This window comes from Cedecea sp. P7760, from assembly GCF_013386425.1.
Classification (GTDB): Bacteria; Pseudomonadota; Gammaproteobacteria; order Enterobacterales; family Enterobacteriaceae; genus Cedecea; species Cedecea selenatireducens.
Genome location: NZ_JACARU010000005.1, coordinates 1 through 49852 on the forward strand (window position 1 = coordinate 1; position 49852 = coordinate 49852).

Consider the following 49852-nt stretch of genomic DNA (forward strand, 5'->3'; position numbering starts at 1 on the left):
GTTATGCTGCGCGTCCTGCAACGTCGCTACCACCTGCATGTCCGACCCGGCCACGTAGCTGGTCTTGTCCAGCCCGAGGGTGGAGTTCGCCTTCACCGGCGCCGAGGCCGTGATGTCGTAGGCGGCAGAGGTCACATCCCCGTCAGACACCGTCAGCGTGGCCTTCAGGCCCGGGCCGGCGATCTGCGCCGTCCAGGTCGATGTGTAAGTGCCGTCCTGATTGTCGGTCCAGTTACCTTTGATGACTGCCCCGGCTACCGTGGTGGTCTGCACCACGGCATCCTGCCCGGCCACCGGGTTATGCTGCGCGTCCTGCAGCGTCGCCGTCACCTGCATGTCGTCGCCGGCCACGTAGCCGGCCTTGTCCAGCGCGAGGATCGAATTCGCCACCACCGGCGCGGCGGCCGTGATGGCGTAGGCGGTGGAGGTCACCTCTCCATCTGCCAGCGTCAGCGTGGCCTTCAGGCCTGTGCCGGCGGTGGTGGCGGTGAACACGGCGCTGTAGTTGCCGTCCTGATTGTCAGTCCAGCTACCCTTGATGACTGCCCCGGCGACCGCGGTGGTCTGCACCACGGCGGCCTGCCCGGCCACCGGATTATGCTGCGCGTCCTTCAACTGGACCTTCACCTGCATGTCGTCGCCGGCCACGTAGCTGGTCTTGTCCAGCACGAGGGTCGAGTTCGCCTTCACCGGCGCGGCGGAACTGATTTTCACCACCGCCGGTGTCAGTCCCACCCCCCTTACCTCGGGAGTCAGTGTCACAACGGCTTCCCTCGTGCCGGAGGTGACAATCACTTCATACACGCCGGCCTCTTTTCTGACGACCTCCGATACCACGCTAATCTTTCCTGCCTTACCCGTCCTGCCTTTGTCCGGGACGACATCGCGCGTGACCCCGATGGTGATGTCCCTGGCGTCCACATCCACGATCCCCTGCTGCACGTCATTTATCTGCAACGTCAGCGCCTGCCGGTCTTTTCCGTTGGCCGATAACGTGCTGAAAGCGGGCTCAAAGGGGCTGTTGGCATCGATACCCGGAGGCTGAACCGTTATCGTCGTCTCACTCCTGTTCGAGCGGTTACCCTTCGTGTCTACCGCCACGCCGCTGATAACGTAGGTATTCGTGCCCTGTGCCTGCCATGCCGGCAGGACCACGCTGTATGCCCCGACGCCGTCCTGTTCGACCCGTCCCCCGGCGGCCAGAAGGGATGAAGCCGACCAGTTAACCTGTGCCAGCCCGTATTTCCCCGTCACTGACACCGCCAGTGACTTTCGTTCCCCCGGATAGCCGTCAACCCGCGCCGCGGTGTGCAGGCTAATCACCTGCTTCTTACGGTATTCCAGAATGATATTGTTATTACGCTCCACGAGATCGTAGCGGCTGCCCGCCAGGCTCCGCAGGGATTTTACCGTCGACGGGTCGATCTGCTGCCGCCATGGCACCCCCAGCTGGTAGTTGAATTCAATACCAAACCGGGTGTCATTTTTCCCCGATCCCCCGTTCCGCTGTTCGGCACTGAATGTCAGCAACGGAATGGGGGTATAGCTCAGCCCCGCGGTGATCGCATGAGGATTGCGCTGCCGTGTATCCTTCCCGAACAGCGCCACTTCCCTGCCGTAGTACTGCTCATACGCCAGCTTACCGCCCAGCTGCGGCAGCGACGGTAGCCAGGCCTGCGCGCGGACGTCCCAGCCACTGGCGGGCCGCTCTTCGTAATCGGTCAGATCCGGGGAATCCTTCCAGTTTGTCAGGCGCAAATAGCCGTTGACCCCCAGCTTCAGAAAATCACGCCAGTACTCTGCGCCGCCCCCCAGACGGGCATGATCGCGCGACAGGTCGTAGTCCAGAAACGTGTTTCCGCCGAGCATCCATCCGGCATTAAACCACCGCGCCCCCAGCCCCAGGTTAGACTGAGTACGACCGTCCGTCCGGTGCACGCTGCCCTGGGTGAATACCAGTCGATTCCCCTGCTCAGATAAGGGCACAAGTAAATCAAACTGAGAATTTTTCAGGGAGAATTTATTATCCATATCCAGCTGGATCCGGGCCGTACCGAACTGACTCATCCATCGCTGGATCTGGCTGTTGACCTCCCCTGTAGCCACCCCTCTGGCCATCGATGCAGCGGCGTTACCGTCTGGCCTTCCCGCCAGAAAGCTGCCCATCTGAGAAGAGAAGCCGGCCACCTTGTTCTCCCTCCCTGCGCTGTCATCCTGTTGCGGGACCGGCGTGCTCCGGCCCTCATCCCACAGCACCGGGGGTAAAGGGGAAACGGGTACATCCAGCTCATCCCCCGGCTGCAGGTGGTCAAACCCCCGGGCAAAGGTCCGGAACTGGTTAAGCCTGCGGAGGTCGTTCGGGCTCATGTTGTATTTTTTTGCCAGCATGGCGACGGACTCCCCTTCCCGGAGGGTGTACACCTGTGTTTGCAGGGAGCTTAGCGCGGCAGGTTCAGTCAGAAGGCGGGAATTATTAGCGGCAGCTATCGAGGGTGTGAACGTAATTAACAAAGGCAACATACTCTGGATAAATATATTCACCCAGGTGATTACCACCATAATCTTTTTTTTACACATCACGTTACGTTCAATTCCAAATTTCATCCGATAAACCGTCCCTGACTGAATGATAAGCAGGCATACTAAAGCGAACTCGATATTTCGTAATATCCGAACCATCATAATGAAAAGTGCGCTGACACCCCCATCGGGCCCGGAACATCCGGGCACGCATTTATTGAGGCTTAATATATATTTCACATCATACAAGATTTGACCACGGCATTAATTCGCCTGCATGCGCCTGTAAACGGCCAATTGATCGTCAGAAGCTATCGTCAACAAAAAACCCATCGTTAAGAACGATCGAAAAACAGATAACCAATTGATACATAAGACAGTTGTATTTTATGGCGCCATCATCAGGCTGAATTCATTAAGCGGGAAAGCAAAGGCAATAATTAAACATTCACAGCAAGATAACCACATACCCTCAGTGCCAGGAGACATAAATTTCCAGAAAAAATATTATCCCCGTCTGTAAACATTATTTTGTCACGACAAAAAAGAATAAAACTCATCCACCCATGAATATTTATCAGCCTCCACCTTTCCCGACAATCGTATGGTTATCACCCTGAATGCTGTTACCGATATTTTCATTTCTGCCGATTATGTCCCCCGGCGCCGCGGGGAATACCAGTGCCATATATAACCGAAAGGACTGTCTATGAGTCAGAATATTACAGAGAAAGAAGCCTTCAGCCCGGACCATAACGGAGACGACAGGCCGGCCAGCAGAGTGACACCCCTGGTGGATATCACAACTTCGTCCATTGCGACAGACGAAGCAAGCTACGAGGCCGGGACGGACATGCGGGTGACGGTGAGGCTGAAAGATGCACAGGGAGATGCGCTAGCCGGCCAGCTTAGCGAAGTGACAAAAAAAGTCGTGGTGGAAAACGCGGAGCTAAAAGGTAGCTGGACCGATAATAAAGACGGCACTTATACCGGTATATTCGCCGCAAAAACGGCAGGTACCGGGCTAAAGGCCATGCTGAAGTTTGCGGGCAGCCTGTCCGAAGTGAACAAAAAACTCTCAACCTCCCGCTTCCCCAATGCTTTCCCTTTTGATTTCGGTCATGTGCAGATTCAGGCCTCTCAGGATGAAATCAATACCTCCCTGCAGGCGCTCGTGGAGACGCTGACGCCAGATATGCCCGCCGCATGGCTGTCACCCGCGTCGCCGGCAAACGGTATCTTTACCGACCTGAAGCGCCTGCAGGTGATGGCCTCGGGTCTGGGGCCGGAACAGCAGCATATTCTTCTGGAGGATTTTTCAGAATCCTGGGCCGATTTTTATCGAAAAAATTATGACATCACCGACGGTGACGCTTCGACTTATCAACGCTTCCTGGATATGTCGTACTTTACCGCCATGCATAATGTGACCGTCCCTCGTGTTGAGGCCCTGCTGTGCACCACCGCCAGCAGCGCCGGAGCTCCGGAGCAGCATACCGTCATTCAGTCCGCCAACTGGATCAACCCGGACGCCTCCGCAAAAGCGCTGCCTTTTCTCTACGGTGCCCGCTTTATCAATAAAACTGATGATAATACGCCCCCACTCAGCATCAGACGGAATGCAGACGGTGCACTCACTGTCAGCAACCTGCCAACCGGGTGGCGGCTCACGTCCATTAACACCATGGTTCGTCTGCAAAAGTGGCTGAATTTACCCTATGAGGATGTCGATGCGCTACTGATGCTGACCCGTAGCAACAGCTCTGACAAACCGCTATCTGACGACACCCTGCGCACGCTAGGCCTGTTCAGGCACTACCAGCGCCGCTACGGCACCACGGTTAAGCAGTTTGCCGCCTGGCTGCATCTGGTCACCCCGTACGCCATTACGCCGGCCACCCCGTTCTTTGACCAGATATTTAACGCCGACAGCACGTTTGATGCCCCCTTCCAGGCGGACAATACCGTGTTCAGCTACCGTGCCACCGACGGCGCGGATGGCCTGCGCGGGAAACAAATCATGGCGGCGCTGGGGCTTAACCAGCGTCAGTTCCTGCTGATGGCCGGTAAGGTTGCTGCACATCAGAGCGACGGCGATGCGGCGAAGGGCACCCTGACGTGTCATCTGGGCACCGTCACCGCCTTCTACCGCATCACCTCACTGGCGAAAACGCTGGATCTCGGCGTCGATGAGTTCTGCGCGCTGGCCGATATGCTGGATGCGGAAAGCGGCGCCGTCTGGAAACAGCTGGCCGGCAGCCCGAAAATCTCTCAACTGGCCGACGGGGACGCCCCGGCGGACGATATCCTCTGCCTGCTGCAGGCGCTGTCCTGGCTGACGGGCTGGCAGAAGCAGGCGAAACTGCCGGTGGCCACGACGGCGCTGCTGTGCGCGCCGCTGCCTCCGACCCCCGGTACCGAAGCCCAGCTGAGCTTCATTCAGCAAATCTGGCAGCGACTGCCGGCCACCTTCGTGAACGCGGGGATGCTGGCCCGCAGCGGGGCCCCGCTGAAGGAAGATATTGATGATGAACATCACGCCGGTATTGACTGGTTTGCGCTGCTCGGCGCAGCCGGGCTGATTGATATCGCCGGGCTGGTGACCGATGCCTTTACGCCGGACGCCGTCACTGACGTTGTGAATCAGCAACACCTGGCCGGGGACGGCAAAGCGGCCGCCATCACCGCCCTGTCGGCGGCCCTGAAGCAGGCGCAGGGCACCCAGCACGGTATTGCGATGACCGGGCTGGCACAGGCCCTGAACGTGTCGCAGTCCCTGCCGGCGCTGCTGCTGCGCTGGGCAGGCGTCACGCCTTATCAGTGGCTTCAGGAAACCTGGGGAATGTCGCCCGACGCCCCCGTGGGCGAATACCTGCCCCCTGAAGGGCACATCGGCGCCACCACGACCGAGAAAGACTATAACCTGCTGGCCGCCGACTGGCGTGACGCGGCGTGGAACCCTGTCACCGGAAACCTGACCCTCACCCTGCGGTTGTCGTTCAGTTTGAGGGATAAAAGAGGGTGGAAATCGATTTCCGATAACTGGCTTAAACTGCCGGCGGGTCTGTCTGTCGACGGGGCCCCGACCCTGACCTCCGGTAACTGGCCTGATGGCTCAAAGGGTAATGCGGATTATAAAGGTACGGGCGTGGTGTGGCAGCCCACCGGGAATGACGCTGCGTATAAAAACTTCGAAGTCAACACCACCTACGTGCTGGAAGTCCCCCTGAAGGGCACCTTCAGCGATGCCAGCGCGCTGGCGGAGTTAACATCGATGGACCTGAAATTCGGCATGCACCGTTTTGAGGGTTCTTTCGATAGCCTTAGCACTCCCCTGACGCTTAAAACCACCGTCACCACTGCCGGCACCCTCCCGCTCGTCTGGCTGGCCACGCTGCGCGACATTGCCCGCCGCGGTATGGCGTGCAGCCAGCTGCAGCTCAGCCCGGCCGGCCTGCAGGCCATGCTGGATAACCCTCAGTGGTTCAGCATGAACCTGCCAGAAACCGCGAAGAATATCACCCTGCAGACCCTGTACCGCCTGAGTCGCTACGTTGCCCTGCTGACCCAGCCCGGTGATGCAGGCTACGCCGAGGATGACCTGCTGGCCTATCTGCGCGACATGCACGCCACCCCGCCGCTGGCCGACGACGTCGCCGCTGCCACGCTGGCCACGCTGCTGGGCTGGGAAGCCAGTGAAACGTCCGCAGCCTTTGCGGACGGCGCGCTGGGTCATGCGGCGGCTACGCTGGACGACCTTGACGTGGTGATGAACCTGCGGCAGAGCACACAGGCATCAGGGATGACGGTTGAGGCCCTGGCCCAGGGCTTTGCCCTGAGCCGCGACGATAGCTATGCAGCCTGGTCCCGCACGGGGCAGGCCATGGTAGCCGGGGTCGGGCATCTCGCCAACCGGTAACGGCGTGCTCCCGCCACGGCGTTGACGTTTTGTGGCAGGTGCGCCTGCCACTCATACTCTCATTAAGGTGAACAGATATGACGACCACTCTTGATAATTTTCTGGCACAGGCGCAGCGCGATGCGCTCGTCACGGGATATAAAACCTTCGTGGCCCCGACGCTGAAGGGCGGGACCACCGCGCTCAGCGACGAGGACATGTATGAATACCTGCTGCTGGATGTGAACATGTCGGCGGACAGCATGACCAGCCGCCTGGCCTCGGCCATTGACAGCCTGCAGACCTATAATTCGCGCATCATTAACAACACGGAGCCGGGGCACACGCCGCCGGTGCCGTCCGTGGTGGACGACTGGCGCGACTTTTACTGCCGTTACGACGTCTGGTCGGCCGGCACCGCCGTGGTGAACTACCCGAACAACTATCTCCTGCCGGTGACCCGTCAGGACAGCAGCCGGTATTTTGATAACCTGAAAAACACCCTCAACCAGAACCGGCTGGACAGCGACCGCGTGATGGACGCCGCCCTCACCTATCTCAACGAGTTTGAGGGTGTCAGCAACCTGGAGGTCATTAACGGCTATATCACCCAGACCGGCATGGCGGGTGGTGAAAACCTTATCAATGACGCACAGTTCTACTTTATTGGCCGCACCACCACCAAGCCTTACCAGTATTACTGGCGCATGATGGACCTGAGTAAAAACCAGGGCAATCCCGGCGGAAAAGCGGTGACCCCGAACTGCTGGAACGACTGGGCGGCGATTGAGCTGCCGCTCTCCGGCGACGGCATCCTGGAGCACACCATCCGCCCGGCCTTCTACAACAACCGCCTGTATATCTGCTGGGCAACCCGTGATGCCACCCCGCGCGTGGGTGATGGTACGGAGTTTCTGGCTAGCGGCAACGGCAACCTTAAGATGGATGGCTCGGAGTACTATGCCTACGGCCTGTCCTACGCCTATCTGCGCTTTGACGGGAAGTGGACGGCTCCGAATACCGCCGATATGGTGACTAACGGCGCACTAACCGATGACAACAAAAACAAAATTGAGATAGAAGACAATGACAATATTGCCCTGAGCGGCCAGTTGCTGGTTCAGGGGAAAGATGAGGGCAAAAACCAAGAGTGCGTGGCCTCACTTTTTGCACGGGACAGCTCCGTGATAGATAGCCCCTCGCGCAATGCTGGCGTAAGAGAAGACAGCGAATACGGCCGCCTGTTTATGGCGCTGATGGTATATTCCGGCAAAGATAGTGACGGTAAAATAAAACCGGCCACTTATGCCTACCGCTACAGCGATTCGGCCTTCAATCGCCGCCCCCTAAAATCCCTGGTCCGCGACCTGCTGTTCAACAAATTCAAGCCACAAGCATGGGAAAGCGGTAGATACGACAATCCGTTGCAGTACGCCATGAACACACTCATCTATCGGATTAAGTCGGTGAGCTATCAATCGACACTGGACCACAAGGACAAGAACGACGCGGGGGATTTGTGGCTGAACGCGCTGAAACCGCTGGATGACCGCAACCTGACCGTCGCCGGTGACGGGCGTACGCTGAAAATCAGCGCATCCACTCAGAATAAGATCACGCGCGTTGCTGGTCTTGGTTCATGCAATATCACCGCTGAAAAGTATGATATTCAAAATACAGAGACCGGCAAGTCACAGCTAACCTTCAGATATGATTCCGACGCGGATAAGTGGTACTTCCATAATACAAAACTTGTCACCAAGACCTCCTTATTTGATGGGGTTTACGAATTTCTTTTACAGCCTGCTGTTCCCGGGGGTGATCTGTTTCCGTTAACTTCACCTGGTACAATTGAAGTTAACTTTTCCGAGGGGATGAAATGGCCATCTGGAGAAACCTTTGACTCAGAACTGAATTTGAGCGGTATTGAGTTCATTCCTGACATCATAAAAGCAGTGCCAAATGTTGATGACGTATATCTCTATATGTACAGCAATAATTTTTACTATCCAATCTTAACTATACATGGCCTGGGTAAAGCCGCGGCCGACGCGCAACGCACTGAACCTGACTGGCGGGGACAGATGGCGATTGAACTTTGCAAGCCTGATAAAACGGCTATACAGAGCTGGCAGGATTCACCTCAGAATATCGTTGAGGCGAACCACACCTTCAGCGCCTCCCGGGCCATTGTTTCCGATGACTTTAGCGTCGGGGCAAAAGAGCTTCAGTACCTGGTAGTCAATTACTATCTCTGGAATAAGCAGGGTGACATACCTAGTGGATGGGTCGGAAGATACTCTTTAGTCACTCTGGAAACCATTGAACACGCCGGGGACTTCACGCCACCGTCGCTGGTCAAACGCTATGATTCGAAAAAAGGCATGGTGCAGAAACTGGCGTTTAACGCCGGCGTGCTTCCGGCGGACACCCGCCTGAACACCACCTTCGTGCGCGAGCTGATTGCGCAGGCGAACAACGGGCTGGGCAGCCTGCTGAACTACACCTTGCAGGCACAGAAGCTGGAAGCGGACCTGGACCACGACGGAGAGAGCGTTCATATCGACTTCGACGGTGCCAACGGTCTCTACTTCTGGGAGTTGTTCTTCCACCTGCCGTTCATGGTGGCCTGGCGCTTCAACAGCGAACAGCAGCTGGACGAGGCCCAGGCCTGGCTGCACTATATCTTTGACCCGTCGGTAAAGGGCAAAGATAATGGCGCGCCGGATTACTGGAACTGCTACCCGCTAACGCGCCGTCCGGTCAATGGCCTGGCCCTGTCCCGTCTGAGCGCGGACCCGATTAACCCGGATACCCAGGCCTATGCGGACCCTGAGCTCTACCAGAAAGCCATGTTCACGGCGTACGTCAACAACCTGGTGGCGCAGGGCGATGCCTGGTACCGCCAGCTGACCCGGGACGCTCTGGCCCAGGCCCGCATCATGTACAACCAGGCCGCCACCCTGCTGGGTCCGCGTCCGGACACCGCCATCAGCCACAGCTGGACTCCCCGGACGCTGAGCGAGCTGGTCTCATCCCCATCGTCACTGCGTGCCTTTGAGCGCCGGATGTCATTGCGCAACACCGCCGCGCTACCGGCGCTGCGTGCCGCCAACCATGGCTCCCTGCGCGATGCGGATAACGCGGCCTTCACCGCGCCGCTGAACGACGTCCTGCTGGGATACTGGGACGCGCTGGACGCCCGTCTGTACAACCTGCGCCACAACCTGACCGTGGACGGCAAGCCGATGAGCCTGCCGCTGTACGCCCCGCCGGCCGACCCGACAACCCTGCTGACCCAGCGCGCCCCGGGCGGCACCCTGAGCGGCGGCGGGAACGGGGCACAACTGGTGGTGCCACCGTATCGCTTCAGCGCCGTACTGCCGCGCGCATTTAACGCCGTGTCCACCCTCAGCCGCTTCGGCGAGTCCCTGCTCAGCCTGCTGGAGCGCGGCGAGCGCGCCGGTCAGGAAGAGCTGGCGCAACAGCAGATGCTGGACATGTCCAGCTACGTGCTGACCCTGCAGCAGCAGTCCATTGACGGTCTTAAGGCCGACCGCACCGCGCTGCTGGCCAGCCAGGCTACGGCGACGCAGCGCCGGGACTACTACGGCGAGCGCTATGACGAAAATATCTCGGCGGGCGAACAGCGTGCCATGGACCTGAACATTGAGTCCCGCGACGCCAGCCTGGCCGCCCAGGCGTTCCATACGCTGGGCGGTGCCCTGCAGCTGGCACCGACCGTCTTTGGTATGGCATGCGGGAACCTCGACCCGGGCGCCCCGGCCAACGCCATCGGCACGCTCCTGTCCCTGAAGGCTACGGCCACCGGTCACGACGCCATGCGCCTGGAGCAGACGGAGAACTACCGTCGCCGCCGCCAGGAATGGGGCCATATACGCGACCAGGCCGGGGGCGAGATTCAGGCGCTGAACAGGCAACTGGAGGCACTTGATGTGCGCCTCCGCTCGGCGCAGACCGCCCTGGAACAGGAGAAAACCCGCCAGGCACAGACGCAGGCCATGCTGACCTGGCTCAAAAGCCGCTTCACCCAGGCCACTCTCTATCAGTGGCTCAGCGGTCAGCTGTCTGCCCTGTACTATCAGGCCTACGACGCCGTAGTGTCCCTGTGCCTGTCCGCGCAGGCCTGCTGGCAGTATGAGCTCGGGGACTTCACCACCACCTTCATCCAGACCGGCGCCTGGAACGACCACTACCGCGGCCTGCTGGTCGGGGAAACGCTGCAGCTCAACCTGCAGCAGATGGAGTCAGCCTGGCTGACGCGCAACGAACGCCGGCTGGATATTGTGCGCACCGTCTCGCTGAAAAACCGGGTGGATGAAAAGGACTGGAATAAGTTTAAGGCGTCCGGCTCCCTGGACTTCAGCCTGACGGAGAAACTGTTTGACGACGACTATGCCGGCCACTACCTGCGCACCCTGAAAACGGTCACAGTCACCCTGCCGACCCTGCTGGGGCCTTATCAGGACGTGAAGGCAACGCTGACCCAGACCGGCAGCACCACCGTGCTTCGTGCAAATGCCGGTGCCGTGGCGGCGCTGATTAACGGCAAGGTCAACGACGCGCCTGCCGGCACGCTGGTGCAGAACCTGCGCGCCAGCCAGCAGGTGGCGCTGTCGGGCGGGATGAACGACGCCGGCGTCTTTGAGCTGCAGTTCAGCGACGAGCGCTATCTGCCGTTTGAAGGCACTGGGGCGGTATCCCGATGGACGCTGAGTTTCCCACGGGCGACAGAGGAAACGCTGAACGGAGGCAAAAAGCTTGCAGCTGATGATGGGCAGACTGCCCTGCTGGCGGCGCTGGACGACGTTATCGTCCGGGTACACTACACCGCCTGCGACGGTGGAACCTCGTTTGCCAGCGAAGTAAAGCCTCTGCTTGTAAAAGCATAGGTCATCCCGCTCTCCGGTACGCCGGGGAGCGGCTCACAAAGCGTGATTCCTTTCCCATATAACTAACTGACCGGGCCACCAGTGGGTGGCCCGCTAAGGAACCCTTTATGCCACATTCAGACACCCTGGCCCTGAATGCCCCCTCCCTGCCCAAAGGCGGCGGTGCCCTGACCGGCCTCAGCGGCCAGGCCGGTGCGGCCGGTCCTGACGGGGCGTACACCCTTTCCCGCAACACCTTGCTGGATACAACACTTGCGGCCACCTACGACGTCAGTACCTGGCGCCCCCGCGTGGAGCAGGACTTCAGCCGCTGCGAATACTGGCAGCCTGCCCCGGAGGCTGAAGGGGCTAACGCGACCGACTTCTGGGTGGTGTACCCCCCCTGACGGTCAGGTGCAGCTGCTGGGCTATGAAGCGGCCGCCGGGCTGACAGACGCCCCGGCGTTACGGTGGCACGCCCCTGTCCTTCAGGCTATGCAGGAATGGCATATCGCGCAGCCAGAGGACCAGGCGATGTTCATCGCTCAGATCGGACATGAGAGCGGCAGGTTCAGGACTCTGCGGGAAAGTTTTAACTACAGCGCCCGGGGGCTTGATATTTTTGTCCAGGCCGGACGACTGACGGCGGAGGAGGCCCTGCGGCTGGGGCGGCATCCGGACGAAAAGGTTATCCCTGAGGTAAGACAGCGGGCGATTGCCGGTCGGGTCTACGGTGGCAGGATGGGTAATGAAGGCCCCGATGACGGCTGGAACTACCGCGGCCGCGGACTTATTCAGATAACCGGACGCAGCAACTACCGGGACTGTGGATTTGCGCTGGGTGAGGACCTGGTTCGCTTTCCGGAACGCCTGGAGAGTGACACCGGGGCAGCCCGCTCTGCCGCATGGTTTTTCGCCTCTCGCGGTTGCCTGAAGCATACGGGCAACCTACTTAAGGTGACCCGTATTATTAACGGCGGCAGCCACGGTCTGGCCGGGCGCCAGAGTCGCTATACGCTGGCGCTCGCCGCCTTTAAGGCAATCTGAACAGATCCCTTAACTAACAACTGGCATGTAAAATATATGATAATCAATTCACTAAAAGATTTTTATAATACCCCGACGGTCACGGTCCTCGACAACCGCGGCCTGAGCGTGCGCGACATCGCGTACCACCGCCATCCGGATACCCCGGACGTCACCCGGGAGCGCATCGCCCGCCACCGGTACGATGCCCGCGGCTTCCTGACCCAGAGCGCCGACCCGCGTCTGCACGCCGCCGGCCGGGCGAACTTCAGCTATCTCACCGGCCTGACCGGCAGCGTCCTGCACACCCGGGGCGCCGACAACGGCACCACCGTGGCGCTCAGCGATGCCGCCGGCCGGCCGTTTATTGCCGTCAGCAATATCTGTACCGCCGGAGACGGGACCCCGGACCTCCGCCAGGCCCTCACCCGCACCTGGCAGTATGAGGCCGCCGCGCTGCCGGGCCGCCCGGTCAGCATCACGGAGCAGGTCCCCGGCGACGCCGCCCGCATCACGGAGCGCTTCGTGTATGCCGGCCACTCGCCGGCGGACAAAGCCCTCAACCTCGCCGGACTGTGCGTCAGCCACTACGACCCCGCCGGCCAGGTGCAGACCGACAGCGTGGCGCTGACAGGGGTGCCGCTGGCCGTCACCCGCCGTCTGCTGAAGGATGCGGATAACCCCGATGTGGCAGCCGACTGGCAGGGGACTGACGTCTCCACCTGGAATGCCCGGCTCGATACTGAAACATACCCGACCCTGACCACCGCCGACGCCACCGGGGCCGTGCTGACCACCACCGACGCGAAGGGCCACGTGCAGCGCGTGGCGTACGACGTGGCGGGCCTGCCGGCGGGCAGCTGGCTGACCCTGCTGGGCGGCAGGGAACAGGTCATCGTGCAGTCCCTGACGTACTCTGCCGCCGGGCAGAAGCTACGCGAGGAGCACGGCAACGGGGTGGTGACCACGTATGAATACGAGCCGGAAACGCAGCGCCTGACCGGGATTAAAACGGCGCGTCCGGCCGGGCATGCCGCCGGGGCAAGGGTCCTGCAGGACCTGCGTTATGAGTACGACCCGGTGGGCAACGTGCTGAAAATCACCAACGACGCGGAAGAGACCCGCTTCTGGCGTAACCAGAAAGTGGTGCCGGAAAACACCTACGTCTACGACAGCCTGTACCAGCTGGTCAGCGCCACCGGGCGCGAGATGGCAAACGCCGGACAGCAGGGCAGCCATCTTCCGGCCGCTGTGCCCCTGCCCACCGACGGCGCCGCATACACGAACTACACCCGCACCTACACCTACGACAGCGCCGGTAACCTGACGCAGATACGCCACCGCGCCCCGGCCACGAACAACACTTACACCACGAATATCACCATAAGTAACCGCAGCAACCGGGGCGTGCTGAGCACCCTGACGGCCAGCCCGGCAGAGGTGGAGGCCCTGTTCACGGCGGGCGGGCAGCAGACGCGGCTGCAGCCGGGGCAGCGCCTGGCCTGGACGCCGCGCAACGAGCTGCGGCAGGTGACGCCGGTGGGGCGTGAGGGCGGGACGGATGACCGGGAGAGCTATCGCTATGACAGCCAGAGCCAGCGCGTGCTGAAGGTCAGCGTGCAGCAAACCGGCGGCAGCCGGCAGGCACAGCGGGTGACGTACCTGCCGGGGCTGGAACTGCGCCGCACAAGGGCGGGCGACACGGACACGGAGTGCCTGCAGGTGATTAGCGTGGGGGCAGCCGGAAGCGCGCAGGTGCGGGTGCTGCACTGGGAGAGCGGCCGGCCGGCGGGCATCGACCACGACCAGCTGCGTTACAGCCACGATAACCTGACGGGGAGCGGTGGGCTGGAGCTGGACGGCGACGCACAAATCATCAGCCGGGAGGAGTACTACCCGTACGGGGGCACGGCCATTCTGACGGCGCGCAGCCAGCGCGAAGCGGACTACAAAACCATCCGCTACTCGGGCAAGGAGCGTGACGCGACGGGGCTGTACTATTACGGCTACCGGTACTATCAGCCGTGGGCAGGCCGCTGGCTCAGCGCGGACCCGGCGGGGACGGTGGACGGGATGAACCTGTTCCGCATGTGCCGGAATAACCCCGGTTCAGGTATTGATAGTAACGGAAAAATGTTCAAAAGAATGACCAGCATCAGGCCGCAGAGATCTACCGCGTCGTTAGCTACTCTTCCTGACTATCCTCTGCCTGAAAGTGAAAGAGTAAACGCCGATGATGTCTCCCTCAGTCCGTCAGAAATCAGACAGCATAAAAAAGCGATTTCTGAGGGGCAATATCCACAAAATATTATCAGGCATAATTTTTTGCACGGAAAAAAACATTTACCCGAGCCAGTTAACATTCCGCAGGAATTTAATAAAGCAGGTATGAATAGAGAAACCATGACAGGTAATTTTCTGCAGGCAGTAGATAAACTAACATCCTATGCCGGAGGTAAGGTGATATATCGTGGTGCTTTGGTCCCTGATGAACATTTCGGGGATCTGAAAGCCGGGGCTATGCTGCAATCCCATCAGTTTTCTTTTTTCAGCGAAAGCGATCTGGTATCGAGGTCATTTATTGACTCTTCCGAGGAAAGAAGGCTCCATCCAGTTCTTTTTAAAGTTAAAGACGTCCCGGCCGATGTTTTCAAAGAAGGCCTCTTATCACCGTTGGCTTATGATGATCTCAAAAATCGCCTGCTAAAAATAGGTGTCGATGCTAAAAAACTTAAAGGCATTGGTTCCACAGTCAAAGAGGTAATTTCATTGCCAGGCACATTATTTGAGGTGGTTCAGGTGAAAAAAATAAAGAGTGATATACATAAATATGAGCTAACACAAGTAAAATTAAAATTCTCTGGAAAAAGTCATGGGGTACATAATCGAGCAATGTTTTAGTTGCTAATTATGAGCGGGATGCCGGTAGCGGTGATGGTGGCCCCTCCACTACTCAGGATTTTCACGCCAGCGGCCCTAATCAGAAGCGGTCCGGTGACATTACGGATGACGGCACAACTGACCAGCGATGCGTTGCAGCTGGTCAGTTGTGTTGGCGTAAGTGTTTTCCGGCACCACTTTCTGGTTGCGCCAGAAGCGGGTCTCTTCGGCGTCGTTGCGCACGCGGAGCACGTTGCCCACCGGGTCGTACCCGTAGCGCAGGTCCTGCAGCACCCTTGCCCCGGCGGTACAGATGTTGCTGACGGCAATAAACGCCCGGCCGGCGGCGTGCAGACGCGGGTCGGCGCTCAGGGCCAGGAAGCCGCGGGCGTTGTACCGGTGGCAGGCGATGCGCTCCCGGGTGACTTCCGGGGTATCCGGATGGCGGTGGTACGCGATATCGCGCACGCTCAGGCCGCGGTTGTCGAGGACCGTGACCGTAGGGGTGTGGCTGAAAACAGACATCATCGGGAACTCCTTTAAGAGCTACGGGAATATTATTCTCCCTGAGCCCGGGCGGTCACGCAGGGTAAAGCGTTACCCGGGATAAATATGCGTCGCCAGGGGGCATTCCGGGCATGGCAAAAAAGGGAGGGTGGAGGGTTAATGCCGGTCACTTAATATGACCGGCATTGTTTTTTAAGGGATATTTTGACCTTTTCTCCCTCACTTCTCTCACATACTCCCGCTCCTGTCTCGAGGGCAGTTTCAGCATCACTGCATTGCTGTAAAAGTGTTTCAGATGACCCGGGATCGCTCCCGGAGATGACCACGGCAGTCCGATTAATAAACGTAATAACTTCGCGATACCCCAACTCGATTTCCCAGCGATGCTTATAAAGCTCCGCCACGCTGGCGGCCGGGATAACGCATCGCATCGGTCATTGACGTCAGCACCTGCCGCTCCACGCCATTGACCCTGCGACGGATTAGCCGCCCGGTCAGTTCTTCCGGCAGACCTTCCCACTGTTTTCTGGCCTGTGGCGCGGTTTTCAGTCGTATCAGCTCGTCCTGTTTACCGAGTTTACGGCCGACTTCTTACTGCGTGTTTTTTCAGCGGCGTTAACCAGTGGCGATTTTCGCCCGCACTATGCCAGGGCTGCAACAGCCACAAAGAGTAAAACCCCTTATCGAACAGCGTAATACTGTTATCCGGAGCGCTTTCTGCCAGTTGCGCCGCCAGGCGCATTTCGTTTATGTCATAGCGGCCTGACACACTCGCGCGCAGCAGGTGACTGCTGAGCTCCATCAGACAGACCATGCGAACCTGCGGATATCCGCGATCACCATGCTGGTTGGAAGCCTTGCCGAAAGCCTCTGCATATTCAGGCGTGTCCTGCGTATGCCAGACCACGCCGTCGACGGCATTGAGTGTCAGCCCGTGCCAGAGAGGATGTATTGCTTCTTCATACCAGTGTCACTGAGTGATATCAAACAGCGCCCGGATGGCATCCTCACCCAATGTTTTTCTGCGGGTGCGGTGAAGGAACGTCCGGTACGGTCAACAATATCCATCAGATTAATGATATGACTCATGGGTTTATTGTTGAAGATGGCCATATCGATAACCAGCCAGACCATGGACTCAAGAGGGAGTTTCCGCTTGCGCAGGGTGACGGTATCAGTGAAGGTAAAAGCCTGCTGGATGAGGTCGGGGGAAGGCAGGTCAGCGAGGCTCTGAACCTCGTCGGGTGCAGTAAGATTGATAATGCCGAGAGCGTGTAAAAGTTCCATTTAAAAAGGGTCCATGATGAACATGAACCCTTTTTACACCAGCCACCGGATCGGTCAACCAATCCTTAAACGATCGGCCTTAGCCTCCGGGCCGCTTTTTAGTGCCTGACGAGATTACTCTGCGCCTGGCTCTTCAGATTTATGTTTTTCTGCGGTTTCTTTGATCAGCGCCTGCAATTCGCCGCGCTGGTACATCTCGATGATGATGTCGCAGCCGCCGACCAGCTCACCGTCCACCCACAGCTGTGGGAACGTTGGCCAGTTAGCGTATTTAGGCAGCTCGGCGCGGATGTCCGGGTTCTGCAGAATATCCACGTAGGCGAAGCGCTCGCCGCAGGCAGACAGTGCCTGAACGGCCTGAGCGGAGAAGCCGCAGCTCGGCAGCTTCGGGGAGCCTTTCATATACAGAAGAATTGGGTTCTCAGCGATCTGGCGTTGAATTTTTTCAATAGTGCTCATTGTCTTGCTTCCTCAAACCTTGATACGGCAATAGCCTGTCATTGTAGCCAGTTGCACCCCGGCCAGAAAACACCATTTTTAGCAGGGTTTTTCTGAACTGCCGGGGCATGCAAACATGCTTTAAGAATAACACTTTTACGGTGCTCGAAAATGAGCAATTTGCCTCATCCGCGATCAATAAAACAGCCGATAACGCCCGGTAATGATTAATTTTCTAGCTATAGCTTCCACTTTTGACCGTTAAATAGTATTTGCCTATTAACATTATCGGCTTTTATGCATTAGAATCGTCGGGTTTCGCAAAAATCATACGCAGGCATGATGGTTAGCATCTTGCCTTCATTTATCAGGGGATTGACGAGTGGCGCGGATAAATAAAATCTCTATCACGCTATGTGCTCTGCTATTTGCTTTGCCCTATACACCTTTGACGCAGGCGTCCGAGCACGTCCGCCACCCTGTTGCACAGAAAAGCCACACGGCGAAAACAACTTCCGGTAAAAGCAACAAGGGCAAAGAGAAAACAAAGGCCAAACAAAAAAGCAGCACAGCCTCCACAAAGAAGTCCGGTAAAAAAGACGCATCACCGGTAAAAGCCAAAGTTGCAAAACGCAGCGCCTCAGGCAAAAGCACCACCCTCGCTAAAACCAGCAGCAAAAAAACCTCTCAGAAAATAGCCGTACAGCCAGCCGCAGCCACCCTTGCCTACACTGAAAAATGCACCCATCGTAAAGGGCATAAAAAGCAGTGCGTGAAGGTGAAGTCTGAAAAGAATCTGACCATCGCTCAGGCGCATAAGGTGAGAGTGCAGAAAGCGCAAAAAACGGCCATGAACAAGCTGATGGGGCAAATTGGCAAACCATACCGCTGGGGTGGCACTTCTCCCCGCACGGGCTTCGACTGCAGCGGGCTAATTTATTACGCTTATAAAGATTTGGTGAACATCCGTATTCCACGCACCGCCAACGAAATGTATCACCTGCGTGATGCCTCTTCCGTTGACCGCGGCGAACTGGAAAGCGGCGACCTGGTCTTCTTCCGTACTCAGGGCCGCGGCACGGCTGACCACGTTGGCGTTTACGTCGGCAACGGTAAATTTATTCAGTCTCCTCGCAGCGGCCGCGATATCCAAATTACTTCTTTGAGCGAAGATTACTGGCAGCGCCATTATGTGGGTGCCCGCCGGGTCATGACGCCAAAAACCATTCGTTAATCTTATCCGCATCAAACTGATTTAAACGTTAACAGCCCGGCAACGGGCTGTTTTATTTTGTTGTTTCATTCCGCTTTTTCGCACTCCCGTAATTTGCTAACCTTATACCCACACAAAATGTAGTTATATTGTGAAGCAAAATAACAAGGAGTGAAGCAATGTCGTTCGAACTACCCGCCCTGCCCTATGCCAAAGATGCGCTGGCCCCGCATATCTCAGCCGAAACCCTCGAGTACCATTACGGCAAGCATCATCAGACCTACGTCAATAACCTGAACAACCTCGTCAAAGGTAGCCCGTTTGAAGGGAAATCGCTGGAAGAGATCGTGCAAGAGTCTGACGGCGGTATTTTCAATAATGCCGCTCAGGTCTGGAACCATACGTTCTACTGGCACTGCCTGGCACCAAACGCCGGGGGAGAACCTGGCGGAGAAGTGTTGGCCGCCATCAATAACGCGTTTGGCAGCGTGGAAGCATTTAAAAAACAGTTCACCGAAGCGGCCATCAAAAACTTCGGCTCCGGCTGGACCTGGCTTGTGAAGAACAGCGACGGCAGCCTGGCTATCGTCTCGACTTCTAACGCAGAAACTCCGCTCACAACGGGGGCGAAACCGCTGTTGACAGTGGACGTCTGGGAACACGCTTACTACATCGACTACCGCAACGCGCGCCCGGTTTATCTGGACCACTTCTGGGCGCTGGTTAACTGGAACTTTGTTGCGCAAAACCTGGCAGGCTGATTTTCAGTGATGTTTTGACCTGTATTAAGGGCCGCTTTTTGCGGCCCTTATTAAATCAGTGCAGTACGGCGGTTAACGCCCCGGCAACAATCAGACTCAGTACGATAACCGTAGTCACTACGGAAAACTTCAGATCGGTACTCATCGTAAGCTCCTTTTATTTCCCTACAAAGCGTAAGTGGGATGATTTTCCCACAATTAACGATAAAAATCCTGCTGGTTTTGCACAGATATCGGTTTTCCCTCTTCCACTTTGCCCCGGGATAAGCCAAAATCCTTCGCTAATTTACCGCGTATCGCCCGGCAACGCCCTCCTCCCGCTGTATGTCGCATCCCCGACAGGCCTGCAACCAACGTGTTGCCCCAGGAGTTAGCGAAGGCAAACGTTTAACACATGAGTTATCAGGAGTTTACGATATGGTCTGGAGTGACATCTAATGGCAACCATTAAGGACGTAGCGAAGCGCGCAAACGTTTCCACTACCACTGTGTCACATGTCATTAACAAGACCCGTTTTGTGGCGGAAGAGACGCGCAACGCCGTCTGGGCAGCTATCAAAGAGCTGCACTATTCGCCGAGCGCCGTGGCGCGCAGCCTGAAGGTCAACCACACCAAATCGATTGGCCTGCTCGCTACCTCCAGCGAAGCGCCCTATTTTGCTGAAATTATCGAGTCGGTTGAGAACAGCTGCTTCGCCAAAGGCTACACCCTGATCCTCGGCAACGCGCACAACAACTTTGAGAAGCAGCAAGCCTACCTGTCGATGATGGCGCAAAAACGCGTCGATGGCCTGCTGGTCATGTGCTCCGAATATCCACAGACCCTGCTCTCTACGCTGGAAGAGTACCGTCATATTCCTATGGTGGTGATGGACTGGGGCGAAGCCCGCGCCGATTTTACCGACTCCGTGGTCGATAACGCCTTCCACGGCGGTTATCTCGCAGGCCGTTACCTGATTGAGCGCGGACACCGCGACATCGGTGCGATCCCGGGCCAGCTGGAGCGTAACACCGGCGGTGGTCGTCACGCTGGCTTCCTGAAAGCGCTTGAAGAAGCCAATATCAAAGTGCCGGAAAATTGGGTGGTTCAGGGCGACTTCGAGCCGGAATCTGGCTATCGCGCCATGCAGCAGCTGCTTAATCAACCGCATCGTCCTACTGCGGTCTTCTGCGGCGGCGATATTATGGCAATGGGTGCGATTTGCGCAGCGGATGAGATGGGGCTGCGCGTGCCGCAGGATATCTCGATTATCGGCTACGATAACGTGCGCAACGCCCGCTATTTCTCTCCGGCGCTGACCACAATCCATCAGCCAAAAGAACGCCTCGGTGAAACGGCCTTTAACATGCTGCTCGACCGCATTATCAACAAACGGGAAGAGTCGCAGACCATAGAAGTCCATCCTCGCCTCATCGAACGCCGCTCGGTGGCCGACGGCCCGTTCCGCGATTACCGCCGCTAAGCCTCTTCAGGAGCCCGGGATTCGTTCCCCGGCTCCTGGAGCCATTCCTGATTCATCGTCTCACTGTCCCCTAAATAGTCCAGCAGCCAGCTCAACGCAGGCGAGGCGTCATCCTGCCGCCACGTCAGGCAACAGGCCGCATCCGGGAACGGGTTCTCCAGCCTCAACTCTTTCCAGTCGCCACGTTCGAGCCACGGTTTCGCAATGTGCGTGGGCACCATGCCAATGCATAATCCTGCCGTCAGGCAATCGGCGCCCGACGCCCAGTCCGGCACCACCACGCGGCGCTGGTTGTCCAGAAGCCAGGTAATGCGCTTGGGCAACGAGCGGGACGTGTCCTCCAGCACCAGCGACGGCCAGGGCCGAATTTCATCATCAAGGATGATCTCCTCGTGTTGCGCAAGCGGATGGTCTGCCGCCACCACGCAGCGCCAGCTCAGTGCGCCCATGTCCCGAAACGCGTAGCGCCCTCCGACGGGGATCGCCTGCGTTGCGCCTATCGCCGCCTCAACGCGCCCGTCCGCCAGCGCATCCCACACGCCGTTGAAAACCTCCTGAAACACCCTCAGCTCGATGTCCGGGAAATGACGATAAAAATCGAGCACTAGCTGGCGAGTACGCTCCGGCTTCACGATATTATCTACCGCGATGGAGAGATGCCCGCGCCAGCCGTTGGCTATCTGCTGGCACTGCTGGCGCGTTGCCATCATTTTTTTGATAACAGAACGCCCTTCTTTAAGAAAGAAAGCCCCAGCGGCGGTCAGCTCAACGTCCCGATGACGTCGTTCAAACAGCGGTACGGCCAGCCACTCTTCAAGTTGGCGCACGGTATAGCTGATGGCAGAAGGCACACGATGCAACTCCTGCGCTGCCCCGCTGAAACTGCCGTTGCGCGCCACGGCATCCACGACTTCGAGAGAATATTCAGACCACATGTTTTTTGCCTGCAAAAAATTTGAATGCAACGCGCAAATATTAGCGTTTCACAAGCGGTTTTGCACTCCGTAGACTCCTGCCCCGTTAACCTGCTATCAAAATCAAGAGTGAAATATGCAACCATCAAAGGGATTTCTTATCTGGCTGGCTGGCCTGAGCGTACTCGGCTTTCTCGCCACAGACATGTACCTGCCCGCCTTTGCGGCCATTCAGCAAGACCTGGGGACTAACGCCTCGGCGGTGAGCGCCAGCCTGAGCCTGTTCCTGGCGGGCTTTGCCTTTGCCCAGCTTGTCTGGGGGCCACTTTCCGATCGCTTCGGGCGTAAACCCGTGCTGCTGATTGGCCTGGCGATGTTTGCCGTCGGCTGCATCGGGATGCTTTGGGTGCGGGATGCAACGTCGCTTCTGGTCCTGCGTTTTATCCAGGCCGTGGGCGTTTGTTCCGCCGCGGTCAGCTGGCAGGCGCTGGTAACCGACTATTACCCGGCCAACCGTGCAGGCCGTATCTTTGCCACGATTATGCCGCTGGTAGGGCTTTCTCCGGCGCTGGCACCGCTGCTGGGAAGCTGGCTGCTGAACCATTTTGAATGGCAGGCCATTTTTGCCGTACTGTTTGCCATCGCTTTGCTGCTGATGATCCCTACGCTACGCCTCAAGCCTCGTACTCAGCACCACGAGCAAACCGCAGACAACAAGGTCAGCTTCTTCTCTTTATTACGCTCTCGTATTTACGGCGGTAACGTGCTGATTTACGCCGCCTGCTCCGCCAGCTTCTTCGCCTGGCTGACCGGCTCGCCGTTTATCCTGAATGAGATGGGCTACGGCCCGGCAGCGATTGGCCTGAGCTATATGCCGCAGACGGTCGCTTTCCTGGTGGGCGGCTATGGCTGCCGCAGCGCGCTGCAAAAATGGAACGGCAAGCAACTGCTGCCGTGGCTGCTAGCGCTTTATGCCCTGAGCGTTGTGGCGACGTGGGGCGTGGCGGTCAGCGGCTATGCTGACCTGACGCTGTTGCTGATCCCGTTCTGCATCATGGCTGCGGCAAACGGTGCCATCTACCCGATCGTTGTCGCCTCTGCGCTGCTGCCGTTCCCGCAGGCAACCGGGAAAGCAGCAGCGCTGCAAAACACCCTTCAGCTTGGGCTTTGCTTCCTCGCAAGCCTGATGGTTTCCTGGCTGGTGACGACCCCGCTTATCACCACCACCAGCGTGATGCTGGCGACTATCCTGCTTGCCGCGCTGGGGTATGCCCTGCAGAAAACAGCGGATCGAGAGGCTGAAAGCAAAACGCGCCGCGAGTTTTCTAACGCACAGTAACAGCAGCGATAATGTGAATGTTGTGTGATTAGCTTGCTAACAATATTCCGTTGAACCCTCAATAAAACGGGCTTATAGTAATGGCGGTTCTGCTATAAGCCTTATCAATTTTATTTTTGCGGAAGCCGGAGCGCTTCCGTTTTTCCATGGATGGCCTTTCAGTAAGGGAGAATCCTTCCTTTCTCTGTTCTACGTCGGATATCAGGCACGCGGATTTTTCCGTGAGAGTTCTCACAAGCCGTGAATAGCGTCTACGCTGTTTTAAGGTTCTGATCACAACAAGGTGATGGAGAAGCTATGAGTTCATCGTGTATAGAAGAAGTGAGCGTACGAGATAACGAATGGTATCGTATCGCAAATGAAATGCTGAGTCGGGCAGGTATTACGCTCAACGGCTCAAACCCTTTCGATATTCAGGTTAAAAACCCGGATTTTTTTAAACGCGTTCTGCAGGAAGGTTCCCTCGGCCTTGGCGAAAGCTATATGGACGGCTGGTGGGAATGCGAACGGCTGGATATCTTTTTCACCAAAGTCCTGCGCGCCGGGCTGGAAAATCAACTGCCCCATCATTTCAAAGATACCCTGCGTATCGCGGCGGCAAGGCTGGTTAACCTGCAGTCGAAGAAACGCGCCTGGATAGTCGGCAAAGAGCATTACGATCTTGGCAACGACCTGTTCAACCGGATGCTCGACAAGCACATGCAGTATTCCTGCGGCTACTGGAAAGAAGCCACCAATCTCAGCGAAGCGCAGGACGCCAAGCTCAAAATGATCTGCGAAAAACTTCAGCTTAAACCCGGCATGAAGCTGCTGGACATCGGCTGTGGTTGGGGCGGTCTTGCCGAGTATGCCGCGCGAAACTACGACGTTTCAGTCTTCGGCGTCACCATCTCTGCGGAACAACAAAAAATGGCGCAGGCGCGCTGCAAAGGCCTGGATGTGACCATCCTTCTGCAGGATTACCGCGACCTGAATGAGCAATTTGACCGCATTGTCTCCGTCGGGATGTTTGAGCACGTTGGGCCAAAAAATTATGCCACCTACTTTGAGGTTGCCGACCGCAATCTCAAACCAGACGGTATTTTCCTGCTGCACACGATAGGTTCTAAAAAGACCGACAACAACGTCGATCCGTGGATTAATAAGTACATTTTCCCTAACGGTTGCCTGCCTTCTGTGCGTCAGATTGCCGACGCCAGCGAGCCGCATTTTGTGATGGAAGACTGGCACAACTTCGGCGCCGACTATGACAAAACGCTGATGGCCTGGCACGAACGTTTTCTCGCCAGCTGGCCGGAAATCGCCGATAACTACTCTGAACGCTTTAAAAGGATGTTTAGCTACTACCTGAACGCCTGCGCCGGTGCTTTCCGGGCACGCGATATCCAACTTTGGCAGGTAGTCTTCAGCCGCGGCATCGAGCACGGTCTGCGCGTTCCTCGCTAAAACCAGCCCGGCGTTTGCCGGGTTTTTTCATTTTCAATTGTCTCTCCTTGCGCACCAATGTGATTAGCCTCACAGGTTTAGGCCTGTCTGAGCGTGGCGGCTTGATCTGCTTAACAGATATCGTTTCCTGCCATAGAAACCGGTTTCATCAATCACAGACAATCACGACATTGAGCGAATAAATGATTGCCTGTCGGAGATGACAGGCCTGACCGTGAGGATAACGATGAAATACGCATTTCCTGAGCATTTCTGGTGGGGCAGCGCCGCTTCCGGCCCACAAACCGAAGGTGAAGCGCTGAATTTTGGCAAGTCTGAAACCATCTGGGATCGATGGTTCGTCGAGCAGCCGAACCGTTTCCACCACGGCGTCGGGCCGCAAAATACCTCCACGTTCTATCAGCGCTGGAAGCAGGACATCGCCCTGCTGAAAAAGCTCAACCATAATACCTTCCGCACCTCGATATCCTGGGCTCGCCTGATCCCGGACGGCACCGGCGAAGTCAACCCGCTGGCGGTGGAGTTCTACAATAAGGTGATTGACGAGCTGTTAGCCCAGGGCATTAAGCCGTTTATTAACCTGTACCATTTTGATATGCCAATGGTGATGCAGGAAAAAGGCGGCTGGGAAAGCCGTGAAGTGGTTGACGCTTATGCCGCCTACGCCAATACCTGCTTTGAACTGTTCGGCGACCGCGTGAAGCACTGGTTTACCTTTAACGAGCCGGTTGTGCCGGTTGAATGCGGCTACCTCTATGACTACCACTACCCTAACGTGGTGGATTTCAACCGCGCGGTAACCGTGGCCTACCACACCATGATTGCCCATGCGAAAGCGGTTAAGGCTTACCACGCGCGTAATGACGACGGTCAGATTGGCATCATTCTTAACTTAACGCCTTCTTACCCGCGCTCGCAGAACCCTGCAGACGTGAAGGCGGCAAACCTGGCTGACCTGATGTTCAACCGCAGCTTCCTCGACCCGGCGCTGCGTGGCGAATACCCTGCAGAGCTTATTGCCTTCCTGAAAGAGCACGATAAGCTGCCGGCCTGCCAGCCGGAAGATAAAGCCCTGCTTGCCGCAGGCGTCGTAGACCTGCTCGGCATTAACTACTACCAGCCGCGCCGCATTAAATGCCGCGACACGCTGGTTAACCCGGAGAGTCCGTTTATGCCGGAGTGGTTCTTTGAGTCCTATGAGATGCCTGGGCGCAAAATGAACCCTTATCGCGGCTGGGAGATTTACGAGCGTGGGATCTACGATATCCTGACCAATCTGCGCGAAAACTACGGCAACCCGGCCTGCTATATTTCAGAAAATGGCATGGGCGTGGAAAACGAGCAGCGCTTTATCAAGGCCGGGCAGATAGACGATGATTACCGCATCGATTTCGTCCGCGACCATCTGAAGTGGCTGCATAAAGGCATCAGCGAGGGCAGCAACTGTCTTGGCTACCATATGTGGACCTTTATTGATAACTGGTCCTGGTGCAACGCCTACAAAAACCGCTATGGATTTGTCTCGCTGGATCTCAATACCCAGCAGCGTACCATCAAGAAAAGCGGCGAATGGTTTATGAAAACCGCCGCAGAAAACGGGTTTAACGAGCAGGACTAACAAACAAAAACGGGGCCAAATGGCCCCGTTTTGTTATGGCTTGAAACGTTTATTCGCCGGCAGGAATTGCCGCCACCAGCGCCGCCTCGCGGCTGGCCAACACGCGCTCAACGGTGTCGACAATCGCCTGGGTCTGCGGGTCGATTTCAATGTTCACGCGCTGCCCCAGCTTTTTAGCGCCGAGAGTAGTACGCTCCAGCGTTTCTGGGATCAGGTGTACACAAAAACGCGTTGCCGTTACCTCACCCACCGTCAGGCTAATACCGTCGATGCCCACGTATCCTTTATAAAGGATGTATTTCATCAGGGCTTTATCCTGAATCTTAAACCAGATTTGGCGGTTATTTTCTGAGGTCAGAATTTTAGAAATTTCTGCCGTGGTCATAATATGGCCCGACATTAAATGGCCGCCGATTTCATCGTTAAATTTGGCCGCACGCTCTACGTTAACGCTGTCGCCCACGTTTAACTCACCGAGGTTGGTAATACGCAGCGTCTCTTTCATCAGGTCAAAGCTGACGTGATTCCCGTTAATTTCGGTCACCGTCAGGCAGCAGCCGTTGTGCGCTACCGAAGCACCGGTTTCAAGGTCTGGCAGCATTTCAGTTGGCATATCAATAACGTGGGTGCGGAAATTCGGTTTCTCATCGATGGAAACCAGGGTAGCCGTGCCCTGCACAATACCTGTAAACATCTAAAAACTCCTGGTAAATCACATGCGGTAACGCTACCGCCTTTAACAGACATTTTCGCACTTTAGCAGTTGGAAAATAAGCTTGCCAGCGCTCCTCGTGCTCACGCTATATTTTTGACTGGCGTATAAATAAACTCTCGCTACAATAGACTGGCTATCTCCCCTGTTCATCTTCTTGCTGCCTGTTTTGGCGGCTTTTTTAGTCTCTAATACATATAAAAATAATCAGGTGTAAACATGCAGAAGTACCTCACCGAAGCTCGCCAGCTCCTTGCTCTGGCGATACCTGTCATCATCGCGCAGGTCGCTCAAACCGCAATGGGATTCGTCGATACCGTCATGGCCGGTGGCTACAGCGCTACCGACATGGCGGCCGTTGCCATCGGCACCTCTATCTGGCTGCCCGCAATTCTCTTTGGCCACGGGCTGCTATTGGCCTTAACGCCAACCGTGGCGCAACTTAACGGCTCGGGCCGACGCGAGCGCATTGCGCACCAGGTTCGCCAGGGATTCTGGCTGGCCGGCATGGTCTCCGTGCTGGTGATGGTGGTGCTCTGGAACGCGGGCTATATCATTCATGCCATGCACAACATCGATCCGGAACTGGCGGATAAAGCCGTACGTTACCTGCGCGCGCTGCTTTGGGGGGCACCGGGTTATCTGTTCTTCCAGGTAGGACGTAACCAGTGCGAAGGCCTGGCAAAAACCAAGCCTGGCATGGTGATGGGCTTTATTGGCCTGCTGGTGAACATTCCGGTTAACTATATCTTTATTTACGGCCATTTCGGCATGCCGGAATTGGGCGGCGTGGGCTGCGGTGTGGCAACGGCGGCGGTTTACTGGGTGATGTTCTTCAGCATGCTTTCCTATATCAAGAAAGCCCGCTCGATGCGCGACATTAAAAACCCGGACGATTTCAGTAAACCGGACTGGGCGGTGCTTAAACGTTTAAGCCAGCTTGGGCTGCCGATTGCGCTGGCGTTATTCTTCGAAGTGACGCTGTTCGCCGTCGTCGCCCTGCTTGTGTCTCCACTCGGCATTACCGACGTTGCCGGCCACCAGATTGCGCTTAACTTTAGCTCGCTGATGTTTGTGTTACCGCTTTCATTAGGCGCAGCGGTGACCATCCGGGTTGGCTTCCGCCTTGGCCAGGGCTCAACCCTGGACGCGCAGGTCGCCGCCCGCACCGGCGTTGGCGTGGCGATTTGCCTGGCGATGTGTACGGCGCTGTTTACCGTCACCTTCCGCGAGCACATCGCACTGCTTTATAACGACAACCCGGCGGTTGTGGCGCTGGCTGCGCACCTGATGCTGCTGGCGGCGATTTATCAAATCTCCGACTCGATTCAGGTTATCGGCAGCGGCGTGCTGCGCGGCTATAAAGATACGCGTTCGATCTTCTTTATCACCTTTATCGCCTATTGGGTGCTCGGTCTGCCGAGCGGCTATGTGCTGGCGCTTACCGACTGGGTGGTTGAACCGATGGGGCCGGCAGGGTTCTGGATTGGCTTTATTGTCGGCCTGACCTCCGCCGCTATTCTGATGATGCTGCGCATGCGCTGGCTGCAACGTCAGCCTTCCGTCACTATACTGCAGCGTGCTGCACGTTAATTAAACAGAAGTGGCCGCGTCAGCGGCTACTTTCTCAACACTCTGCGCAGATGCTCGGCAATTGCGTGAAATCTGGAATAAAATTGCGAGTTTCCCCTTGCAAGCCCCGAGGTGTATCGCTAATATTCGTCCCCGCTGTCGCCAAGACAACAATGCGTTCATAGCTCAGTTGGTTAGAGCACCACCTTGACATGGTGGGGGTCGTTGGTTCGAGTCCAATTGAACGCACCATTTTCAGATATTCAGTGCGTCCGTAGCTCAGTTGGTTAGAGCACCACCTTGACATGGTGGGGGTCGGTGGTTCGAGTCCACTCGGACGCACCATATTTGCTAAAGCAGTTCCCTTCTGTATTCGCTTTTCTTCAACCTGATAAACTCCAAATTTCATTTTTACACGCAAGCCGTAGCGCATGAAAACGTCAATTTTAGCGTTTTGAGCGTCCGGCGGTGTTTTGGGATGCGAAAGCCCGAAAGGTTGCATATCATAAAGCGAGTTATTCACTAAACCACGACAGGTGACCTATGGAAATCGATCTCGATAATCTGGTTTTTTCCGGATTAGATGAAGCCGAAGCGCGCAACGCCGAGCGCCAGGAAGACGCAGACAAAAAAGCTCAGTCCGTAGTGGCCGATGACGACTGCGGCGACGCCTGCAAAATCTGATAAAAAGACCGGCTTACTCAGCCGGTTTTTTTATGCTACGCCAATCTTCTCACAGCAATACATTTCACTTCTACCAGCAGCCCCGGGCGAGCCAGTTCGGACACCCCGACGCAAGTCCAGGCACAGTGCCCTCTCGGGAATAGGGCATCTTTCACCTCCCGAAAAACATCCATATGTTCCTTCATGTCTACGTGGTAAGTCGTCATCTCCACGACATCCTCAAAGCTGCAGCCCGCTGCCTGCAGGACCAGACGCAGGTTTTCCCAACAGGCCATAAATTGCGCCCTTGGGTCAGTGATTACCTGTAAATCAGGCGAGCGCCCCACCTGACCCGCGCAATAAACCGTGTTGCCTACCACCACCGCGGGCGCATAACCCGCCCGCTCAGCAAGCACTTGCATGGACGGTGGCATAATAATTTCTCTGTCTGACACGACTTTCTCTCCCCATTATTCAAAGGCGCGCAATCCGCACGCCCGCAGATGAATCATTTTTATCTCACCCGATATTGCCCGGGTTTAGCGCATCTTCCAGGAATCTTATCGCGTTTCTCAGCGCCTGGTCTGCCTCCGGCAATATCCCGGCAAACAAATGCCAGACGTGAAACATTTCCGGCCAAACTTCCAGCGTGGTGCGAACCCGGCTTTCGCTCATGTGGGACGCAAGGCGAATGGCGTCGCTCAGCATCACCTCGTTTTCACCAACCTGTATCAGCGTGGGAGAAAGTCCTTGTACATCGGCAAAAACCGGAGAGGCGTCCGGATGTGTGGGCAGCTCTCCGGCAAGAAAACTTCGGGCCAGTTGGTTCAGGAAAGCTACGCTGCATAAAGGATCCAGCCCATCCCGAACCGTTGCAGATGCGCCGCTATGCGTTAAGTTAGCCCACGGCGAAATCGCCACGGCGGCGGCGGGTAATGCAAGGCCCGCATCGCGCGCTTTACGCATCAGCGTGACAACCATCGCGCCACCGGCAGAATCCCCCGAGATAGTCAGCGAGCGCGGATTTATACCCTGCTCAAGCAAGGTTCGGTAGGCCTGAAATACGTCATCAATTGGCGTCGGGAAAGGAAACTCAGGCGCCTGACGATAATCAACCGCAAACACTTTAGCCTTCAGGCCGCAAGCATAACGTCCGGTTAATCCCCGATAGGCTTCTACCCCACCGTGAACGTAGCCACCGCCATGAATGTAAAGCATCACCCGGCCATCAATGACCTCCGCAGGCGTGACCAACATTGTCCCAACGCCGCCCAGGCTGACGTGAGCAAAGGTTGCACCCTCCACGGCAGGGAACAATTTATCAAGCTGTTTCACATACTCAGCCCGAACCTCTTTCCAGTCGGTATCAGACTGGCCATACACCTTCTTCACAACCGGCCCGGCGGCTTTTATCCAGCCCTTAAGGGCTGCCTGGGCGTTATCAGGAAGCATTTATTTCTCCATTGTCTACTGTGATTAAACAAAAAAGATTATGCTCAATGATTTGACGAAAAGGGTTCACCAATGCCGATCCGCTCAGGCGCTAAAAACCATTCAGAACTCGATCTCGGCAGCCTGCGTGTTTTCGTGGCCATCGCGGAAAGCGGGAGCTTTGTCGCCGGAGGAAAAGCGCTGGGATTAACCCGTTCCGCCGCGGGTAAAGCGATTGCACGCCTCGAAGCACAGCTGGAAACACGACTATTTAACCGCACAACGCGAAGCGTCGCTCTGACCCGCGATGGCTACGGTTTTTATGAGCGCTGTGCGCAGATTTTGCAGGATATTGAAGAAGCAGAAGCCAGCATCCGGCAGAATTTTTCCAGCCCCAGCGGAGTGCTTCGGCTCAGCGTCCCGGAAACGTGGGGCAAAGTTGTGCTACTGCCCTTTCTGAAACACACCCTGGCGACGTGGCCCCGGCTGGATATTGAAGTCAACTTCACCGACCGCGTGGTGGACCTCGTCGCAGAGGGGTTCGATCTCAGCCTACGACTGGGCAATTTGCCGAAAGATTCGCAGCTTATTGCACGAACCGTGCAGCGCATTCGCCCTCATCTTTTTGCCTCTCCGGACTATCTGGCCAGCTCTGGCGTGCCGGGCGTGCCGGAAGATCTTCGCCTGCACCAGCGCCTGATTTACGGCCTGAGCCCGCAAACGGCTGACTGGACGCTGTTCACGGCCGGCAATGAAAACGTGGTGGTTGAAGGGCACAGCAGGATCCGCTTCGACAGTGGAGAAGCTATTTGCGCCGCCGCTGTTGCAGGCTTAGGCATCGCTTTTCTGCCTGCTTTTCTGGTGGCCCGGTATGTCGCAGAGGGCACTCTGGTGCCTGTGCTGCCAGAATCAGGCGGCGCGCCTCTGAGCATGAACGTGGTGTACCCTAATCGAAAACATCTGCCGGCCAAAGTCAGGCTGTTTATCGACAGCCTGGTGGAGCATCTAGCCACACGCTGACAGACAGAAAATGCGGCGCCCATAATGGTCCTCATGAGATTGTCCCCCGCGTTTGCCTGATACACGTTTTGGCGGCCGCGGCGCGAATAAAGCCAGCCAGAACAATAACTAAAAAGCTCAAACATTCATCAGACGGCAAAAACAGGGCTTGTCAACGCCCAAATCGCCAGTCATAATAATGTCACTTCCCGCTGTGGAAGTTAAAAAAGTAACAAACTCAATGACTTACTTTTTTATCAGTCATACCCAGTGCGTTCATAGCTCAGTTGGTTAGAGCACCACCTTGACATGGTGGGGGTCGTTGGTTCGAGTCCAATTGAACGCACCATTTCTTTTTCTTTTCATTACTTCCGAAACCCCACAAACATCTTGCAACGCCCCGATAACAACTCGCTGTAAAACTGTGCACTCCGTCGCTGAATCAGCGGTTTTGGTTCCTTTTCCACTCAACTTTATCTATACTACGCGCGTTCTTAACTTGAATGGTTTCAGCTCATTGGACTCCTTTTTTATACAACAACATTGTCTGACGCTTTCCCCGGCTGAACCACAAGCACACTTTCCTCTGCACGCTTTATTTCTGTCACCTATCCTTACCAGGTGCCACGTTCAACACCACAGTATTCTTTTAAGCTCCGGCAGCCCTGTCTTCCGGAACCGAGTTTTAACAATCCTCCTCAACTTATAGATAAGACTGTCATGAAAAAGACTAAAATCGTTTGCACCATCGGTCCAAAAACCGAATCTGAAGAGATGCTGACCAAAATGCTCGACGCGGGCATGAACGTAATGCGTCTGAACTTCTCCCACGGTGACTATGAAGAACACGGTCAGCGCATCAAAAACCTGCGCAATGTAGTCGCTAAAACCGGTAAAAAAGCCGCTATCCTGCTGGACACCAAAGGCCCAGAAATCCGTACCATCAAGCTGGAAGGCGGTAACGACGTTGCGCTGAAAGCCGGTCAAACCTTTACCTTCACCACCGACAAATCCGTAGTCGGTAACAGCGAAATCGTTGCGGTAACCTACGAAGGTTTCACCAACGATCTGTCCGTTGGCAACACCGTACTGGTCGATGATGGCCTGATTGGCATGGAAGTTACCGCCATCGAAGGTAACAAAGTAATTTGTAAAGTGCTGAACAACGGCGACCTGGGCGAGAACAAAGGCGTTAACCTGCCGGGCGTGTCCATCGCGCTGCCAGCGCTGGCTGAAAAAGACAAACAAGACCTGATCTTCGGCTGCGAGCAGGGCGTTGACTTCGTGGCTGCTTCCTTCATCCGTAAGCGTTCTGACGTGGTTGAAATTCGTGAGCACCTGAAGGCTCACGGCGGCGAGAAGATCCAGATCATCTCCAAAATTGAAAACCAGGAAGGCCTGAACAACTTCGACGAAATCCTCGAAGCGTCTGACGGCATCATGGTTGCTCGTGGCGACCTGGGCGTTGAAATCCCGGTTGAAGAAGTTATCTTCGCGCAGAAGATGATGATCGAGAAATGTGTTCGTGCACGTAAAGTGGTTATCACCGCGACCCAGATGCTCGACTCTATGATCAAAAACCCACGCCCTACCCGTGCGGAAGCCGGTGACGTTGCTAACGCCATCATCGACGGCACCGACGCAGTTATGCTGTCCGGTGAGTCTGCAAAAGGTAAATACCCGCTGGAAGCTGTGACCATCATGGCAACCATCTGCGAACGTACCGACCGCGTGATGAGCAGCCGTCTGGACAACAACAACGACAGCCGTAAACTGCGCATCACCGAAGCCGTTTGCCGTGGCGCTGTTGAAACCGCAGAGAAGCTGGAAGCGCCGCTGATCGTGGTTGCCACCCAGGGCGGTAAATCCGCGAAGGCCGTGCGTAAATACTTCCCTAACGCGACCATCCTGGCGCTGACCACCAACGAAGTGACCGCGCGTCAGCTGGTGCTGAGCAAAGGCGTTGTGACGCAGATGGTGAAAGAAATTGCCTCTACCGACGACTTCTATCGTATGGGTAAAGAAGTGGCGCTGGAAAGCGGCCTGGCTCGCAAAGGCGACATCGTGGTGATGGTTTCTGGCGCGCTGGTCCCAAGCGGCACCACCAACACCGCGTCGGTACATGTTCTGTAATTGACTTGTTAACAAGTTTAATTGCCAAAAAGCGCCTTCGGGCGCTTTTTTTATATCCGCAGCAAACAGATCTTAATAAAAAAGCAAATCGAATTTTACTATTTAAGCCTGCTTTTTATTAAGATGAATCCGATGAAACTCCCCTGTTTTCTCTGTTTTTTTTAACTTTCCGGCTCGGTTCGGTGCTTCTTTGAGCGAACGATCAAATTTAAGGGTATTCCCAACAAAAATTTATTCTCATCACAAAAAAGTTTGTGTAATACTTGTAACGCTACATGGAGATTAACTCAATCTAGAGGGTATTAATAATGAATCGTACTAAACTGGTACTGGGCGCGGTAATCCTGGCTTCTACTATGCTGGCAGGTTGTTCTTCTAACGCTAAAATCGATCAACTGTCTTCTGACGTTCAGACTCTGAACGCTAAAGTTGATCAGCTGAGCAACGACGTGAACGCAGTGCGTTCTGACGTTCAGGCTGCTAAAGACGACGCAGCTCGCGCTAACCAGCGTCTGGACAACCAGGCTCACTCTTACCGTAAGTAAGAGTCACTGGTATAAAATGGCGCACAATGTGCGCCATTTTTTTTGCCTGTCGTTTTACCTCTTATCGCTACTGCGTGGCGCTCGTCGCCTCTTCCGCATTCACCACCCCATTCTTAGCCGACTGCACGGCTATCGCCGCCGCAGGCGTTTGCCCGGCTGACACAACCACCGGATAGCCTGCACGCCTGTACAGCGCCTTCTCCACTAAAGGTTTATCCACGCCGTCACCGCCACGGAATTCGCTAAAGCCGGCCGGCAGCACGTAAGGCATGGTTTGGGTATTCTGCTGCTCATCATGGGAAAGCGGCCGATGCACTTCGACATAGCGCACGCCGTTTGGCTCAACGGAGAATTTAACCGGATCGTTAATCACCCGTACCGGCGTCCCCGTTCTTGCCTGCTCGAACAGCGCCTTAATATCAGGCGCGTTCATCCTGATGCACCCTGAACTCACGCGCAGCCCAACGCTGTCCGGGGCACTGGTGCCGTGGATCAGATATTCCCCGTTACCATATGCCAGACGCATGGCAAAACGCCCCAGCGGGTTATTTGGCCCCGCGGGCACGACAGGCGGCAGCTTGATCCCTCTCTCCAGCGAACGTTGGCGAATACCCGCCGTCGGGGTCCAGGTTGGATTAGGGATTTTTTGCCCGATTTTCGTGGTCATCAGCGGCGTTTCCAGCCCCTGCAGGCCGATGCCAATCGGGTAAACCTGCACGATATTCTGGCCCGGCGGGAAGTAATAGAGTCGCAGTTCGGCCAGATTCACCACGATGCCTTCACGCGGGACATCGGGCAACAGAAGCTGACTGGGAATGGTCAGCACCGTGCCGGACCTGGGCACCGGCGCGATGGTGTTATTCGCCTCAAGCAGCAGCATCGCGCCGGTGTCAAAACGCCGGGCAATGGCCTGCAGGTTACGATCGCCTTCCTGGACGGTATAAGTCTGGTTTTGACCAATCAGGCGGCTGCCTTCTGGCGGTAAGGGATAATCAAGGGCTAAAGCGGGTTGAATGGCGCTAAGCGCGCCGATGATGGCGAGTGTGAGTAAAGACGCGTATTTCATACTTTTTATTCCTGTAGTCGCGCTGGCGGGCGCCAGCAGGCTGAAAACAAGCGAGGCGGAAAACCACCTCGCAAAACAGGACCATAGGTATGATTAAGTTTAGCTAAACTTAGCTGAGAGTGGAGGCTTTGTTGCGAATTGAGCGAATCATCGCTTCCAGCCCCTGGGAACGGGACGGCGTCAGGTGCTGAGCGAGCGCCATTTTTTCAAACCACGGTCGCACATCAAAGGCCACGATATCCTGCGGCGTCATCTGCTGATAGAGAATAAACACGATAGCGATAAGCCCCTTAACAATAGCGGCATCGCTGTCACCTTCCAGCATAATCACCCCGTCAGGCTGCTGGTGCATGACTATCCACACCTGACTCTGGCAGCCCTGAATAATGTTCTCCGGCTTGTGCTGGTCCGCCGCCAGTTCCGGCAGGCGGCTACCCAGTTCAATAATGTAGAGATACTTCTCTTCCCAGTTCGCACAGCGGCTGAAGTTTTTTAGCAGTTTTTCTTTATCCGGCAGCGTGGCCATGACCGTCTCCGTTATCCTAACAGGCTGTGGATACGCTGCAGGCCAGCGACCAGGCGATCCACTTCTTGCTCGGTATTGTACATGGCAAAAGCGGCACGGCACATGGCAGGCACGTTGTAAAACGCCATCAACGGCATCGCGCAATGGTGACCGGTACGCACCGCAATGCCGTAGTTGTCGAGAAAGCTGCCGACGTCATAGGCATGGTGTTTACCGAGATTGAATGCGAGCACGCCACGGCGTTCGTCAGGGCCATAAACGACCAGGTCAGGAACGGCCTTGAGCGCGTTTTGAGCGTAGCGCATTAACGAGCGCTCATACTCGCCAATCGCCTCCATACCGAGCCCCTCAACGTAGCTCAGCGCGGCACCCAGCCCGATGATACCGGCCGTGTTTGGCGTACCCGCTTCAAAGCGCCACGGCGCTGCGGCGTAGGTTGTGCCTTCGGTCAGGCTGACCGTGGCAATCATCGAACCCCCGCCTTCCCACGGCGGCATATCCTGCAGAATGCTCTCCCTGACATAGAGCACGCCGATGCCGGTCGGCCCATAAATTTTGTGCCCGGAGAAGAGATAAAAATCACAGTCCAGCGCCGCCACGTCGGTCACGTGGTGCATTACGGCCTGCGCGCCGTCCACCAGCACTTTAACGCCAGCCTGATGAGCCGTGGCTATCATCTCTTTGACTGGATTCTCGGTGCCAAGCACGTTAGAAACGTGCGTAATGGCCAATAACTTTGTGCGCTCGTCGATAAGCGTCGGGAAAACCTCAAGCTGCAGCGTACCGTCCTGGTTCAGCGGGATAACGCGCAGATCCGCGCCGGTACGTTCACACAGCATCTGCCACGGCACGATGTTAGCGTGATGCTCCATGGCGCTAATGATGATGTTATCCCCGGCCTGCACGTTGGCGTTGCCCCAGCTGTTGGCCACGAGGTTTATCCCCTCGGTGGTGCCACGGACAAAGACAATTTCTTCCGGTTTAGCGGCGTTGATGAACCGTGCCGTCTGGCTACGCACGTTTTCCATCAGCGTGGTAGCTTCTGCACTCAGCGTGTGAATGCCGCGATGCACCGCAGCGTAGCCGTTGCGGTAAAACTCAAGCTCGGCGTCAATCACCGCCTGCGGTTTCTGCGCGCTGGCAGCGCTGTCGAGGTAGGCCAGCGGCTGCCCGTTGACCTCGCGGCTCAGGATGGGGAAATCCGCCCTGACCTGCTCAATTGAAAAACTCATGCCTTGCCCCCTGCAAAGCGCCGGGCGATACGCGCCAGCACCTGCTGTTTTAAGGCCTCGTCGCGAATACTTTCGGTAAGCTCTGCGGCGAAGGCGAAGATAATCATCTGCTGCGCGGCCCGTTCGCTAATACCGCGCGAGCGCAGGTAGAACATCTGTTCGTCGTCAATACGCCCAATGGTCGCACCGTGGCTGCACTTCACGTCATCGGCGTAGATTTCCAGCTGCGGCTTGGTGTCCACTTCCGCAAGACGGCCAAGCAGCAGGTTGTTGTTGGTCATCTGCCCGTCGGTTTTAATCGCGTGCTGGGCCACTTTGATCATGCCGTTAAACACCGCGCGGCCTTTATCACGCACGATAGTTTTATGCAGCTGACGGCTGTTGCAATAACCCTTGTTGTGCTCAAGCCAGGTTCGGGTATCGCACACTTCGTTATTCACCGGCAGCGCAAGGCTGTTGATGTGCAGCTGGTTGTTCTCGCCGTTAAGCTGCGTGCTGGTGTTGTGGCGCAGTACCGCCGCCCCCAACAAGAAGCTGTTACTGTGAACCGTCGAGTCCTGCTCAATCAGCAGATCGTTGTGGGCAAAGTGGTAGCTGGCCGCATTTTCAAACGCCAGCTTATAGTGGTTAAGCTGCGCGTTGGCGGCCACTTCGACGGTAAATCGCGAGCCGGTAAAATGTGCCGCATCGTCAAGGCTGACAAAGTGCTCTATCACCGTGGCCTGAGCACCCTGCTCAAGCACCAGATGGTGACGATAATGCGCCGTCGCCATCTCCTGCCCTGCGCTACCGCGAGTAACGTGCATCAGCAGCAGCGTTTTCGCAGGTTGGGTGTTACGCGCCACGCGGATATGCGTCACCGTCTCCGCCAGGCTTTCCGTAAGATGCAGGAAAACTTCACCCTGTACCGGCGCCGGCAGCGTTTGCCTGTCATCGTCGATGCTAATCGCAAAGCCGCTGTCTGCCGCGTTATCGCTCAGCTCAGCGCTGAAATGCCCGTCAACAAACACCAGCCGCAGCGCATCTACCGGCAAAGCCAGGTCATCACGCTGCTGCGCGCTCAATGGCGACTGTGGCGCGAGCACAAACTGGTTGTTCAGCAGGCCGTCGAGCGGCGTGTATTTCCAGTTTTCATGCTTGCGCGTCGGCAGCCCCAGACGCAGCAGCTGCTGCATATGCTGCTGGGCTACCTGCGAGCGCCCGGTCCCCTGTGCCTCAAACAGATGATGCCACTGCTGGAGGGCGTTGCCGTTACTGCTGTTCGGTAAGCCAGCCATAACCCTGCTCCTCCAGTTGTTTCACCAGGCTGAAATCGCCAGATTTAACGATGCGCCCCTGATACAGCACGTGAACAAAGTCAGGCTTGATGTAGTCCAGAATGCGCTGGTAGTGGGTGACCACGATGAATGAGCGTTTGCCGTCGCGCAGCGAGTTAACGCCCTCGGCGACAATCTTCAGGGCATCGATGTCCAGCCCGGAGTCGGTTTCATCGAGAATGCACAGCTCCGGCTCCAGCACCGCCATCTGCAGAATATCGTTACGCTTCTTCTCCCCGCCGGAGAAGCCGACGTTCACCGAACGGGTGAGCAAATCTTCCGGCATTTGCAGCAGCTTGATTTTCTCTTCCATCAAATCCTGGAAGTCGAAACGGTCCAGCGACTCCAGGCCACGGTATTCACGCACCGCATTCAGAGCGGTTTGCAGGAAGAACTGGTTGCTGACGCCGGGAATTTCCACCGGATACTGGAAGGCCATAAAGATGCCTTCACCGGAACGGTCTTCCGGCGACAGCTCCAGCAAATCTTTGCCCTTGAACTGAACCGAGCCGCCGGTCACCTCGTAGTCTTCACGCCCGGCAAGCGTGGCGGACAGGGTACTTTTGCCGGAGCCGTTCGGCCCCATGATGGCGTGGACTTCGCCAGGCTTCACTTCGAGGTTTAAGCCACGCAGGATCTCTTTGTCCTCAACGCTGACCTGTAAATCTTTAATGCTTAACATAGTTTTCCCTTAATCCTTAACCGACGCTGTGTTCGAGGCTGATGGCTAATAATTTTTGTGCTTCCACCGCGAATTCGAGCGGTAACTCTGAGAACACGTCTTTGCAGAACCCGTTGACGATCATTGAGATGGCGTCATCTTCGCTGATCCCGCGCTGCAGGCAGTAGAACAGCTGATCTTCACCAATGCGTGACGTGGTAGCTTCGTGCTCCAGCTGCGCCGTGTTGTTCCGACACTCCACGTACGGGAAGGTATGCGCCCCGCTGTCCGGCCCGATCAACATTGAGTCGCACTGGGTGAAGTTACGGGCGTTGGTGGCCGTCGGCATAATTTTCACCAGGCCACGGTAGCTGTTCTGGCTACGACCGGCGGAGATCCCTTTCGAAATGATCGTCGATTTGGTGTTCTTGCCGATGTGGATCATTTTGGTGCCGGTATCCGCCTGCTGATGGCCGGAGGTCAGCGCCACGGAGAAGAACTCGCCGATGGAGTTGTCGCCACGCAGGATCACGCTCGGGTATTTCCAGGTGATGGCTGAACCGGTTTCCGACTGCGTCCAGGACATCTTGCTGTTCTCACCTTCGCACAGGGCGCGCTTGGTGACGAAGTTCAGGATGCCGCCGGTGTTGTTATCGCCCGGGAACCAGTTTTGCACCGTGGAGTACTTCACTTCGGCATCGCGGTGAATAATGACTTCCACCACCGCGGCGTGCAGCTGATAGCTGTCACGAACCGGCGCGGAACAGCCTTCGATGTAGCTCACGTAGCTGCCTTCATCTGCCACTAAAATCGTGCGTTCGAACTGGCCGGTTTTTTCCGCGTTAATGCGGAAGTAGGTGGACAGTTCCATCGGGCAGCGCACACCTTTCGGGATGTAGATAAAGGTGCCGTCGGAAGCGACTGCGGCGTTAAGCGCGGCGAAGAAGTTGTCGTTTGACGGCACCACGGTACCCAGGTATTTTTTCACCAGCTCCGGGTAATCGTGAATGGCCTCGCCGAAGGAGCAGAAGATAATCCCCTGCCCGGAGAGTTTTTCGCGGTAGGTCGTCGCCACGGAAACGGAGTCAAAAATGGCGTCGACGGCCACTTCACTGCCTTCCCGCACCGGGACGCCCAGTTGTTTAAACGCCTCTTCCACTTCGTTAGTCAGGAAGGCATTAGGCGGCTGCTGAACCGCGCCAGGCTGCGAGGCACAGGTATCGTCACAGCTGCCGCAGGACGGCGCGGAGTAGTAGCTGTAATCCTGATAGTTAAGCTTGTCGTAATTGGCCTTCAGCCAGTGCGGCTCTTCCATTTTCAGCCACGCATGGAACGCGTTCAGGCGAAACTCCAGCATCCAGTCCGGCTCGTTACGACGGGCAGAAATTGCCCGAACCACCTCTTCGTTTATGCCCTTCGCCAGCTGCTCGGTTTGCAGCTGGGTGAAAAAGCCCTCTTTATAATTGAGGTTTCCGGTCCAGGTTTTGACATCGTCAGTTGCTTCAGTATTACGAGACATAGTACCGCCTATACCCCAAAGCTTTCGCCGCAGCCGCACTCGTGCTGCGCTTTCGGGTTATTAAATTTAAAGATCTGATTCAGGCCTTCGCGCACGTAATCCACTTCGGTGCCGTCAATAAAAGGCATGGCGGAGAGCGGCACCCACAGGCGCGCGCCGTCGAACTCATAAACCAGGTCGTCCGGCTTTGGCTCGGTGACCGTGTCCAGTACGTAGCCAAAACCTGCGCAGCCCGTCTGTTTGATGCTCAGGCGTATGCCCTGTAGCTCGGGTTGTTTTGCAGCCAGGTCGCGAATATGCGCGCTGGCGGCCGGAGTCAGGGTCAGCCCCTGCCAGGCAAAATCGTTGGGATCAAAGGAACCGGTTTGCACATCCATTCTTCACCTCATCATTCTCTGCGCCCGAAGGCCGATACCCTTATGTTAATGATAACAATTATCAATACAACGTTATGAAAACAGGGGTATTCGCGAAACGCTGGTTTTTTGCGCGTCTTTACTAAGGATAGACCGTCGGCAAACTCTTGCAGATGGCGAAAAGAGCTGTTTAAGCCACTGGTGTAAAAGGAAATATCAAAGAAGAAAAGCGCCTGAAGCCGGCAAGGGAAAAGATGTATCGAAAATAACTATTTATGTGATTGGAAACGCACTGAATGAGAAATCGCACCAACAAAGTACCAGTAATTTTCAGTCTTCCAGCGGCAAAATCCCCGACCTCGATTTATCAGCTATCCTCCTGATAAGGAAAAAGGGAGTTTAGCCAGATGCTGAAAATGATAATGGTCACCGCCCGCGATCGCGTGAGGCTGCAGGAAATCACCGGCGTTCTTATCCGCTATGGCTTGCAGGACATCGTAAAACTGCTGGGGTTATCCTCGCTGCATAACAAAATCCGCGGCAGCAATGCCCATGATGTATTGCCAATGCCCCAACGCCTTTGCGCCGCGCTCGAAGAATTGGGTCCGACGTTCGTGAAGCTCGGGCAAATTCTTTCTACACGCAGCGATCTGCTGGATCCGGCATGGACTGAAGCGTTGAGCCAGCTGAATTCCAGCGCCAATCCACTTCCGTGGTCACAGCTTGAACCTCAGGTCATCGCGACGCTTGGCGCTGCGCCTGCCGACGTTTTTGCCTCATTCGATGAAACTCCGCTCGCCAGCGGTTCAGTGGCGCAAATCCACAGAGCGCGTCTACGAACGGGCGATGAGGTGATTGTTAAAATTCAACGCCCCGGCATTGAAACCACCCTCAAAGCAGACCTGCGGCTGCTGCGTTATCTTGCCGAAAGCCTCGAGCAGCAGAGCCCGGCCCTGGCCCGCTTTCAGCCTGTGATGCTGGTGCGTTATCTGGAGAATGCGCTGTATCAGGAGCTGGATTTTTGCCATGAAGCGGCCAACGGTGAAAAATTCTATCAATTCTTCGCCGGTTCCGACGATATCGCGATTCCAAAGATCTACCCGGAGTGGTGCAGCCCCACGTTAATGGTGCAGGCATTTTTGCCGGGCATTGCTCCGGTCGACGGCGCCCAGCTTGCCGCTGCAGGGTTTGACGGCCAGCTTCTGGCACAGACTGGCGCGAAGGCATTTATCGATATGCTCTTTAAGTTACGGATTTACCATGCAGACCCCCATCCGGGTAACGTGATGGCGCTGAAGGGTAACCGGGTTGGTTTTATTGACTTCGGGATGGTCGGCAACCTGAGCGAGGAGCGCCGCGATGAGCTGCTGTCGCTGATTTACGCCATTAGCGAGCGAGACACCGGCGGTATTGTCGACGCGCTTATCGTCTGGAGCGACCAGGACTCATTAAATCTCACCGATCTGGAGCTTGCCGCCGGTTATTTCCTGCAAAAACAGGGCAATCTCAGGCTACAGCTGGGGAAAGCGCTGACGGATATGCTTTCCACCGCCCGCGAATTCCGCCTGACCTTACCGCCCGATCTGGTTTTGCTCTTTAAGGCACTGATTACCGCCGACGGCGTGCTGCTGAGAATGGATCCGCAGTTCGATATCATCAGCATTCTTCGTCCGGTGATTAAAAAGGAGATGTTGAAACGCTACTCCCGCGCAGGAAGCCGCAGGCATCTGCTCAGGCTCGGCAACCGCCTGCTCGACGGTGGAGATGCACTCCCGCAAACTTTGCGTCTGGTCATGCAGAGGCTGCGCCACGGCAAATTACACGCGGATATCAACGTAGAGAATATCAATCAGCTGGGAAAGTCGCTTGAACGTGCGGCATCCACGCTGGCTCTCGCCCTTGTTTTAGCCGCCCTGATGATAGTGGTGACGCCGTGGCTGTTTGGCCTGAAGGTAACACTATTGGGCATTCCACTGTTCCCTGCTCTCGCTTTATTGTGCGCCGTCGCAGGAAGCGTGTGGTTGATATTCAGATTGTTGAGGCGGTGAGCTTAGCCCCAGCGGAATAGCACCGAATAACAGTTATAGCTCCGCAAGACGGAGCTTCATTATTTTGCCAATGGTTATTTAATACAGGCTTGTAATCCAGGCATTAATTGGGACAGGTAAAAGATCCTGAGGGTGATCGCCACCAAATGTGGCCCACTTGCTTTTCCCACTAATAATGGTCGAGGCAACTCTGGCATTGGTCTCAGCATTATAAACAGAAATTTTTATTTCGATTCTGTCTGGAATACCGGACCACTGGGTAGCCCTGTCTTCCCAATGAAGGATCTGTGGAACCACATAGTAACCACGGCTAAGCGGATGCTTGTCTTTTAAACACATCAGATCTTCACAATCAGAATATACGCTAACGCTATCGGAGTGGCGCAAAATTGCTGCTTTAACGACTGTGGCGGTGGTTTCGCCAGACCCTGCGTAGCTGTGGGTTTCATAGACCCCATCAGTAGGTTTTGCTACCGCGACGGGTAAATCCTTGACTAACAGCTCAGTGCTCTTTTGAACATTATTGGTACTGTATTTAGCGGAGCAACCAGCAAGTAATACAACAGCAAAAACAAACAACAACCGTTTCATTATAATTCCTTATCGTTTAAAAGCTGGCGATAGTAGCAACGTTGTTGATGTTTAACTTAAATGTATATCAATAAAATAAGTGTTATAGCGGCAATGATTAAGCAAGAAGACTTGCCAGCCATTGCCGCGACGAATTAATGCACAGTATGCCGCAGCACCGGATAGGTAAACAGCAATAAATGGGTAATATTTAACCCGACGTGAAACGCGACGGCAACCCACAGTCGCCCACTCCACATCCATGCCAGGCCGTAAATAAGCCCCGCCAGCGCGGCAAAAATAATCAGCAGCGGCCCACCGGCGAAATGGAGCCCGCCGAATATTGCGGCTGAAATAATCAGTGCGGCAACCGGAGGCATAAAACCGGATAAACGCTGCTGGAGATAACCCCGGAATAATACCTCTTCCGCCAGGGAAACAAAGAAGATATTGGCGAACAGGAACGGCAATAGCCACTGCGGGAAATGCGGTTCAATCTTCAATCCACCCAGCGCCACCGCCAGCAACAGCAAGCCGGGGATCAATGCAACCAGCAGGATCCAACCGGGCCTCGCAGGCCGATATTTGGGCTCGCTAACAAACAGCGATTTCATCACCACCAGCAGAATAAAGGGCACCAGTGCCTTATCGAAGTTGTAATACATGGAGAACGGTGCGCTTTGCGGCCCGGCAATAACCGAGTCCAGCACCTTTGGATTATGGAAACCGGGAACAGCATGGATTGTCATCCCCACGGCAGCGGCTACCAGCAAAAACTCAAGCATGTATCTGGCCGGCTTTCTGTTTTCCACTTTCAGATAAGCCAGCGCAACAAGAGCAATTGCCGTGAGTGAAACAAGCGCCCGCCAGTCGAGTACGCCATCAAAGGCGCCCCACACCACCGTCGCCAATAATAAGCCGAGAGAAATCTTTTTATTAAATTGCAAAACCAATAAGGCCGCAGCCAGTAATATCCACATAGTTTGTCCTTAAATTTATAAACATCCTGCGGCGGGCTTTGTAGCAAAATTAGCTGCGGATATATAGTTTTTTAAGAAAATTATCACATGAAGAAATTACAAATGGACAACCCACGCCCCTGATGGCCGGGCGTGGGCTTATTTCAGCTATTGATTTACACCACCGCCGTCGTCAGGCGAGAAGTGCAACACAGCTGGTCTTGCTGATCGTAAATATCAATTTGCCACACCTGATGACGACGGCCGGCGTGTACCGCCCGGCAAACGCCGCGCACAATGCCGTCGCGTGCTGAACGGATGTGGTTGGCATTTACCTCAAGGCCAACCACCTTCTGTTCGCCTTCGGTGCACAGGTATCCTGCCACCGAACCCAGCGTTTCCGCCAGCACCACCGACGCACCGCCGTGCAGCAGGCCAAACGGCTGCCGGGTGCGCTCGTCCACCGGCATGGTGGCCTCTATTTCGTTGTCATCAAAACGCGTAAATTCGATACCTACATGGCCGACCATATTGTTCACGCCCATTTTATTGAGCGCGGCAAGCGTGGCTTCACGTCGCCAAATCATCCGATAATCTCCAGAAGAGCCTGTAATGGATGCCGTACGCCGTTGCCCTCAACGCGCTTGACCTGGCTGCGGCAGGAGTAGCCGGTTGCCAGACAGCGGTTGCGCGGCAGGCGCTGCATCGCCTGGTGCCAGGATAGTTCATAGATGCCCAATGAATTGGCGAGATTCTTCACCTCGTGACCGTAAGTGCCAGCCATGCCGCAACAGCCAACGCTGACGTTCTCGAGTTTCGCGCCAAAACGAGCAAAAATGCCGGCCCACTGGTTCGGGGCCGTCGGTAAAGCAGTCACTTCGGTACAGTGGCCGAACAGGTACCAGGCTTCGCCCGGTGAGTCCTGTACTTTCCGTTCTTTCAGCACGGCCTGGAGCCACTCGTGCACCAGCTGAACCTGAAAATCACCGCGTTCTTCACCTAATGTCTGTTTATATTCATCGCGGTAGCACAGCACCAGCGCCGGGTCGACGCCGACCATCGGCATGCCGAGCTTCGCAATGCGATTAAGAAACTCAGAGGTTTTGCTCGCCGTGCGTGCAAAACGCTGCAGGAAGCCTTTAATGTGCTGCGCTTTGCCGTTCGGCGAGAAAGGCAGCACCACGGGCTCATAGCCCAGCTTATCCGCAAGCTTGATAAAGTCAGCCACAACCTGAGCATCGTAATAGCTGGTGAACGGGTCCTGCACTACCAGCACCGTTTTCGCCCGCTGCTCGTCAGAATAGCGCTCCAGCTGTTCCAGCGTCGTGTTAGCGGAGCGGTGGCCAACCATTTGCTGCTGCAACGTCGGCGTGGACAGCATCGGCAGGTCAACCATGCCGATATGCCGGCGGGACAGGTTCTGCACCCACGGCTGGCTCATAAAGAAGTTAAAGGTTTTCGGCGCCCGCGCCATCAGCGGCGCATAGCTTTCAACCGAGGCCACCACGTGGTCCCGCAGCGGGCGCAGATAACGCGTGTGGTAAAGCTGCAGGAAGCGAGAGCGGAATTCCGGCACGTCGATTTTGATCGGGCACTGGGTGGAACAGGCTTTACAGGCCAGGCAGCCGGACATCGCCTCTTTCACTTCATGCGAAAAATCGTACTCGCCCTTGCTGGCATGCCACGAGTTGCGGGTACGCTCAATCAGCCCACGCAGGCTGGCGCGTGCCTCCGGCAGCTGTTTCTCAAGCTGCAGCGGGTCTACGCCGCGCTCGGCCAGCAGGCGCAGCCATTCGCGGGTCAGCGTGGCTCGCCCCTTCGGCGAGTGAATGCGATTGCTTGAGATCTTCATCGACGGGCACATCGGGCTTTTCACGTCGAAGTTAAAGCACAGGCCGTTGCCGTTACACTCCATCGCGCCGCGCCATGAGGTACGAACCGCGATGGGGATTTGCCGGTCGAACGTCCCGCGTTTTACGGCATCAACCTGCATCATCGGGTCATCTACGCCGAGCGGCGGGCAGATTTTGCCGGGGTTGAGGCGGTTTTCCGGATCGAAAGTGGCTTTAATGCGGCGCAGCTCTTCATACAGCGTTTCGCCGAAGAAAGCAGGGCTATATTCGGCACGGAACCCTTTGCCGTGTTCGCCCCAAAGCAGGCCGCCGTATTTTGCCGTCAGCGCCACCACGTCGTCGGAGATGCTTTTCATCAACATTTCCTGCTGCGGGTCACACATATCCAGCGCCGGGCGAACGTGAAGCACGCCTGCATCAACGTGGCCAAACATCCCATAGCTGAGGTTATGGCTATCCAGCAGCGCACGGAATTCAACAATATAGTCCGCGAGGTGCTGCGGCGGTACGCAGGTATCTTCGGCAAATGGAATCGGTTTTGCCTGCCCCTTTGCGTTCCCCAAAAGACCAACGGCTTTTTTACGCATGCCGTAAATTTTTTCGATACCAGCAAGTTCATCGCAAACCTGCCAGCCAATCACCCCGCCTTCGCCTGCGGCTATCAGGGCATCAAGGCGAGCGCATAATTCGGTCACCTGGCCGTCGATAAGCGGCTGGTCATCGCCGGCAAACTCGACGATGTTCAGGCCTAGCATCTCTTTATCCGGCACGTCGGTAATCAACTCGCTGACCGAGTGCCAGACGATATCTTCCCGCGCCAGGTTCAGTACTTTGGAATCGACGGTTTCTACCGACAGCGCCCGGGCATCGACCATGAAAGGCGCATTACGCAGCGCTGAGTCAAAAGAGTCGTACTTGACGTTCACCAGGCGGCGCACTTTCGGCAGGCGGGTAATATCCAGCTTCGCCTCGGTGATAAACGCCAGCGTCCCCTCGGAGCCGGTCAGGATACGCGTTAAATCGAACTTACTCAGATCGTCATTAAACACGTGCCGCAGGTCGTAGCCGGTGAGGAAGCGGTTCAGCCTGGGAAATTTATCGATTATCAGCTGGCGCCGTTCGCGGCATCGCTCAAGCACGGTGCGGTAGATTTTTCCGCTCGTTGTCTCTTCGCGGGCCAGCTCTTCGGCAAGCGGCGTGGCCATCTGGTGCGTGTCAAGAATTTCGCCGTCCATCAACACGGCACGCACGCCCAGCACGTGGTCTGAGGTTTTGCCGTACACCAGCGACCCTTGCCCGGAGGCGTCGGTATTGATCATCCCGCCCAGCGTAGCGCGGTTACTGGTGGAAAGCTCAGGGGCAAAGAAATAACCATGCGGCTTCAGGAACTGGTTGAGCTGATCTTTGATGACGCCAGCTTCTACCCGCACCCAACCCTGTTCAGGATTGATTTCGATGATGCGATTCATGTAGCGGGACATGTCCACGACTATACCGCCGTTCAGCGACTGGCCGTTGGTGCCGGTACCGCCGCCGCGAGGGGTAAAGACCAGCGATTTAAAGCGCTCTTCGGACGCCACTCGGGTGATAAGCGTCACGTCGGCGGTTGACCGGGGGAAAACCACCGCATCCGGCAGCAGCTGATAAATACTGTTGTCGGTCGCCATGGTCAGGCGGTCTGCGTAGCTGGTGGCGGTGTCGCCGGTAAAGCCCTGTTGCTCCAGTGATGCTAAATAGCTGAGCACCAGCTGAACGACGCCAGGTGCCTGAGAAATTTGTGGGATCATTGACGGGTAGACCCTGTGTTGCGTGTAAGAGTTATCGTTTGCGTGTCTGTCTTGTTTTTATCATATTCCGCCACGATTTGCGGCTGTTATTTCAGATAACGCGAAGCGAATTGCGCCTGTCAAAAATCAGGGAAATACATCATCATTAAATTATCGCCATGCGAATTTAGCGCGGGTGCATTTTATTGAGGTGATTCTTCCTATGGTTAAAGTCAGTCAGCCAAAGGATCTGCTGCAGATCCTGCTGTCCGTGCTGTTTATTTCGGTGATGATTATCGCCTGTCTGTGGATCGTACGTCCCTTTGTTTTAGGCTTTGCCTGGGCCGGGACTATCGTGATCGCCACCTGGCCGCTGCTCATCAAACTGCAAAACCTGCTGTGGGGAAAACGCTCGCTCGCGGTGCTGGTCATGACGCTGCTCCTGCTGATGCTGTTCGTTATTCCGATTGCCATGCTGGTGAACAGCCTGGTGGACAACAGCGGCCCGGTCATTAACTGGGCGACGAAAGGACATATGGAGCTGCCGACCTTTGAGTGGCTGCACAGCATTCCCCTCATCGGCGACAAGCTTTACAGCGGCTGGAATACGCTGGTAAACAGCGGCGGCAGCGCGATTATGGAAAAGGTTCGGCCGTATATCGGCTCGACCACCAGCTGGTTCCTCGGCCAGGCCGTGCACATCGGTACCCTGCTGATGCACCTCGGCCTGATGCTGCTGTTCAGCGTGCTGCTCTACGCGAAGGGTGAAACGCTGGGGAACGGTATTCGCCACTTCGCCTTCCGCTTAGCGGACAAACGAGGTGATGCCGCCGTGCTGCTGGCAGGCCAGGCTATCCGCGCCGTCGCGCTCGGCGTCGTCGTCACCGCGCTGGTTCAGGGCGTGCTGGGCGGCATTGGCCTGGCCGTCTCCGGTATTCCTTACGCAGCCCTGCTCACGGTGCTGATGGTGCTTAGCTGCCTTATTCAGCTTGGCCCGCTGGTGATTCTGGTGCCCGCCATTATCTGGCTGTACTGGAGCGGCGATACCACCTGGGGTACGGTGCTGCTGGTCTGGAGCTGCGTCGTGGGGACGATGGATAACGTGATTCGCCCGATGCTGATTCGCATGGGCGCAGATTTGCCGATGATCCTGATTCTTTCCGGCGTTATCGGCGGGCTGATTGCGTTCGGGATGATTGGCCTGTTCATCGGTCCGGTGCTGCTGGCCGTCTCTTACCGTCTGATTTCGGTCTGGATGCATGAGGCTCCCGCCCCGCAGGACGATCCGCACGAGGTGGTGGAGCTGTTAGAAGAGCAGGAAACGCTGGACGTGAAGAAATAAAGGATGTGGGGGAGTTTGTGGTGTTTATATTCACACAAACTCTCTATGCGACAACATCTAAGTTTCCGTTCACTCCCAGACCAGTTTCATATGCTGCCACTGCACCGGTGAACGACTCGGGGAAGTCACCGTCACTTCCCCGAGACCCCGGACTCCCGGCCAAATAAATCGCCGCAAGCGGTAAACCTCAGTTTTATCTCCCAGTCCTGGGTCGGCTGAGATGCGTTCCCGACGCTCTCAGCCTCCGGCCGTTCCCGACGGCCGGACCCTGGCCAGTCGGAGAGAAAACGGAGGCGATTTAAGCCGGAACCGAGCCTCGCTTCAAACCCGCAGCTACACAGAACGTCACAGTCGCTTCAAGACCCGCAGCCACGCCCTTTC

36 protein-coding genes, 3 tRNA genes and 2 pseudogenes are annotated in these 49852 nt (G+C 56.1%); 21 read left to right on the plus strand and 20 right to left on the minus strand.

Annotated features, from left to right (window positions below):
* Positions 1 to 2604: inverse autotransporter beta domain-containing protein (locus tag HX778_RS01425; protein ID WP_176981125.1), on the minus strand; the 2604-nt coding region annotated here is incomplete at its 3' end.
* 625 nt (positions 2605 to 3229) lie between these two features.
* Here HX778_RS01425 and HX778_RS01430 point away from each other — a divergent pair.
* The 5 genes from HX778_RS01430 (at position 3230) to HX778_RS01450 (ending at position 15237) form a co-directional block, all read left to right on the plus strand.
* Positions 3230 to 6439, plus strand: coding sequence for a Tc toxin subunit A (locus HX778_RS01430; RefSeq protein WP_176981126.1), 3210 nt, complete (start codon positions 3230 to 3232; stop codon positions 6437 to 6439).
* Between the two features lie 77 nt (positions 6440 to 6516).
* Positions 6517 to 11331, plus strand: coding sequence for a neuraminidase-like domain-containing protein (locus HX778_RS01435; RefSeq protein WP_176981127.1), 4815 nt, complete (start codon positions 6517 to 6519; stop codon positions 11329 to 11331).
* A gap of 107 nt (positions 11332 to 11438) precedes the next feature.
* On the plus strand, positions 11439 to 11717 hold the full coding sequence (locus tag HX778_RS01440; protein WP_176981128.1) for a SpvB/TcaC N-terminal domain-containing protein: 279 nt from the start codon (positions 11439 to 11441) through the stop codon (positions 11715 to 11717).
* A 7-nt stretch (positions 11718 to 11724) separates the two neighbouring features.
* The gene (locus tag HX778_RS01445) at positions 11725 to 12357 is read left to right on the plus strand and encodes a glycoside hydrolase family 19 protein (protein WP_176981129.1); all 633 of its coding nucleotides are present in this window, start codon (positions 11725 to 11727) and stop codon (positions 12355 to 12357) included.
* A 36-nt stretch (positions 12358 to 12393) separates the two neighbouring features.
* Positions 12394 to 15237 (plus strand): RHS repeat-associated core domain-containing protein, encoded by a 2844-nt coding sequence (locus tag HX778_RS01450; RefSeq protein WP_370527326.1) that lies wholly within the window; start codon positions 12394 to 12396, stop codon positions 15235 to 15237.
* A 318-nt stretch (positions 15238 to 15555) separates the two neighbouring features.
* Here the strand turns inward: HX778_RS01450 and HX778_RS01455 are convergent.
* From HX778_RS01455 to HX778_RS01465, 3 genes and pseudogenes are all read right to left on the minus strand, one after another.
* A pseudogene (locus HX778_RS01455) lies at positions 15556 to 15744 on the minus strand (hypothetical protein); the annotation flags it as partial.
* Between the two features lie 145 nt (positions 15745 to 15889).
* Positions 15890 to 17010 (minus strand): annotated as a pseudogene (locus tag HX778_RS01460) (IS4 family transposase).
* Between the two features lie 114 nt (positions 17011 to 17124).
* Complete coding sequence (locus HX778_RS01465; RefSeq protein WP_008456474.1) at positions 17125 to 17469, minus strand: Grx4 family monothiol glutaredoxin; 345 nt, start codon at positions 17467 to 17469, stop codon at positions 17125 to 17127.
* Between the two features lie 361 nt (positions 17470 to 17830).
* On the opposite strand from HX778_RS01465, the gene HX778_RS01470 reads away from it, so the two are divergent.
* Both HX778_RS01470 and sodB read left to right on the plus strand, forming a co-directional pair.
* Positions 17831 to 18682, plus strand: coding sequence for a C40 family peptidase (locus HX778_RS01470; RefSeq protein ID WP_038473219.1), 852 nt, complete (start codon positions 17831 to 17833; stop codon positions 18680 to 18682).
* Positions 18683 to 18840: 158 nt separating this feature from the next.
* Positions 18841 to 19422, plus strand: a complete 582-nt coding sequence (gene sodB / locus HX778_RS01475) for a superoxide dismutase [Fe] (RefSeq protein WP_176981130.1) — start codon at positions 18841 to 18843, stop codon at positions 19420 to 19422.
* A gap of 55 nt (positions 19423 to 19477) precedes the next feature.
* On the opposite strand, the gene HX778_RS01480 is transcribed toward sodB, so the two are convergent.
* Positions 19478 to 19567, minus strand: coding sequence for a YnhF family membrane protein (locus HX778_RS01480; RefSeq protein WP_008456477.1), 90 nt, complete (start codon positions 19565 to 19567; stop codon positions 19478 to 19480).
* A 292-nt stretch (positions 19568 to 19859) separates the two neighbouring features.
* Between HX778_RS01480 and purR the strand changes: the two genes are divergently transcribed.
* On the plus strand, positions 19860 to 20885 hold the full coding sequence (gene purR / locus HX778_RS01485) for an HTH-type transcriptional repressor PurR (RefSeq protein WP_038473223.1): 1026 nt from the start codon (positions 19860 to 19862) through the stop codon (positions 20883 to 20885).
* On the opposite strand, the gene punR is transcribed toward purR, so the two are convergent.
* Positions 20882 to 21820: a DNA-binding transcriptional activator PunR gene (gene punR, locus HX778_RS01490; RefSeq protein WP_176981131.1), complete on the minus strand. Its 939-nt coding sequence runs from the start codon at positions 21818 to 21820 to the stop codon at positions 20882 to 20884. The genes purR and punR overlap by 4 nt on opposite strands.
* A 115-nt stretch (positions 21821 to 21935) precedes the next feature.
* On the opposite strand from punR, the gene punC reads away from it, so the two are divergent.
* The 3 genes from punC to HX778_RS01505 all read left to right on the plus strand — a co-directional run bounded on the left by punC (position 21936) and on the right by HX778_RS01505 (position 26202).
* The gene (punC, locus tag HX778_RS01495) at positions 21936 to 23138 is read left to right on the plus strand and encodes a purine nucleoside transporter PunC (protein WP_176981132.1); all 1203 of its coding nucleotides are present in this window, start codon (positions 21936 to 21938) and stop codon (positions 23136 to 23138) included.
* Between the two features lie 297 nt (positions 23139 to 23435).
* Positions 23436 to 24584 (plus strand): cyclopropane fatty acyl phospholipid synthase, encoded by a 1149-nt coding sequence (gene cfa / locus HX778_RS01500; RefSeq protein ID WP_038473231.1) that lies wholly within the window; start codon positions 23436 to 23438, stop codon positions 24582 to 24584.
* Positions 24585 to 24810: 226 nt separating this feature from the next.
* Positions 24811 to 26202 (plus strand): glycoside hydrolase family 1 protein, encoded by a 1392-nt coding sequence (locus tag HX778_RS01505; protein ID WP_176981133.1) that lies wholly within the window; start codon positions 24811 to 24813, stop codon positions 26200 to 26202.
* A gap of 49 nt (positions 26203 to 26251) precedes the next feature.
* Here the strand turns inward: HX778_RS01505 and HX778_RS01510 are convergent, their stop codons facing one another.
* A complete protein-coding gene (locus HX778_RS01510) occupies positions 26252 to 26896 on the minus strand; it encodes a riboflavin synthase (RefSeq protein ID WP_038473236.1) in 645 nt (214 codons plus the stop codon).
* 237 nt (positions 26897 to 27133) lie between these two features.
* Between HX778_RS01510 and mdtK the strand changes: the two genes are divergently transcribed.
* From mdtK to HX778_RS01530, 4 genes are all read left to right on the plus strand, one after another.
* Positions 27134 to 28507 (plus strand): MdtK family multidrug efflux MATE transporter, encoded by a 1374-nt coding sequence (gene mdtK, locus HX778_RS01515; protein ID WP_038473238.1) that lies wholly within the window; start codon positions 27134 to 27136, stop codon positions 28505 to 28507.
* A gap of 154 nt (positions 28508 to 28661) precedes the next feature.
* Positions 28662 to 28738, plus strand: a tRNA-Val gene (locus HX778_RS01520).
* 16 nt (positions 28739 to 28754) lie between these two features.
* Positions 28755 to 28831, plus strand: a tRNA-Val gene (locus HX778_RS01525).
* A 198-nt stretch (positions 28832 to 29029) separates the two neighbouring features.
* Positions 29030 to 29170 (plus strand): hypothetical protein, encoded by a 141-nt coding sequence (locus HX778_RS01530; RefSeq protein ID WP_144244023.1) that lies wholly within the window; start codon positions 29030 to 29032, stop codon positions 29168 to 29170.
* Between the two features lie 35 nt (positions 29171 to 29205).
* On the opposite strand, the gene HX778_RS01535 is transcribed toward HX778_RS01530, so the two are convergent.
* Positions 29206 to 29604, minus strand: coding sequence for a RidA family protein (locus tag HX778_RS01535; RefSeq protein ID WP_038473241.1), 399 nt, complete (start codon positions 29602 to 29604; stop codon positions 29206 to 29208).
* Between the two features lie 64 nt (positions 29605 to 29668).
* Positions 29669 to 30601: an alpha/beta hydrolase gene (locus tag HX778_RS01540; RefSeq protein ID WP_038473243.1), complete on the minus strand. Its 933-nt coding sequence runs from the start codon at positions 30599 to 30601 to the stop codon at positions 29669 to 29671.
* A gap of 72 nt (positions 30602 to 30673) precedes the next feature.
* Between HX778_RS01540 and HX778_RS01545 the strand changes: the two genes are divergently transcribed.
* From HX778_RS01545 to HX778_RS01560, 4 genes are all read left to right on the plus strand, one after another.
* The gene (locus HX778_RS01545) at positions 30674 to 31600 is read left to right on the plus strand and encodes a LysR family transcriptional regulator (RefSeq protein ID WP_052048960.1); all 927 of its coding nucleotides are present in this window, start codon (positions 30674 to 30676) and stop codon (positions 31598 to 31600) included.
* Between the two features lie 251 nt (positions 31601 to 31851).
* Positions 31852 to 31928: transfer RNA gene (locus HX778_RS01550), tRNA-Val, on the plus strand.
* 371 nt (positions 31929 to 32299) lie between these two features.
* Entirely contained in the window at positions 32300 to 33712 is a 1413-nt protein-coding gene (pykF, locus tag HX778_RS01555; protein WP_038473246.1) for a pyruvate kinase PykF, read from the plus strand.
* A gap of 308 nt (positions 33713 to 34020) precedes the next feature.
* Positions 34021 to 34257, plus strand: coding sequence for a major outer membrane lipoprotein (locus HX778_RS01560; protein ID WP_008456504.1), 237 nt, complete (start codon positions 34021 to 34023; stop codon positions 34255 to 34257).
* A 67-nt stretch (positions 34258 to 34324) separates the two neighbouring features.
* On the opposite strand, the gene HX778_RS01565 is transcribed toward HX778_RS01560, so the two are convergent.
* The 7 genes from HX778_RS01565 to sufA all read right to left on the minus strand — a co-directional run bounded on the left by HX778_RS01565 (position 34325) and on the right by sufA (position 40954).
* Positions 34325 to 35323 (minus strand): L,D-transpeptidase family protein, encoded by a 999-nt coding sequence (locus HX778_RS01565; protein WP_176981134.1) that lies wholly within the window; start codon positions 35321 to 35323, stop codon positions 34325 to 34327.
* A gap of 109 nt (positions 35324 to 35432) precedes the next feature.
* A complete protein-coding gene (gene sufE, locus HX778_RS01570) occupies positions 35433 to 35849 on the minus strand; it encodes a cysteine desulfuration protein SufE (protein ID WP_038473252.1) in 417 nt (138 codons plus the stop codon).
* Positions 35850 to 35860: 11 nt separating this feature from the next.
* Complete coding sequence (gene sufS / locus HX778_RS01575; protein ID WP_038473255.1) at positions 35861 to 37081, minus strand: cysteine desulfurase SufS; 1221 nt, start codon at positions 37079 to 37081, stop codon at positions 35861 to 35863.
* Positions 37078 to 38358, minus strand: coding sequence for a Fe-S cluster assembly protein SufD (gene sufD / locus HX778_RS01580; RefSeq protein WP_038473257.1), 1281 nt, complete (start codon positions 38356 to 38358; stop codon positions 37078 to 37080). Before sufD ends, sufS begins: the two co-directional genes overlap by 4 nt.
* Entirely contained in the window at positions 38333 to 39079 is a 747-nt protein-coding gene (gene sufC / locus HX778_RS01585) for a Fe-S cluster assembly ATPase SufC (protein WP_038473260.1), read from the minus strand. Before sufC ends, sufD begins: the two co-directional genes overlap by 26 nt.
* A 16-nt stretch (positions 39080 to 39095) precedes the next feature.
* Positions 39096 to 40577 carry a Fe-S cluster assembly protein SufB gene (gene sufB / locus HX778_RS01590; protein WP_154186131.1) on the minus strand — a complete coding sequence of 494 codons (1482 nt, stop codon included), beginning with the start codon at positions 40575 to 40577 and terminating at the stop codon, positions 39096 to 39098.
* Positions 40578 to 40585: 8 nt separating this feature from the next.
* The gene (gene sufA / locus HX778_RS01595; RefSeq protein ID WP_038473265.1) at positions 40586 to 40954 is read right to left on the minus strand and encodes a Fe-S cluster assembly scaffold SufA; all 369 of its coding nucleotides are present in this window, start codon (positions 40952 to 40954) and stop codon (positions 40586 to 40588) included.
* Between the two features lie 386 nt (positions 40955 to 41340).
* On the opposite strand from sufA, the gene HX778_RS01600 reads away from it, so the two are divergent.
* Positions 41341 to 42981 carry an AarF/ABC1/UbiB kinase family protein gene (locus HX778_RS01600; RefSeq protein ID WP_176981135.1) on the plus strand — a complete coding sequence of 547 codons (1641 nt, stop codon included), beginning with the start codon at positions 41341 to 41343 and terminating at the stop codon, positions 42979 to 42981.
* Between the two features lie 78 nt (positions 42982 to 43059).
* Here the strand turns inward: HX778_RS01600 and HX778_RS01605 are convergent, their stop codons facing one another.
* The 4 genes from HX778_RS01605 to HX778_RS01620 all read right to left on the minus strand — a co-directional run bounded on the left by HX778_RS01605 (position 43060) and on the right by HX778_RS01620 (position 48150).
* A complete protein-coding gene (locus HX778_RS01605; protein ID WP_176981136.1) occupies positions 43060 to 43572 on the minus strand; it encodes a DUF4823 domain-containing protein in 513 nt (170 codons plus the stop codon).
* Positions 43573 to 43706: 134 nt separating this feature from the next.
* A complete protein-coding gene (locus tag HX778_RS01610) occupies positions 43707 to 44531 on the minus strand; it encodes a CPBP family intramembrane glutamic endopeptidase (RefSeq protein ID WP_176981137.1) in 825 nt (274 codons plus the stop codon).
* A gap of 155 nt (positions 44532 to 44686) precedes the next feature.
* Positions 44687 to 45097: a 1,4-dihydroxy-2-naphthoyl-CoA hydrolase gene (gene menI / locus HX778_RS01615; RefSeq protein ID WP_176981138.1), complete on the minus strand. Its 411-nt coding sequence runs from the start codon at positions 45095 to 45097 to the stop codon at positions 44687 to 44689.
* Positions 45094 to 48150 (minus strand): FAD-binding and (Fe-S)-binding domain-containing protein, encoded by a 3057-nt coding sequence (locus tag HX778_RS01620; RefSeq protein ID WP_176981139.1) that lies wholly within the window; start codon positions 48148 to 48150, stop codon positions 45094 to 45096. Before HX778_RS01620 ends, menI begins: the two co-directional genes overlap by 4 nt.
* Positions 48151 to 48352: 202 nt before the next feature.
* On the opposite strand from HX778_RS01620, the gene ydiK reads away from it, so the two are divergent.
* Positions 48353 to 49471 (plus strand): AI-2E family transporter YdiK, encoded by a 1119-nt coding sequence (ydiK, locus tag HX778_RS01625; RefSeq protein ID WP_038473277.1) that lies wholly within the window; start codon positions 48353 to 48355, stop codon positions 49469 to 49471.
* Positions 49472 to 49852 lie beyond the last annotated feature (381 nt).

What these genes read in the sequence shown, in the direction of transcription:
- HX778_RS01430 (WP_176981126.1), top strand. Translation starts at nt 3,230, where the DNA reads ATGAGTCAGAATATTACAGAGAAAGAAGCCTTCAGCCCGGACCATAAC.
- HX778_RS01435 (WP_176981127.1), top strand. Translation starts at nt 6,517, where the DNA reads ATGACGACCACTCTTGATAATTTTCTGGCACAGGCGCAGCGCGATGCG.
- HX778_RS01440 (WP_176981128.1), top strand. Translation starts at nt 11,439, where the DNA reads ATGCCACATTCAGACACCCTGGCCCTGAATGCCCCCTCCCTGCCCAAA.
- HX778_RS01450 (WP_370527326.1), top strand. Translation starts at nt 12,394, where the DNA reads ATGATAATCAATTCACTAAAAGATTTTTATAATACCCCGACGGTCACG.
- HX778_RS01465 (WP_008456474.1), bottom strand. Translation starts at nt 17,469, where the DNA reads ATGAGCACTATTGAAAAAATTCAACGCCAGATCGCTGAGAACCCAATT.
- sodB (WP_176981130.1), top strand. Translation starts at nt 18,841, where the DNA reads ATGTCGTTCGAACTACCCGCCCTGCCCTATGCCAAAGATGCGCTGGCC.
- HX778_RS01480 (WP_008456477.1), bottom strand. Translation starts at nt 19,567, where the DNA reads ATGAGTACCGATCTGAAGTTTTCCGTAGTGACTACGGTTATCGTACTG.
- purR (WP_038473223.1), top strand. Translation starts at nt 19,860, where the DNA reads ATGGCAACCATTAAGGACGTAGCGAAGCGCGCAAACGTTTCCACTACC.
- punR (WP_176981131.1), bottom strand. Translation starts at nt 21,820, where the DNA reads ATGTGGTCTGAATATTCTCTCGAAGTCGTGGATGCCGTGGCGCGCAAC.
- punC (WP_176981132.1), top strand. Translation starts at nt 21,936, where the DNA reads ATGCAACCATCAAAGGGATTTCTTATCTGGCTGGCTGGCCTGAGCGTA.
- cfa (WP_038473231.1), top strand. Translation starts at nt 23,436, where the DNA reads ATGAGTTCATCGTGTATAGAAGAAGTGAGCGTACGAGATAACGAATGG.
- HX778_RS01505 (WP_176981133.1), top strand. Translation starts at nt 24,811, where the DNA reads ATGAAATACGCATTTCCTGAGCATTTCTGGTGGGGCAGCGCCGCTTCC.
- HX778_RS01510 (WP_038473236.1), bottom strand. Translation starts at nt 26,896, where the DNA reads ATGTTTACAGGTATTGTGCAGGGCACGGCTACCCTGGTTTCCATCGAT.
- mdtK (WP_038473238.1), top strand. Translation starts at nt 27,134, where the DNA reads ATGCAGAAGTACCTCACCGAAGCTCGCCAGCTCCTTGCTCTGGCGATA.
- HX778_RS01530 (WP_144244023.1), top strand. Translation starts at nt 29,030, where the DNA reads ATGGAAATCGATCTCGATAATCTGGTTTTTTCCGGATTAGATGAAGCC.
- HX778_RS01540 (WP_038473243.1), bottom strand. Translation starts at nt 30,601, where the DNA reads ATGCTTCCTGATAACGCCCAGGCAGCCCTTAAGGGCTGGATAAAAGCC.
- HX778_RS01545 (WP_052048960.1), top strand. Translation starts at nt 30,674, where the DNA reads ATGCCGATCCGCTCAGGCGCTAAAAACCATTCAGAACTCGATCTCGGC.
- pykF (WP_038473246.1), top strand. Translation starts at nt 32,300, where the DNA reads ATGAAAAAGACTAAAATCGTTTGCACCATCGGTCCAAAAACCGAATCT.
- HX778_RS01560 (WP_008456504.1), top strand. Translation starts at nt 34,021, where the DNA reads ATGAATCGTACTAAACTGGTACTGGGCGCGGTAATCCTGGCTTCTACT.
- HX778_RS01565 (WP_176981134.1), bottom strand. Translation starts at nt 35,323, where the DNA reads ATGAAATACGCGTCTTTACTCACACTCGCCATCATCGGCGCGCTTAGC.
- sufE (WP_038473252.1), bottom strand. Translation starts at nt 35,849, where the DNA reads ATGGCCACGCTGCCGGATAAAGAAAAACTGCTAAAAAACTTCAGCCGC.
- sufS (WP_038473255.1), bottom strand. Translation starts at nt 37,081, where the DNA reads ATGAGTTTTTCAATTGAGCAGGTCAGGGCGGATTTCCCCATCCTGAGC.
- sufD (WP_038473257.1), bottom strand. Translation starts at nt 38,358, where the DNA reads ATGGCTGGCTTACCGAACAGCAGTAACGGCAACGCCCTCCAGCAGTGG.
- sufC (WP_038473260.1), bottom strand. Translation starts at nt 39,079, where the DNA reads ATGTTAAGCATTAAAGATTTACAGGTCAGCGTTGAGGACAAAGAGATC.
- sufB (WP_154186131.1), bottom strand. Translation starts at nt 40,577, where the DNA reads ATGTCTCGTAATACTGAAGCAACTGACGATGTCAAAACCTGGACCGGA.
- sufA (WP_038473265.1), bottom strand. Translation starts at nt 40,954, where the DNA reads ATGGATGTGCAAACCGGTTCCTTTGATCCCAACGATTTTGCCTGGCAG.
- HX778_RS01600 (WP_176981135.1), top strand. Translation starts at nt 41,341, where the DNA reads ATGCTGAAAATGATAATGGTCACCGCCCGCGATCGCGTGAGGCTGCAG.
- HX778_RS01605 (WP_176981136.1), bottom strand. Translation starts at nt 43,572, where the DNA reads ATGAAACGGTTGTTGTTTGTTTTTGCTGTTGTATTACTTGCTGGTTGC.
- HX778_RS01610 (WP_176981137.1), bottom strand. Translation starts at nt 44,531, where the DNA reads ATGTGGATATTACTGGCTGCGGCCTTATTGGTTTTGCAATTTAATAAA.
- menI (WP_176981138.1), bottom strand. Translation starts at nt 45,097, where the DNA reads ATGATTTGGCGACGTGAAGCCACGCTTGCCGCGCTCAATAAAATGGGC.
- HX778_RS01620 (WP_176981139.1), bottom strand. Translation starts at nt 48,150, where the DNA reads ATGATCCCACAAATTTCTCAGGCACCTGGCGTCGTTCAGCTGGTGCTC.
- ydiK (WP_038473277.1), top strand. Translation starts at nt 48,353, where the DNA reads ATGGTTAAAGTCAGTCAGCCAAAGGATCTGCTGCAGATCCTGCTGTCC.